This window comes from Deinococcus actinosclerus, assembly GCF_001507665.1.
Lineage (GTDB): Bacteria > Deinococcota > Deinococci > Deinococcales > Deinococcaceae > Deinococcus > Deinococcus actinosclerus.
Genome location: NZ_CP013910.1, coordinates 77,501 through 122,500 on the forward strand (window position 1 = coordinate 77,501; position 45,000 = coordinate 122,500).

Here is a 45,000-nt window from a genome sequence, read left to right on the forward strand (position 1 = left end):
CGCGCAGGCCGGCATGCTCCTTGCTCAGTTCGGTGCCGGTGTGCTGGCGGATCAGGAAGATCAGGCCCGCCACGCCGCTGTCCTTCGTCAGGGACAGGTCAAGCGGGCGGCCCAGCAGGGCGGGCACGTTGAACGGCGCGTACATCGGCCAGAACTTGTTCAGTCCGTCCGCGTGGATGCCCGCGCGGGTGCGGTGCGCGTCCCGCCCGAACAGCGGGTACTTGGCCGGGACGCCCTGCCCCAGCGTCTCGTACAGGTCGTTCAGGTCGTTCAGCACCGTGAAGTCCGCGTCGCCCGTCAGGCCCAGCCCGCTCAGGTGCAGCAGTACACCCTCCAGCGGGGCGTTCCCGGTGCGTTCCCCCTTGCCGAGCAGCGTGCCGTTGATCGCCGCGCATCCGGCCAGGACCGCCGCGAGGCTGTTCGCCACGACGAGATGCGTGTCGTTGTGCGGGTGGAACTCCAGCGATTCGGCGCTGAGCCCGGCGGCGCGCAGTTCGCGGATCATGCGCGGCACGCTGCGGGGCCACGCCGCTCCCTCCAGCGGGAGGCCGACACCCATGGTGTCGCACACGCGGAACTTCGGCGCCTGCGAGGCGGGGAAGGGCGCGGCGAGGGTCTGCACGGCCTCCACGAACGGGAGGATGAACTCGCGCGGCGCGCGGGTAGCGTCCTCCAGGTGGAGCCTCGGGCGCAGGCCCGCGTCCAGCACAGCCTGCACGGCGTCCAGGTACGTGCGGGCCGCCTGGGCGCGGCCGCCCGGCGTGAACTTGTGGAAGGTGTGGTAATCGCTGGCACTGGCGAGCATGCCGGTCTCGCGCACGCCCAGTCCGGCGACCAGATCGGCGTCCCGGCGGGTGGCGCGGATCCAGGTGGTGGGCTCGACCGGGTGCCCGCCGCGCCAGCGTTCCAGGGCGCCCTCCAGCATGGCGCGGTCGGCGGGGCGGTACACGAAAAACTCCGCCTGCCGCAGCGCGCCGCTGCCGCCCGTGAAGCGGCCCATCAGGTCATAGATCCGCAGACCATCTGCGGTGGTCAGGGGCAGGCCGCCCTGCTGCCCGTCGCGGTGTGTGGTTTCGGTCGTCCACGCCTGGGCAGGCAGAGAAGCAGGCTGCTCGCCGCCTTCCCACATCACCCGCGGGAACGCGTCCGCCGGGAACGCGGCGGGGAAGAGGTCGGGCGTCGGCACGTCACGCACAGCGGGGGCGTCCTGGGTCATGGCTGCACGCTAGTCCCGCGCCGTCAATGTCGTCAATCTTGATTCTGGAATCAATGTTAGGCTGAATGGGATGACGGCTTCCCTGACGACCGCGCAGGCCTGCGAGCAGCTGGGCGTGAAACCCGCCACGCTGTACGCCTACGTGTCCCGCGGCCTGATCCGCAGCGTCCCCGGTCCCTCCGGCACCCGGCAGCGCCGCTACGACGCGGGCGACGTGCAGGCCCTCGCCGGGCGGCAGGTCACCCGCCGTGACCCGCAGGCCGGGGTGCAGGCCGCCGTGCAGGGCAGCCTCGACGGCCTGCGCGCCGGGGGCGTGACGCCGATCCTCGACAGCGCCCTGACCCGCATCGGGGACGGCACGCTGGCCTACCGGGGTGTGGACACGCTGAGCCTTGCCGACACGGCCACCGTCGAGGAGGTCGCCGCGCTGCTGTGGACCGGCGACCCCGGCACGCGGCCTGCGCTGCCGCTGCGCGCCCGATTGAACCTCAGCCGCCACCCGCGCGCCGACATGCCGCTGGAAGCGCTGGGGTACGCGCTGACGTACGCGGGCGCGCACGACCCGGACGCTCTCGACACCCGCCCCGAGAGCGGCCCCCGGCAGGCCGCGCGCATCCTGACGCTGCTCCACGCCACCGCCGAACGGCACGCCGGACTGCCCCCCGCCCCGGACCTGCCGCTGCACGCCCGGCTGGCCCGCACCTGGGGCCGCCCGGACAGCGCCGACCTGCTGCGCCGCGCGCTGATCCTGCTCGCCGACCACGAACTGAACGTCAGCGCCTTCACCGCCCGCGTCACGGCCAGCGGCGGCGCGAGCCTCGCGCACTGCACCCTGGCGGCGCTGAGTGCCCTCCAGGGCCCCCGGCACGGGCTGGGCGCGCTGCACGCCCACGACCTCCTGCGCGCGGCCCTGAGCGGCGATCCCCGCGCCGCCCTGCGCGACGCCACCCGCCGGGCCGGGCACGCGCCGGGCTTCGGGCACGCCCTCTACCCGCACGGTGACCCGCGCGCCCGCGCGCTGCTGAACGCCCTGGAGGCACGGTTCCCGGGACATCCCGTCACGCACGCCACGCACGCGGTCATCCGCGCGCACGGCGGGGACACCGCCGAGGCGCCCAACGTGGATCTGGTGCTGGCCTCGCTGACCCTCACGCTGGGCCGCCCCGCCGCGGACGCCGTGACGCTGTTCGCCCTGGCCCGCGCGGCGGGCTGGCTGGCCCACGCGCTGGAAACCCGCGCTGGGGGACAGTTTATCCGCCCCCGCGCCCGTTACGTCGGCCCGGCCTGAACTCAGCGTTACCGGCGGATCAGGGCGAAGGCCCGCCCGCCGAGCAGGGTGATCAGCGCGGCGCTGCCCAGCGCGATGCCCAGCGCCCAGGTGAGGCCGACGTGGTCGGCGACGAAGCCGATGGCGGGCGGCCCCAGCAGGAAGCCGCCGTATCCGATGGCGGCGACGGCGGCGATGCCGCGCCCGGCCAGGGCGTGCCCGGCGGTGCCGTACATGACGGGGACGACGTTGCTCAGGCCCAGGCCCGAGAGGGCGAAGCCGAGCGTGGCGGGAATCGGGTCGCGCCACAGCAGGGCCAGGGCGAGGCCGACAGCGGTGACGAGCGAGCCGATGCGGACGATCTGCTCGTCGCCGAGGCGGGCGCGGCCCAGGTCGCCGAACCAGCGGCCCAGGGTCATGGTGGCCACGAACGCGGCGTAGCCCAGACCGGCGGCGCCGCCGGGGACGGTCAGGACGTCGCGGAAGTACAGCGCGGCCCAGTCGTAGTTGGCGCCCTCGGCGAGCATGCCCAGGAAGCACAGCAGGCCCAGCAGCAGGACCGGGAGGGTCAGCACCGGGCCGGCTGGGGTGGAGGTCTGGGTATCGTCGTGCGGGGTGTCCCCGGCGGGGTCGGGGATCAGGAGGCGCAGCGTGACGGCGGCCAGCAGGAGGGTCGTGGCGACCACGAGACCGGCGTGCACGGGGATGGACACGCGGCCGATCAGGAGGCTGCCGGCCCCGGCGCCGAGCAGGCTGCCCAGGCTGAAGTAGGCGTGCAGGCGGCTCATGATCGGGCGGCCCAGGGTGCGTTCGACCGTGACGCCCTGGGCGTTCATGGCGACGTCCATGACGCCGTTCGCGGCGCCCAGGATCGCCAGCGCGGCGATCAGCGTCAGGAGGCTGGGCGCGAGGACGGGCAGCAGCAGGCTGAGGAGGAACAGCACGGTGGCGACGCGGGTGACGGGGGCGCTGCCCCAGCGGGCGATCCAGCGGCCCACGAGGCTCATGCTGGTCACGCCGCCCAGGCCGCTGGCGAGCAGGGCCACGCCGATCTGCGCGGGGGTGAGTTCCAGGCCGTCACGCACGCCGGGGATGTTCACGGCCCAGGTGGCGAACACGGCGCCGTTCACCATGAAGACGGTGTTCAGCGCGCGGCGGGCGGCCTCGGCGCGGGGCTGGAGGGTGGTGGTGGGAGCGGCGGTGGTCATGCGGAACCTCGGGGGTGGAGGAGGGCGCGGCGGCGGGGGGATGAGTGCAATCTGAATCGTTTCAGATCAGGTCTCCATACGCTACCATTCAGGCATGCCCCCCGCCAAGCCAGTCCCCACCGGGCCGCGCGCCGCCAGCCGCCCCACCCTGCGGGACGTGGCACGCACGCTGGGCGTCAGCGTCGCCACCGTCAGCAACGCCTACAACCGCCCGGACCAGCTCAGTGAGGACCTGCGCGACCGCATCCTGGCCGCCGCGCGCGACCTGGGCTACCGGGGCCCCGACCCCCTGGCGCGCAGCCTGCGCCGGGGCCGGACCGGCGTGCTGGGCGTCGTGTACGACGCGCCGCTGGACTACGCCTTCGCCGACCCGGCCGCCGCGCTGTTCCTCGGCAGCGTCACCCGCGCCGTGCAGGACCGCGACCTGAACGTCCTGCTGCTCGCCGCGCCGCACGACCCGCAGGCCGACGCGACCCTGGCCGTGCGCAACGCCAGCGTGGACGGCTTCATCGTGTACTGCGCCGCCGAGGGCAGCCCGCTGCTGCGCGCCGTGCTGGACCGCGCCCTGCCCACCGTCCTCGTCGATCAGGACCCGCAGGCGGGCAGCGCCCACGTCGGCATCGACGACGCCGGGGGCGCGCAGGCGGCCGCCGCGCACCTGCTGGACCTCGGACACCGGCAGCTGGGCGCGCTGTGCCTGGAACTCGCCGGGGACCGCCACCCCGGCCCGGTCAGCGCCGCGCGCGAGGCGCGGGTCGCGTACCGCACCACCGCGCAGCGCATCCGGGGCTACCGCGCCGCCGCCGCCGAGCACCCGGACGCCACGCTGCACCTCATGGAGGCCGGGCAGAACACCCCCGCCGACGGCGAGGCCCTGACCCTGGACCTGCTGCGCGCCCACCCGGAGGTCACGGGCGTCGTGTGCATGAGTGACGTCCTCGCGCAAGGCGCCCTGCGGGCCGCCGCCACCCTCGGCCTGAGCGTCCCCGGCGACCTCAGCGTGATCGGCTACGACGATCTGCCCAGCTCCGGCGCGCTGAACCTCACGACCGTGTGGCAGCCCACCCCGGACAAGGGCGCGGCGGTCGGCGCGGCCATCCTCGCCCTGCTGGACGGGCAGGAACCCGCCCCGGTCACCCTCCCCACCCGGCTGGTCGTGCGCGGCAGCACCGCCCCACCCAGATCGCCCGCCGCCTCATCCGCCTGAAGCGCGCTACGCTGGCGCCCATGAAGATTCTGGTTGTGGGTGGCGCGGGGTACATCGGGTCTCACACGGTGCGGCAGCTGCGCCGCGCCGGGCATGAGGTCGTCGTGTTCGACAACCTGTCGAGCGGGCACGCCGAGGCCCTGCCCGCCGACGTGCCCCTGGTGCGCGGCGACCTGCTCGACGCGGACGCCGTGCGCGCCGCGCTGAACGCCCATCAGCCCGACGCCGTCATCCACTTCGCCGCGTTGATCGAGGTGGGCGAGAGCATGCGCGCCCCGGCCCGCTACTACCGCAACAACGTCGTGGGCAGCCTGAACCTCCTCCAGGCCATCGTGGAGACCCGCAAGATTCCGCTGGTGTTCTCCTCCACGGCCGCCGTGTACGGCACCACCGACCTCGTGCCCATCCCCGAGACGGCCGCCATGCAGCCCGAGAGCGTGTACGGCGAGACGAAACTCATGACCGAGCACATGATCCACGCCTTCCACACGGCGCACGGCCTGCCGTACACGGTGCTGCGGTACTTCAACGTGTGCGGCGCCGCGCCTGAGGGCGACATCGGCGAGGCGCACGCCGGCAAGAGCCACCTGATCGAGATGGCCGCCCTGACCGCCCTGGGCCAGCGCGAGAAGATGCTGATCTTCGGCGACGACTACCCCACCCCCGACGGCACCTGCATCCGCGACTACGTGCACGTGCAGGACCTCGCCGATGCGCACGTCCTCGCCGTGGAGGCTTTGCTGAGCGGGCAGCGCCGTGACGGCACCTTCAACGTGGGCCTGGGCCACGGCTTCAGCGTCAAGGAGGTGCTCGACACCGTGGACGAGGTCGTCGGCACGCCCCTGAACCGCGAACTCGCCCCCCGCCGCGCCGGGGACCCGCCCCGCCTCGTGGCGGACGCCACCCGCATCCGCGAGGAACTTGGCTTCAAGCCGCAGTTCACGGACCTGAAGGACATCGTGCAGACCGCCTGGAACTGGCACAAGGGTCACCCACACGACTTCAAAAAATGAACTGAAAGGGTTCAGGGGGAGGCGTGGGCCTCTCCCTGTTTTATGCCTCCGGTGCGGTGGTCAGGCCGGTGATCAGGGCGGTCAGGGCGTCGGGCAGCGCGGTGTCCAGGCTGAGGTGCAGCGCGCCCAGCGGGGAGTCGCGCAGGGCCTCGCGCACGGCGGGCGAGGGGTCGCTCATGGGTTGCAGGCCCGCGATGAGCGCCTGGGTATAGGTCAGCAGGCGCGCGGGGGCGTCTCCGCGCAGGCCAGGCAGCGCGCGCTGGAGGCGGGGCGTGGTGGCGCTCAGGTGCGCGGCCACGCGGGTCTTGTGGGCGAGGGCGCGTTCGGTGCTGATGTTGTGTTCCAGGATGCCCGCCAGGAGCGGGATCAGCCGCGCGAGGTCCGGGTGGGCCAGGGTGAGGTGGCTCAGGGTGCGGGCCAGCGTGGCGGGGGTGTGGGTGCCGCCCAGGTCGAGGTGGCGGTTCAGGTCGCGGAAGAAGTCGTCGAGGAGGTCCTCGTACAGGCTGAGGAAGAGGTCCTCCTTGCTGGGGAAGTATGCGAACAGCGCGGCCTTGGTGAGGCCGACGCGGTCGGCGATGGCATTCAGGGTGAGGTCGGGGTAGCGGTGGGTCTGCCACAGGGTGCGGGCAGCCGTGAGGATCTGCGCGCGGCGTTCCTGTTTCGCGGCGTCACTGCGGGCGCGCACTTGGGTAACCATAGGTTAATTATAACTGAAGGTCTGACAGGGATGCTTGTGGGAGATAACGGTTGACGACTCTTGACAGGCTGACCACGGGTAACTAATCTCTAGTTACCGGCGGTTGCTTAAGTGGTCCGCCAGAGGAGCCCCCATGACCCAGCCTGCCCCCACCCCCAGCACGGCTCTGATCACCGGCGCCAGCAGCGGCATCGGCGAACAGATCGCCCACGAACTCGCCGCGCGCGGCAGCCACCTCATCCTCGTCGCCCGCAGCGAGGGCCCGCTCAATGCTCTGGCCGAGACCCTCCGCGCCCGGCACGGCGTGCAGGTCCACGTCCTCCCGCAGGACCTCACCCGGCCCCACGCTGCCCGCGACCTCCTGACCCGCACCCAGGCACTGAACCTGAACGTGGACATCCTCGTGAACAACGCGGGCTTCGCCGACTACGGCGAATTCACCGAACTGGACGTCCAGAAACAGCTCGACATGATCCAGGTGAACGTCACCGCCCTGACCGAACTCACCCACGCGTACCTGCCCGGCATGCGCGCCCGGGGCCGGGGCCGCGTGCTGAACATCGCCAGCACCGCCGCGTTCCTCCCGGGGCCCCTGATGGCCGTGTACTACGCCACCAAGGCCTACGTCCTGAGCTTCAGCGAGGCCCTGCACGAGGAACTGCGCGGCACCGGCGTCAGCGTCACCGCCGCCTGCCCCGGCCCGGTCGAGACCGGCTTCCAGGCCGCCGCGAACATGGGCGGCAGCCGCCTGCTGCGCGACCGCCTGACCCGCGCCGCGATCCTCCCCGCCCGCGAGGTCGCCGCGCAGGCCGTGACTGCCATGCTGCGCGGCGAGGCCGTCCACGTCATCGGGACTTTCAACCGCCTCCAGACCCTGCTGCCCCGCCTGCTGCCGCGCCGCGCCGTGCCCCCCCTGATCCGCCGGGTACAGGGCCAGCACTGACCCGCGTACAGTGAGGGCATGCCCACCCGGATCCTGCTGTTCGACGCGGCAGGTCAGGACTGCGCCGTCGAGCCCGGCGCCCTGCCCGGCACCCTGACCCGGCTCGGGCCCCACCAGCTGCTGTGGGTGGACGTGCAGGCCGACGCCGCCGAGGACCGCCGCGAGCAGCTGGCCGCCCTGGACCTCGACGCGCCCACCCGCGCGTGGCTGGACACGACCGACCCGCACCCGGCCCTGCACCGCCACGAGCAGGCCGTGCACCTGCGCGTGAACAGCCTGGAAAAGGGCGCGCACCACTACCACGCGTCCCCCGTCGCGTTCGTGGCCGGGCGGAACGTGGTGTACACCGCCCACGACGGCCCGGCCCGCTTCCTGGACAGTTTCCGGGGGCGACTGGAGGGCGACACGAACCTCGGGCAGCTGGACGCCGCCGCGTTCCTGGCCGTGGTGCTCGCCCATCACGTCGAGGGCTTCGTGCAGCCGCTCTCGCCCATCGAGGACAACATCGACCGGCTGGACGAACTGATCCTGCAAGAACCCCGGCACGGACGGCGCCACCTGGAAACCCTGGTCGGCCTGCGGCGGCGCGTGAGCGAACTGCGCCGCCTGCTCACCGCGCACCGCCCGGTGTACGTGGCGCTCGCCAGCCCGGACTTCACCGTGTTCGACCACGACGAGCCCGAGGTGCGCCTGGAAAAACTCCTGCGCGCCTTCGAGCACACCCAGGAAGCCGTCAGCCACACCCGTGAGGCGGTCCTGGGTACCTTCGACCTGCTCATGAGTTCCACCGGGCAGCGCACCAACGAGGTCATGCGTGTCCTGACGGTCGTGACCGTGACGCTGGGCATCGTCGCGGCGGTGGCGGGGCTGATGGGCATGAACTTCCAGGCGGACATCTTCAAGGCGGGCAACACGGGCTTCCGGGACGTCCTGCTCGGCAGCGGCCTGCTGATCGTGCTGATCGTCGCGCTGGGCCGCTGGCGCGGCTGGCTGTGACCCCGGCCGCCTGAAGGTCCAGGCCACCGCCCCGGCGGCTGACCCATACCAACGCTGTGGTGTGGTCCCTCAGTTCACCCGGCCAGATGGCGCAGGCACGCCGCGCCGGATTGCCGTACGCTGCCAGGGATGACCCAACCCGACCTCACGGCCCACATCGAACGCGGCCTGCGTGACCTCGCCGACCTCGTCGCCATTCCCAGCGTCTCCGCCCAGGGCCGCCACCTCCCAGACGCCGCCCGGGCCGTGCAGACCCTCTTGGAAGCCGAGGGCTTCACCGTCCGCGAGTACCCCGGACAGGTCGCCCCGATCCTCCTGGCAGAGGCCGGGGAAGGCCCCTTCACGCTGCTGATCTACAACCACTACGACGTGCAGCCCGAGGACCCCGCCGAGCTGTGGGACACCCCGCCCTTCACCCTGACCGAACGGGACGGCCGCCTGTACGGGCGCGGCGCCAGCGACGACAAGGGCGAGCTCGTCTCCCGCCTCGCCGGGCTGCGCGCCCTCAGGGAGCAGCGCGGCGGCAGCCTTCCCCTGAAGGTCAAGTGGCTCATCGAGGGCGAGGAGGAGGTCGGTAGCCCCAGCCTGGAAGCCTTCATTGAGGCGCACGCCGCCGAGCTGAAGGCCGACGGCGTCTGGTGGGAATTCGGCAGCATCACCCCCGAGGGCCGCCCCGTGCTGTACGCGGGCCTCAAGGGCATCATCTGCGTGGAACTGCGCTGCCGCGTTGCCGCCAGTGACCTGCACAGCAGCAACGGCGCGGTCGTGGACAACCCCCTGTGGCGCCTCGCCGCCGCCGTCGCCAGTCTGCGCGGCCCCGACGGCACCGTCCTGATCCCCGGCTTCCACGACGACGTCCGACCCCCCAGCCAGGCCGACCTGGACGCCATCGCCGCCCTGCCCGGCACCGGCGAGGCGCTGCGGGACACCTACGACGTCACCCGTACCCTGGGGGATCGCAGCGAGTACCACACCCGCCTGAACCTCAAACCCGTCGTGAACGTCAACGGTTTCCACGGCGGGTACGAGGGGCAGGGCAGCAAGACCGTCCTCCCGGCTTCAGGCATGGTGAAACTCGACTTCCGCCTCGTGCCCGACCAGCACCCCGACCTCATCGTGGACCTCCTGCGCACCCACCTCGACACGCAGGGCTTCAGCGACATTGAGATCGTCGAGCTTGAAAGCCACCAGCACCCCGCTCGCAGCGACCTGGACCACCCCTTCGTGAAAACTGCCGTGCAGGTCGCCCGCGACGTTCACGGCCAGGAGCCCATCCTCAACCCCAGCTCCGGCGGCAGCGGCCCCATGCACCCCTTCATGCAGCACGTCGGCGCGCCCGTCATCGCGCTGGGCATCGGCAACATCGGCGGGCGCGTCCACGCCCCCAACGAGAACATCCTCCGCCGCGACTTCGAAAACGGCGTCCGCTACGCCGCCGCGCTGCTCGCCGCGCTGGCCGAGGGGTAGAGCCCGGCGCCGTAGCAGACCAGCCGCAATTCCATGCGGGTGGGGCCTGCCGGGCCACCGCGCTCCTGACAGGCCCCAACGATGGACCGGGCGCGTGCCTTCGGGCTGGTCGGGTCTCATTTTAAAGTGATGGGATACACATTTAAACATCGCCGTGCTGTCGTTACGACTGCGGCGATGATGGTCAAACTATCGCTTGAATGAGGCAAAAGCCCCCTCTGGGACGAGCCGGTACGCAAGCCTGATGGTGATGGTCAGGCTCACCGGGCCCTTCTGCCTTATATGAGCAGCATTCTCTATATAGCTGAGATATCTTAACGTGAAGCGCCCAGCGGCGCTGCATTTCCCGTGAGGTCATCATGAATTATTCCCGCGTGGCTTGGCCTGTTCTGGCTGGCCTTCTCGCCTCCTGCGCTTCTCAGACCACCCCGACTGCAACCACACCCGCTCCCGCTCAGGGGGGGCTCTACACCCTGAGTTTTCAGGGCATCGGCAGTGGCAACACCACCGTGACGGCCCAGAGCGCGTCCCGTCGACTCTCCAGCCAGACGCTCGCAGACGTGCCCGAACCGCTCGGTATCGAACGTACCCCGGTCGCCACGTCAACCTTCGTGACCACCAAAGACGGGGTCAGCACCCGCCACATTCAGGTCACCTTCCGCGTCACCAACACGACGGCTCAGACCCAGAGCAACCTCGTCCTGGCACCCGTGATAACCGCCGACACGGACGGCAACCCGGCCAACAACGCCCAGGCGCCCACCGTCGCGGGCACCCCCTTCAGGGACGTGCGCTTCTTCGACGGCAGTGACGCGTCCAGCGCGGCCAGTCAGCTCATCCTGACGCAGGGCAAGACCCTTCAGGGAACGCAGCCGGCCCTCAACCCGGCCCAGACGCCCTACTTCGAGTCCCTCGACACGTCCACCCTGACGCCCGCACCCCCCGCAGGGCTGAGCGCCACCGTGATGAAGTCCGGCTGGCTGGCAGCCCAGAAACTGGCCCCTGGCGCCTCCGTCGACGTCACCTTCGCCGTCGATCTGCGCAATGTCGATGTCAACGATAGCCGGGCCCAGCCCTACAGCTTCAACCTCCTGTTCACCGCCGGTCAGGATCAGACCGCCAGCACGGTCGGGTCCTCCACCGACGCAGGTACCATCCAGGGCTCCATCACTGGCTGGAAGTACGGGCAGGCGAAACTGACCGGGCAGTACGGCGGCGCAGCTATCGGCATGATCGGAACAGACGGCGCCGTGAACGTCAAGTTGCCGACACCTGATTCAACCCAGTTGAGTGCGTTGCTTCAGGACTGCGCGCTGGACGGAACGTTCACGTCGCCCGGTATAAAGACCTCCAGTCCATACCTCCCGGTCTACAGCCTGCAGGACGACTATCTCGGTAGGATGTCGGAAGCCATTCCGGGTTCTGACTGGCGGGTTCGCCGACTCTACAGTGACAGCCGCGCCGTCCTGAAAGGTCTCGCCAGTTGCCCCAACAGCCTGCCGTCCCGTTTTGCATTCGATCTGGATCTTCAGCAGGGATGGAACGTTGTGCAGTGGCAGTACAACAGCGCCAGTGATCGACTGGAAATGAAGAGTGTCACGCCGGGCACGCCCACTCAACTGGCGTTTACGCTGGTTCAACCCGGGGTCTATCTCGAACTGACTGACCAGCCCCCCTACTCGTCACTGAGCCTGCGCGCTGGAGAATCCCAGTCTTTCAATGCGGTGTTCAGGCAGAACGGTGCCATCAGCGGCGACATCACGCTGGACACCGACGTACCTGGGGTGACGATCGAACCGAGTGCCGTCACACTCCCGTCACTGGCCGTGCAGTCGAAGCTCAACGCGCAGGCGCTGGCGAGATCCATCACGATCAAAGCCGCTGACGATATGCAGGCCTACTACGGCCCTGTGAACATCATCATCAGGCAGGGAGGTCAGGAGGTCGGCCGGTACTCAGCGTCCTTGCAGGTCGTTGTGCCTTACGTCAGTGCGTACATTCTGGATTCCTACAACACCAGATACCTGTCGCAGGGTTCGACGCAGAGCATTCCCATCAGCGTGAGCAGTCAGAACTCGTTCAGCGGCCCGGCGTCCATCACGCTCACGGGATTGCCGGCCGGTGTCACCGCCTCGACCGAAACCGTCACCCTGACGCCAGGGGCGAACACGACTGTCAACGTTCAGCTGAGTGCCACCAGAGACGCTGCCCTGAGTACCTTCACGGCTCAGCTTAGTGGAACCAAAGTTCAGATGATGTCGCCCGGCGTGCCGGTCGCTGTCACGCCCCTCCAGACTCCGGTCAATCTCGATCAGGGCTCGCAGGTGGTCACGACGACGCAGGGCACGTGGGTGATGGGCATGCAGGGCGGGACGCGGACGTTCGTCCGCATGCTCAACGGTGCGGAGGTTCAGCGGGAAACGATCAGCGCCGTGGACACCTACTCGCCGATCAGCTTCTCGGCCGCCGCTGACGGGCGCCTGATGGTGGTGCACAACGTCGACGTGAACCCTGATCCCTATACGGTCCAGCTCGAGAGTGCCATTGTCAGGATCGGTCTGGACGGCACCCGCAGCCAGCAGCAGTACGCGCCGGAACAGGTGGGCGACTTCATGAATCTGGGCGCCTTCGACAGCGCGGGCAACTTCTGGTTCCTGAGACTGGCCGAACGTGGTCAGGCCAGTGCCCCCACGGAACTCGTCCGCCTGGATCCGGCGGGTACCTTCACGACGGTCAGGAACGATCTGCCGAATCTGTACAGCGGGAGCACCAGGCCGCTGCTGGTCAGCGCCGATCGGAAGACCCTCTCCTTTGAGCTCGGTGGCCAGTACTACTTCGTGGAGAGTGCGACTGCTGCCGTGTCAAGCATTCCGGCCGTCAGCTACTTCACGCCAGGAGCGCTCTCGAATGACGGCGTGCTGTTCGGGACACAGGGAGCCCGTGTCTTCCAGGTGAACCGCAGCGGGCAGCAGTCCGCGGTCTACGGCACCGAGAACCTGGACTACTTCAATGTGGTCGGAGTCGATCTGATCGACAGCAACATCCTGTGGCTGCGTGGCTCCTATAGCATCGCCAGAGTCAACATGGTCACTGGGGAGAGTAGGAATATCCAGTTTGGACCGTCCTATAGCACACGGGTTGTTCAGGCTGATCTCAATGCGGGCGGTGGGATCACTGTTCTGCTGGAAGGCAGCGCGCCGGGCACGTCCAGCCTGAGCATCCTGAAGTAAAAGGCCTGCCCAGCAGGTGCGCCCGGAGTCGAGAATGGCTCCGGGCGCACCTGCTGGGCAGCAGTGTTGTACGCGAGACAGCTATCTGTACCCGTTGCCTGAAGACCGGCCTGTCGGCCCTACGGCACGGATTGTCATGCCCGCCGCACCACTCCGGGACACCTCTTGCCCGAGGGCGGGGTACAGGGCGGGGGCTTCCGTCCAGTTCAGGTGTCCGGGTAGACCTTGATCTCGGTGATGTGCGCCCGGTCGGGGCGGGTCAGGGCGTGGGCGACGCTCTTGGCGAGGCCGCGCGGGTCGATCATGCTGTCCCAGTCCATGCCGGCGTCGCGGTTGCCCGGCGTGTCGATGGCGCCCATGGGGTACAGGACCATGCCGCGCACGCCCTTGCCCTTGAGTTCGTCGTGGAGGCTCAGGACGTAGGAGGCGACGGCGGCCTTGCTGGCGGTGTACAGCGCGGCCTTGGGGCCGCTGAGGCGCGCGGCCTGCCCGGCGCTGACGCCCATGATCAGGCCGTCTTTCTGCTTGAGCATGTTCGGCAGGACGCCCTGCACGGCGTGGAAGAGGGTGCGCATGTTCGCGTCGAACATCGCGGCGTAGTCCTCCTCGGTGGCTTTCTGGGCGTCCTGCGTGGCGTAGGTGCCGACGGTGTGGATCAGGGTGTCCACCTTGACCTTGCGCAGCGCCTCGATGCTGGCGGGGTCGCGCAGGTCGAGGTCGAGGACTTCCGTGGCGGGGAAGCGGTCGGCCGCCCGCGCGAGGCTCTCGCCGCGCCCGACGAGGACCATCTGCGCGCCCGCGTCGTCGAGTTCCTGTGCAATTGCGGTGGCCAGCGCGCCGCCCGCACCCGTGAGCATGATCGTGGAGGAGCCGAGGTTCGCCATGCCTCCAGGGTAGCGGTTCGGGCGTGGGGGGCGGGCGCAAGCCTGAGGGAAGCTTCAAGGCGGCCTCATGCGGCGGGCTGCGTCAGTCCTGCCCGTATGCGCGGGCGCGCACCTGTGCCCAGTCTTCCGGGCCGCCCAGGATGAACGGCGCGGCCTGCGTGTGCGGCGTGACGCGCGGCCCGGTCTGCGGGTCGAGGTACACGTCGATCTCGCTGCGGATGCCGAAGCCCTGCGCGGCGGGGTACGTGCCGGGCTCGATGGTCACGGCCAGGCCGGGCGTGAGGGTGCGGGTGTCGCGCGTCTCGTAGTCGTCGAGGTTCGCGCCCGCCCCGTGGATGCTCACGCCCAGGTCGTGCCCGGTGCGGTGCAGGAAGTACGCCTCCCACTCGGGGCCCATGGCGTCGCGCGCGGCGCGGTCGGCCATCCAGCCCTGCACCTCGCCCCAGCCCGCGCGGGCGTACCCATCCACAATGGTGCGCAGCGCGGCGTCACGCGCGGCGACCACGGCCGCCCAGGCGCTCTGGTAGGCGGGCGTGGGTTGCCCGGCGTACCCGACCCAGGTGACGTCCGCGAAGGGGCGGCCCGGTTCCTGCGCCCACAGGTCGATCAGGACGCACTCGCCGGGCTTCAGCGTGGCGTGGCGTTCGGGGCTGGGTTCGTAGTGGCTGTCCGCGGCGTTCACGCCGAAGCTCACGTTCACGGCGTGCCCGGCCTGCATGCCCGCCGCCTCGATCTGCCGCATGATCACCGCCTGCGCGTCCAGTTCGGTGACCGGTTGCCCGGCCCGCAGGCGCTCGTGGATCAGGCGGAACGCGTCGTCCTTCGCCTGCATCAGCACCGCCACGGCCCGCTCGTGCGCGGCCAGATCGTCGGCATTCCACGCCAGGAACGACTGGAGCAGATCGGCGCTCGTGTGGATCGCGGCGGCCCTGGCGGCCCGCACCCGCTCGACGGTCCCGGCGTCCACGCGGCTCACGTACGGCACCGCGCCATTCGGGCTGTACTCCATGGCCAGGGTGCGCCCGGCGACCACGGCGCGCAGCGCGGCGTCGAGTTCCGCGTGCGACCCGAACGCGCGCCGCTCGGCGTTCCAGCCGCGCGTGATCTCGCCCCAGGTGCCGCCCTCGATGTGGTTGTGCAGCACGACCGCCTGCCCGCTGCGCGGCACCCACACGAAGAACCGCCGCGTCAGGAACGCCTCTTTCGGGAGGTTCAGGACGGTGCGGGCGTGCGGGTTGAGGCCCTGGAAGTCGTACACCAGCCAGCCGTCCAGGCTGGTCGCGGCGAGGGCCTGCTGCATACGCGTGATCGGCGAGGTCATGCCGCCCAGGGTACCGCCCGGTGCGGGCCGGGCAGTCGGCTGGCACGGACACCCGCGCCGGCAGTCGCGCGCCGCCCCTCCGGGAACAGGAGGCGCGGCGCTGAACAGACCGGAGAAATGTGGAGGTGTGACTGCGGTGGGGGATCACCCACCTGCGTCCTGATACGTAGGCTGCGCGGGAAAGGTTGCCGGCGTGTCAGCCCGTTCCCCCCGGTCGCAGTTACCGGTAGCGGGCGAAGGCGTCGCGGCTGGCGTAGTTCTGCCGCCCGCTGCCGTCCGTGAACTGCGTCAGCGCCTGCACGTCCAGGCGGCCCCGGGCGAAGTTCATGACCAGCGTGGTCGTCGCGAAGCCCTTGGCGTACACGGCGGTCGCCGTGAAGTGGTTGCTGTCACTGACGTTCGCGCCGTACGTGACCACCGGTGCGCTGCCCCAGTCGCAGTCGTTCGGGTGGCAGCGCCCGAAGACCTGCACGGTCATCTGCCCGCCCGCCGCGCGGGTCACGTTCACGCGGGTGATCCCGCTGGTCGTGACGTTGCTGTTCACCCAGGTGCCCGTCATGTCCGCCGGGGCGGCCAGCGCGCGCTGCGGAGCGATCAGCGCGCCCAGGCTCAGGGTCGCCAGGGCCAGCGCGGTCAGGGAACGTGGGGCGAGGAGCAAGCGGGGGGCGGTCAGGGTGCGGGCAGTCGGGTTGGATGTGGTCATGATCGGATCTCCTGTGGGTCGTGAGCGGGGCGGGTGGCCGGGGGCGGGCAATAGAGGGTGAACAGTCGCGTGTGGAGGGCCAGTCGGTCTCACCTCCTGCTGGTGGGGTTCTGGCGTCTGGGACGCCTTCCCGTCTGGTGCCCCCACCGTACGCGCCCCCCCGTGAGCGGGCCATGATCGCCGCGCGTCAGCCGGGCATCAGGCATGATCGGCACGCGAAACGCCCGCCTGGATGTTGCGTCCAGGCGGGCGGGGCGGAGGAGAGGCTCAGCCGGGCTGAGGTTCCGGCTGCATGTCCTGCATAGCGCGCAGCACCCGCGTCATGTGTTCGTCCAAGTTCACGCCCAGTTCCCGCGCGCCCTGCTCGACCTCCTCACGGTTCACGCCCGCCGCGAACGCCCGGTTCTTGAAGCGCTTCTTCAGGCTGCTCAGTTCCACCTGCCGCACGTCCCTGTCCGGGCGGACGAGCGCGGCGGCCTGCACCAGCCCGGTCAGTTCATCCACCGCGAACAGCGTCCGCGACAGCTGCGACTCGCGGGGCGTCCCGGTGTACGCCGCGTGCCCCATGATCGCGTCCAGCACGGCAGGCGGCGTGTCGGTCTGCTCGCGCAGGAACGCCACGCCCCAGGTCGGGTGCTCCTCCGGGTGCAGCTCGTAATCGAAGTCATGCAGCAGGCCCGCCACGGCGTACAGCTCCTCGTCCTCGCCCCAGTGACGGGCGTAGGCGCGCATCGCGGCCTCCACGTTCAGCATGTGCCGCTGCAACGACACGCTGGGGGTATGCGCCACCATCAGTTCGTACGCCTGATCCCGGTTCATGCCGCAGTCTAGAGGGTCGGAGGGGCCAAGGGTCTAAAGGTCTGAGAGTCGCACTGCCCTGGACATTCAGACTGTTAGACCCTCGACCTTCGTACCCCCGCTTCAGCCGCCCAGGTAGCGGGTCCACTGGGGTTGCCAGTGGGCGAACTGCCCGTGGGCGTACACGCCGAAGGTGGGCGCGCGGGGGCGGGTGCGCAGGGGCATGGCGGCCTCCTCGGGGGTGCGGTTGCCCTTGCGCTGGTTGCAGGTGCGGCACGCGGTCACGACGTTCTCCCAGGTGTGCCGCCCGCCGCGCGAGCGGGGCAGCACGTGGTCCATGGTGAGTTCCTCCGGCGAGCCGCAGTACTGGCAGGTGAAGGTGTCGCGGCGCAGCACGTTGCGGCGGTTGAACGGCACCGGGTGCACGCGCGGGCGGCGCACGTAGCGGCGCAGGCGGATCACGCTGGGGACCGGCATGACCGTGCTGGGCGAGCGGACGACGTCGTCGCTGTCTTCCAGGATTTCCGCCACGCCGTACTGCACGAGCGTGATGGCCCGCTTGGCGCTGGTGACGTGCAGCGGCTCGTAGGACGCGTTCAGCACCAGCACCCGCGGCGCGTTCAGGTCAGCGGCGACCCGAGGTCTTCGGTTGGTGTCCGGCACGTCCTTTCTGGAAGTCATGTCCGGATTCTAAGCCGCGCCTGCCAGGGGATTGTTGCGCTGACACGCTTAGTTCTCCCTGGGAATCGGGTGCGGCGAATGGCGTAGCGCCCTGATCGGGGCTCAGGCCAGTCCGGCGGCGCGCAGCAGCCCGGTGCCGGTCTTCAGGCCGCCGCGCAGCAGTTCCAGCGTGCCGTCCGCGACGTACTGCACGGCCAGCGCGCCCAGCAGCACGCCCAGCACGCGCGTGACCACGTGCACGCCGGTCAGGCCGATCACGCGCGCGATCTGCCCGGACAGGCGCAGCGCGAGGTAACACAGCAGCAGCACCACGCCTGTCACGAGGAACACGGCGCTCAGCAGCAGCGGCGAGCCGTGCGCGTCCCCCGCGAGGATCATGATGCTCGCCAGCGTTCCGGGGCCCGCGATGAGGGGAATCGCCAGCGGAAAGACGCTGATGTCCTGGCGTTCCTGCGCCTCCTGCTCCTCCTCGGCGGTTTCCTTGCTGCCGCTGGGGCGGGCGAACACCATGTCCAGCGCGATCAGGAACAGCAGGATGCCGCCCGCGATCCGGAAGGCACTCAGGCTGATGCCCAGGTGGTCGAGCAGGCCGCGCCCGAACAGGCCGAACAGCAGGATGATGATCCCCGCGACCAGACTGGCGCGCACCGCCATGCGCCGCCGCTCGAAGCTGGGGCGGTTCCCGGCCAGCCCGATGAAGATCGGCGCGAGTCCGATGGGGTCCATCACCACGAGCATGGTCAGGAACGTCTGTAAAGCAATGCTGGAGAGTTCCGCCACGTTCACCGTCCGAGCGTACCATCCGCTTCCGGCGGCGCACGTCCCCCGGCTGGACGGTCAGCTCCTGCCGTCAGGGGCGCCGGTCAGGGCTGGCGGGGGCGGATGTTCAGTTCCAGCGTGCCGCTCGCCTCGATCCGCTTGCCGTCCTGCGTGATCACGGCGTTCACGCCCGCCGTGTACGAGTTCACGGGCGTGTTCGGCAGTACCCGCACCGTCACCGGGAAGTCCTCGCCCGCGTGCACCTGCGTGCGGCCCACCGTCACGACCACGCCGGGCGTGCTGGCCGCGCCGCTCACCGTGAACAGCCCCGGGTGCGTCTGGCGGGTGTAGCCGCCCACGCGGGCCGTCAGGGTCCGCTCGGTCCCCGCCGCGAGGGCCAGCGCGCTGATGCTCTCGCCCCGCTGCCCGTTCACCACCTCGGAGATCACCACGTACCCCCCGGCGCAGCCGGTGCGGCGCAGTCCCCCGATGTCCTGCGCGCCCACGAACAGCGCGGGCATCAGGGACGCCACGACCAGCCCCAGGCCCAGCGCCGCCCGGGCGGGCTGCCGCCAGTGCCGCGCCGTGAAGGCCAGCCCACCCGGGCCCAGCAGCAGCGGCACCAGCAGCGCCAGCAGGGTGTGACCCTCGCAGGGGTTCGTGAGCAGCGCGCCGCCCACGGCCCGCACCGCGAAGGTCAGCGCCGCACCCAGCCCCCAGCCCAGCAGGAAGGTCGGCAGGAACGAGCGGGCGGTGTACACCGGGAATTCCGCAGCGTCAGGCTGCGCGGGGGGCTGGGTGGGCGGCACGGTCACCCGCGCAGCGTACCGCCCCCGGCCCAGGCAAGGCGTCCCGCCCCCAGGGAAACCCCCTCCACCCGCGCGGCAGGGGAGGGGGTCTGAACGTGAACCGTCAGTTCTGCGTCTGGCAGGTGGGGCACACGCCCATGAATTCCAGGCGCACGTCGGTCACCTGGAACCCGGCAGGCAGCGCCGAAGCGGGCACGGCCGGCACATCCCCGGCGTCCACGTCGAAGATCGCGCCGCACCCCCGGCACACGGCGTGGTGATGCGCGTCGCCCTCGTGCTTGTAGTCGTAGCGGGTGGCCTGCCCGGCGCGTTCCAGGGTCACGACCACGCCGTCGCGGACCAGGGCGTCCAGGGTGCGGTACACGGTCCCCAGGCTCACGCTGGGGAGCTGCTCGCGGACCTGCGCGTGAATCCAGGCGGCGTCCGGGTGGGACCGGGCCGCGCGCAGCACGTCAATCACCGCTGCCCGCTGCTTGGTCTGGCGCACCATCGTCATGCCCGCAGTCTAGCAAACGCCTCCTGACGCGCGGATGACGCGATGCACACAGTCTGGCGGGCCGGCGCGTCCCGGCATGCGGGTCACCTCGTTGCACCGGGTTCATTGCTTTCGTTCAGTCCGGCGCGTACAACACTGAACGACCATGCCCGAGCGCCTCCTGCTCCTCCTGACCACGCGGCCCCAGACCGGGGACGCGCTGGGCGCGCGGCTGGGCGTGAACCGCGTGACGGTCAGCACCCTGGCCCGCCGCCTGCAGGAGGACGGGGTGCCCGTGCAGGTCAGTCGCGCCGGGTACGCCCTGCCCGCCGACGCGCCCGCACCCGCACAGGTCACGCCGACCGGGCTGATGGGAGCCGCGCACCGCTACCACGGCACCGTGACGAGCACCCAGGACGCCCTGCGCGCCTGGGCAGACGACGCCCAGGACCCCGCCCCGCACGGCGCGGTCCTGACCGCCGAACGGCAGACCGCCGGGCGCGGGCGGCGCGGCCGCGCCTGGGACACCACGCACGGCACGCTGGTCTTCAGCGTCCTGCTGCGGCACGGTCCCGGCGGCGGCCCGCTGAGCCTCCCGCACCTGGCGCTGCTGCCCCTCGCGGCGGGCGTCGCGCTGGCCCGCGCGGCGGGCGTGGGCGGCCTGAAATGGCCGAACGACCTGCTCGCCCCGGACCGCCGCAAACTGGCGGGCGTCCTGCTCGAAGCCGACCTGCGCGGCGAGGAGGCCCGCCGCGCGGTGCTGGGCATCGGCGTGAACGTCAGCGCCGCGCCGGAGGGGGCCGCGCACCTGCGCGAGTTCCGCCCGGACCTGACCCGCGCGCAGCTCCTGACGGCCGTGCTGCGGGAACTGCACAACTGGCTGGACGCCCCGCCGCACGAGGTGCTGCGCGCGTGGCGCGAGGCCAGCGTCACGCTCGGGCAGCCCGTGCGCGTGCAGACCCCGCAGGGCCCCGTGGACGGCACCGCCCTCGACCTCGACCCCAGTGGCAGCCTGATCGTCCAGACGCCCGCCGGACCCCTCACCGTCGGCGCGGGCGACGTGCAGCTCATCGGCACCCTCACCTGACGCCCCCACCCCCACACCGGAGGACACCACCATGACCCTGACCCACCCCACCCTCGCCCGCCAGCTCGCCCCCACCCCCAGCCTCCTGCGCGACATGCTGCTCGTCGTGGGCGGCGCCGCGTTCGTCGCCGTGCTCGCCCAGGCCGAGGTGCCCCTCAAGCCCGTGCCGCTGACCCTCCAGACACTCGGCGTGCTGCTCGTCGGCGCGGCCCTCGGCTGGAAACGCGCGCTGGCCGCGCTGGCCGTGTACGTCGCCGCCGGGGCCGCCGGACTGCCGGTCCTCTCGGGCGGCTCCGCCGGACTGATGAACGCCGCCGGCACGGGCCTGCGCGCCAGCGTCGGCTACCTCTTCAGCTACCCGCTGGCCGCCGCCCTGGTCGGATTCCTGGTGGAACGCTACGCGCTGGACCGCAAGTTCCTGGGTACCTGCCTCGCCATGCTCGCGGGCAGCGTGGTCATCTACGCCGTGGGCCTTCCCGTGCTGGGCGCCCTGACCGGCCTGAGGGGCGGCGCGCTCCTGACCGCCGGCCTGACCCCCTTCATCATCGGGGACACCATCAAGCTGCTGCTGGCCGCGCTGCTGCTCCCCACTGCCTGGACATTCATCCGCAAGTAAACGGCAGTCCGGACAGTGGTTTCCAGTTTCATTGAAGGGCCAACACCACGCCCTTCAATTCCACTTCCACCCACTGTCCTTTTCAGGTACTCGCTCCGCTCGATTCAGAGGCATTGAGAGATACCCTCAATGCCTCTGAATTCTGCTGTGACACGGCCCCCACCTTCACCCGGGTGGGGGCCGTCACCATGCCGCGCGGCGGCGCGTGGCGTGTCTCCCGTGCGGAGACCCGTGAGGCTGGCGTGCCCTCACTCTGCCCGGCGTGGCGCAGGGCGGGCATCCGCCGAAAGTGGCACCCGCACGTAGGCCGGTCGGCGTACGCTGGGGCCGTGCGAGGGACAACGGTGGCGGTGTGGGCGGCCCTCCTGGGCGGCGTGGCGGGGGCGCAGGCGGACACGCCGGTGCTGCGCGGCACGCTGCCCGGCTGGGAGGGCGGTGCGGGTTCCGTGGGGGTGCTGCTGCTCTTCCCGGGCGGGGACGACCGCCGCATCCAGGCGGCGCGCGGGACGCTCAGTGCGGCGGGGGACCTGACGCTGCCGCTGCCCACCCCGGAGCGGCTGGCAGGCGCCCTGGTGCCGCTCGTGGAGTGGCTGAACCTGGAGCCGCTGGGCTGCGTGACCCGCAGCGGGAAGATCACGCTGGGCGACCCGGCCGCGCAGGTGTTCCCACTGAACGAGCTGCGCGTGGCCGCGGCCGGGCGGACATTCCCCAGCGTGGGCAGCGTCGTGGGCGAGGACCTGTGGCAGCCCGCGACGGTCCTAAACACTGAGGCGAACCTGCTGGAGGGGCAGCCGGACATGGACGGCCGCGTGCGTTTCCGGCGGCTGGTGTTCAGCCCGGCGGACGTGACCGTCAGTGGCGAGGCCCGCTGCGTGCCGGACAAGGCCATGCCCGAGCGGCTGACCGTGAATCTGCCCCTGCGGGCCGGGTGGAACGTCGTGCAGGAGGACGTGGACTACACCGGCGAGGACGCCACGCGCGCCCTGACCCTGGCCCCGCCAGACACCGTGACTGTCTGGCAGGCCCGCTGACGACGGAAGAGAGGAGACCCGCTGGGCTCCCCTCGTCTGATGCTGTCTGCTGTTACTCGGCGACGGTGGGCACGGCGGCGAGCGGATCGCGACCTTCCTTGATCGCGCCGAGGACGCGGGCGCGGATCTCGGCTTCCATCTCGGGGCGCTCGGCGATGTACGCGATGGCTTTTTCCTTGCCCTGGCCGATGCGCTCTTCGCCGTAGGAGTAGAAGCTGCCGGCCTTCTTGATGATGTCCATGTCGCTGGCGAGCGTCACGAGGTCACTGAGCTGGTCGAAGCCCTTGCCGTACATCAGGGTCAGTTCGACTTCCTTGAAGGGCGGCGCGACCTTGTTCTTCACGGTCTTGACCTTCACGGTGTTGCCGATGGCGTCATTGCCCATCTTGACCGGCTGGCCGATCTTGCGGACGTCCAGGCGCACGCTGGAGTAGAACTTCAGGGCGCGGCCGCCGGTGGTGGTTTCCGGGTTGCCGTACATCACGCCGATCTTCTCGCGGACCTGGTTGATGAAGATGGCGGCGGTACCGGTCTTGCTGAGGATCGCGGTGAGTTTGCGCAGCGCCTGGCTCATCAGGCGGGCCTGGAGGCCGGGGAGGCTGTCGCCCATCTCGCCCTCGATTTCCGCGCGGGGCGTCAGGGCGGCCACGGAGTCCACGACGACGACGTCCACCGCGCCGCTGCGCACGAGGAGTTCCATGATTTCCAGCGCCTGCTCGCCGTTGTCGGGCTGCGACACGAGCAGTTCGTCGGTGTTCACGCCCAGCGAGCGGGCATACACGGGGTCCAGGGCGTGCTCGGCGTCGATGAACGCGCAGGTGCCGCCGGCCTTCTGGGACTGCGCGACGATGCTCAGCGCCAGGGTGGTCTTGCCGCCGGATTCCGGGCCGTAGATCTCGGTGATGCGGCCCTTGGGCACGCCGCCCACGCCCAGCGCGAGGTCGAGGCTCAGGCTGCCGGTGCTGACGGCCTGCACGTCGAGTTTGCTCTCGGCGCCGAGCTTCATGATGCTGCCCTTGCCGAACGCCTTCTCGATCTGGCTCATGGCCGTCTCGATGGCCTTGGCGCGTTCCTTGGCGTCGGTGGGGGTGGCGGCGATGTCTTTTTCTTTGCTCATGGCGTCTCCTGGATAGCCTCGTCCGGGGCCGGTTCGGTCGCGGGGGCGGGGGTGGCGGGGGTGCCGCGCAGGCGGAAGGTGCTGACGGTTTCGTGAATGGGGCCGGTCTTGCGCAGGATGCTGCGGTGCAGCGCGGCGCTGCCGGCCGTCCAGTGTTCGGGGAAGAGGATGGGGGGCACGCGCGGCGCCGGGCCCTTCTTGCGGGCCAGCGTGACGTGCGCCTTGAAGGGCAGGTCGTCGGTGCTCAGGCCGAGCGCCTGAATGCCCTCGCGCAGCGCGGCGGCCAGTTCGTTCAGGCCCTCGGCCTCGACCTTGACGAACCACACGCGGGGGCTGCCCTCGTTCGGGAAGTACCCGGTGCCGCGCAGGCTCAGGTCCAGCGGCGCGGCGTCCGTGAAGAGGCGCGTGCCGAGCTTCTTGAGGTCGTCCACCCGGTCGTGCGGGACGGCCGGGAGGTACGCCAGCGTGACGTGCATCTGGTCGGCGGGTACCGGGCGCCAGTTGCCGCGCAGTTTCCCCTGCGCCGCGACGAGCGCGGGCGTGACGTCCGCCGGGACGGGCAGCGCGAAGAAGAGACGCTGGGTGGTGGGCGTGTGGGTGTCCGGCGCGCCGCGTCCCTTCCCGGCGGCTTTCGGGCCGGGCCGGGGGCCAGCTTTGGGCCCGGTCTTGTGTCCGGGCTGGCTGGTGGGACGGGCGGGTCGTTTCGGGCGAGGGTCAGTCATGCGGTCCATCCTGGCAGGGTGCGGGCCGCGAGGGCCAGCGCCGCGACCGCCGCCCGCTCGCGCAGCTGCGCCGGATCGCCCGGCCAGTTCACGCCCGCCACGGCCACCCGCGCGCCGTCACTCAGCGCGACGTGTGCGCGCCCGGCCTCCTCACCCTCCGTGCTCACGACCACCGCGAGGCCCAGGTCGGCCCCCAGGTGCTCGCGCGCCCCGGCCGCCAGTTCCCGCGCGCCCGCCTCGCTGACCAGCCCGTCTCCCTGGAGGGTGACGGGGGTCAGGCCCAGCGTGATCAGTCGGCGGTGATCCTGCGTGACCGCCGCGTCCAGGAAACCCGGCTGCTCGGCCAGCAGGGTGCACAGCACGCCCGCGCTGCCTGCCTCGATCACGCCCAGCGTGCGCCCGGCGAGCGCCGCCTGCACGGTGCCCGGCAGGGTCTGGTCGCCCTCGCCCCAGGTCCACTCGCGCAGCAGCGCCCGGACCTCGGTCAGCACGGGGGTCAGCCCCTTGCGGGCGTCCTCGGGGGTGGGGGCGCTGGCGGCCACACGCACGTCCACGCCGGTCAGGCGGGCGTACGTGGCGACGCTGGGGTTCGCCTGCCGGGTCAGGTGGCCCAGCCGCTCGGCGATCAGGCTCTCGCCGATCCCGTGCGTGTGAAGGGTGACGTGCTCCAGCGCGGCGCTGGGCAGCGGCAGGCGCGGCAGCACTTGCTCGGCCCACATGCGCCGCATCTCGCGGGGCGGCCCGGGCAGCGCCGCGATCAGCTTCGGCTGTCCGTTCCAGGTGGTCCGGACGAACCAGCCCGGCGCGGTGCCCACCGGGTTGGGCAGCGCCTCGGCGGAGGGGATCAGCCAGGCCTGCTTGCGGTTCGTGTCGGGCATGGCCCGGCCGCGCGCCTCGAACAGGCCGCGCAGGTGGCTCAGCTGGGCCCCGTCCTCCTGCGGCGTCTCGTTTAGGGCGGCGGCGATGGCCTCGCGGGTCAGGTCGTCGTCGGTGGGCCCCAGGCCGCCGCCCAGCAGCAGCAGGTCGGCGCGGCCCAGCGCCAGTTCGATGGCGGCCCGCAGGCGATCCAGGTTGTCCCCGACGACGGTCTTGCGGTGTAGGGTCACGCCGCGCGCGCCCAGTTCACGGGCGAGGAACGCGGCGTTGCTGTCGACGATCTCGCCGAACAGCAGTTCTGTGCCTACACTGATGATTTCTGCTATGGGCATAACAACCTCACCGGAGTATAGGCCAAAGCGAAACTTGCGTCCACCCCTGATCTTCACGCATGCGGGCCCCGGCCGCCCACCCGGATCCGTCACATGAGGGCCGGCTCAAGACCCCTTCATCTGCCCGGCTGTCTTCCGGCAGTGGGCGCTCACGGCCCCCACACGTACGCTGAATCCAGCACCACACGCCCACCGGCCACCCGGCCCCCACCCCCGCCGCCGCGCCCCCACCCGGGCCCGGGGCACCCCCCGCTCCGCACCGGAGCTCAGGAGGTTCACCATGAATCGCACCGTCCTCAGCCTGCTGATCCTCGCGCCCCTCGCCCTCGCCGCCTGCGGTCAGGGAACCCGGACCCCGGCAGCCCAGACGCCCGCAGCGCAGACTCCGGCCCCCACCGGCAGTGTCGAGGCGCAGCTCGCTGCCTACGCGGCCCGCCCCGAACTGCAGGACGAGAGCAGCCAGGCCATCCTGCGCGAGTACGCCAGCGATCCCCTGCTCCTCCAGAGCCTCCAGCGCGCCTACGGCGACAGCAGCGCGCCCCTGAACGTCGAGGCCCTCGCCGCCGAGAAGGCCGGCAGCGCGCCCCTCCAGAGTCAGGCCAGCGGCCGCGCCGGGTACGCGCAGTCCGTGGCGTGGGGCAGCGTCCGCCACTACCGCGCCGAGAAGGCCAGCCCCAACTACAGCGGCCTGCGCTGGGGCAGCAACGGCTGCAGCGCCCCCAGCGGCTTCGGCCTGGGCTACCGCGACGACTTCCGCCCCGCCTGCGACGTGCACGACTTCGGGTACGGCAACCTGCCCTGGCTGATCTCCAAGATCTACTGGCCCTACAACAAGGCCCGCACCGACCTCGCCTTCCTGGACAACATGGAAGCCATCTGCGCCGCCAAGAGCCTCCTGTCGCGCCCCGCCTGCTACGCCGCTGCGAACGCCTACTACCACGCCGTGGACATCGGCGGCTGGAAGTCCTGGATCAGCAACGGCTGACCCCCACCACGCGCCCGGTCGCCCCTGAACCGGCCGGGCGTTTCGCCCCCTGTCCCGACGCGAGGAGTCCTGCCATGCCGACGCTGACCCGAGTGCTCACCCCCGCCCTGCTCGCCCTGACCGTCGCCCTGGGGGCCTGCGGACAGACCCCCACCACCAGCGCGCCCGCCGGGGCCGGCGCGGCCCGCCCGGCGGACCCCACCCCGGTCAGCGCCGCCCCGGTCGGCGCCGCACCGGGCGCCGCCGACGCGCAGGTCAACGCGGCCCTCGAACGCTTCGCTCAGCAGCTCGCGCGGCAACTGCCCGACCCGGAACTGCGCCGCGCGGTGCAGGACCAGGCGGCGCTGCGCTTCGACGGGGACCAGGAAACCCTGTTCAGCGCGCTGGCCGCCCGCCCGGCCGGGGCGACCACCGTGCAGGGCCTGCTCACGCGCGGCGGCCTGAGCGCCAGCGCCCTGGACGACGTGACCCGCCGCGTCACGAACCTGCAGGTCGCGGTGCGCGGGCCGCAGTGGAACGCCGCCGAGTACACCCCGCTGGTCGCTGTGGCCGCCCAGGGCGACGAGTTCGCGCCGGTCGTGGCCTTCGACGCGCAGGGAAGGCGCCACACCCTGGACGCCCGCACGCCCCCCACGCAGCCGGTCGTGGTGGTCGGCGTGGCCGAGCGGGTGGACGAGCAGGGCCGCGTGATGGTGCCGGCCGCCACGCGGGCCGGGGCGACGGCCGTCACCGACCCGGCCGCCAGCGTGGGCGCGCAGGCCTGCGACAGCTGGGAACGCCTGATCTCGCTGTACGTCCGCGACGACCACGAACCCTGGACGCGCGGCGACCCCGAAATCTACGTGCAGCTGGGCTCGAACTCCCGTGACGGCCTCTACGTCGGCTCGCTGCCCGACGTGAACGGCGAGAACAAGTGGTACGAACCCAGGCGCGACCTCGTGCGCTGGAGCAGCACCACCATGGGCAACTGGATGATGTACCTCTGGTACGAACGCGACGGCGGCGGCAGCCTCACCCTGACCATCGGCGCGGACGTCAAGGGCGTGAACGGCAGCGTGTCCTACACCGTCGCGGACGGCGACGACCAGATGGGCCACGCCACCCTGGCCTTCGGGGACCGCCTGCAACGCTTTGCGCTCGACACCGGCGACGTCCGCTGGTGGCGCGGCGGCTGCGAGTAACGCCCCCCCCGCCTCACCCGCCGGGTCCCCCCGGCGCCTACACTGACCGGCACACCATCAACGCGGCCCTGCTCCCAGCGTCCTGCTTCCCTGTCCTGCGCGTCCCCACCCGAGGCACCGATGACCGTGTCCCCCCTGGCCCCCACCCGCCCGGCCCACCCGTCCACCCGGCCCGACGCGGCCTCCAGCGCCGATCCCCGCCTGGAGGTGCAGCGCACCCTGCACGTCACCAGCCTGATCACCTGGGGCGTGCTGTCCCTGCACTCCCTGCTGGTCGAACCCGGGCGTGACCACCTGCCCCTGCGGGACGTGCAGTGGTGGGGCGCCGTGAACCTGACCTTCCTGGCCGTGATGCTCCTGACCCTGGGCGGCCTGGTCCAGCGCGGGCGGCCCGCCACGCTGGCGCTGCTGCTGGTGCAGTCCGGACTGGCCCTGATCGCCAACGCCCTGCTCAGCGGCAGCAGCGTGCAGGCCGGCCTGATGATCGCCATCGCCGCGCAGGCCGCGCTGGTGCTGCCCCTGCGGCTCACGCTGCTGTGGGTGGCGGCCCAGAGCGCCGCGCTGCTGTGGGTGCTGCTCACCCACTGGCAGAGCCAGGACGCCTGGGCCTTCACCACCGGGTACCTGTGTTTCCAGGGACTGGCGGCCATGACCGTCCGCACCGCCATGCGCGAGATCCGCGCCCGTCAGGCGCTGGCTGCTGTCGTGGACGAACTGCGCGCCACCCGCGCCCTGCTGGCCGACGCCAGCCGGCAGGCCGAGCGGCTCCAGATCTCCCGCGACCTGCACGACCTGCTGGGCCACCACCTGACCGCGCTGGGCATGCACCTGCAAGTCGCCGGGCACCTCCTGCCCCCGGACGCCCCGGCCCGGCCGCACCTGCTCACCGCGCAGCAGGTGACGGGCGACCTGCTGGGCGACGTCCGCTCGGCCGTGCGGGGACTGCGCCACACGGCCTGCTGCGACCTGCCGGCCGAACTGGCCGCCCTGAGTGCCGCCGCGCCCGTGCGCGTCCACCTGGACTGGGCGCCGGACACGCAGGTGCACTGCCCCGTGCAGGCGCAGGTGCTGCTGCGCAGCGTGCAGGAGATCCTGACGAACGCCGCCCGCCACGCGCGCGCCGCGCAGGTCTGGCTGACCGTCCGCCGCCACGCGGGCACGCTGCACCTGCACGCCCACGACGACGGCCCGCGCCGCCCGGCGGAGCTGCGCTTCGGCTGCGGCCTGAGCGGCATGCGCGAACGCCTGGAAAGCGTGGGCGGCACCCTGGAGGCCCGCCTCAGCCCGGACCGTGGCGTGACCCTGCACCTCACCCTGCCCGCGCGGGGGACCGCGTGATCCGCGTGCTGCTGGTCGAGGACCAGACGCTGGTCCGCCAGGGCCTGCGCAGCATGCTGGCCCTGTCCGGCGACCTGGAGGTCATCGCGGAGGCCGAGGACGGCCTGCAGGCGCTGCACCTCGCGCCCGCCCACCGCCCGGACGTCATGCTGCTCGACTACCGCATGCCGCACCTGGACGGCCTGGGCGTGCTGCGCGGCCTGACCGCCCTGGGCGCGCTGCCCCCCACCCTGATCCTCACGACCTTCGACGACGACGACCTGCTCATCGAGGGCGCGCAGGCCGGGGCGCGCGGCTACCTCCTCAAGGACGTCTCGCTGGAGGTGCTCCTCCAGGCGGTCCGCACCGTGGCGGGGGGGGGCCGCTGGCTGCAACCCGTCACGCCCTCGCGCGTGCGCGGCCCGGACGCCGCGTCCCCCCCCGGGGAGGCCATCAGCCTGACCACCCGCGAGCAGGAGGTGCTGCGCCTGATGGCCGGCGGGTACAGCAACCGCGAGATCGCCGGGCTGATCACCACCACCGAGGGCACCATCAAGAGCTACGTGTCGAACATCCTCTCGAAACTCGGCGTGCGTGACCGCACCCGCGCCGTCCTGAAGGCCCTGGAGTACCGCCTGATCTGATCAGGCCGCCAGTTGCCGGCACGTCTCCGCGCAGCGGCGGCACGCTTCCGCGCAGCGCTGGCAGTGGTCATGGTGGTGCTGGCCGCACTCGGCGGCGCAGGCCTCGCAGGCCTCGGCACACAGCGCGCACGCCTGCGCGTGCAGGTCGCTGCCGCGCATCAGCAGCCGCGCGGTCAGCGCGCACACGTCCGCGCAGTCGCGGTCGAGGCGGATGCAGCCGCGCATCATGTCGATGTCCGGCTCGGCGAGGCAGGCGGTCGCGCAGGTCTCGCAGGCCTGCACGCAGGCCAGACACGCGTCGATGCAGTCCCGGATCATGGCTTCGGTCATGCCCCACCGTGTCATCCCCGTTCCGGCGCGGGATGGGAGCGGGATTCAGGCCCCCTTCACGCCAGCGCCGGCCAGACCCGCCGGCTGTCAGCTCACCCCACGGACGAGTTCCGCTTCCCATTCGCTTGCGGGCGTGCGGTCGTCGCGGCTCTGCCCGGCCTGACTGGCGTGCTGGGTGAAGCGCGACAGCGTCCAGCTGTGGTCTCCGGCGCGCAGGGTGTACGTGCCGTGCTCGCCCGGGCCGGTCACGCGCCGCCCTCTGTCGCGGTAGGTGACCTCCACGGGCGCCCCGACTGGGAGCGCTTCCAGTGTGGAGACGAGTACGGCGCCGTGGAACGACCGCTGTGGATCCGTCGGCTCGCCACGCCACGCCCCGCTGAGACACACCACCACGTTTCCGGCCGCGCTGCTTTTGGTCATGCCTCATCAGGACACGTCCACCCGTGGGTGGGGTGAGGGCCGCCCCACCCCCCCTTCATGAGATGGCCGCCGGGTCACCACGGCTCAGGTCAGGAACAGCCGGTACGCCGGGTTCGCCGTCACCTCGGTCGCCGGGTACCCCACCCCGGCCAGGAACGCCGCGAACTCCGGCGCGTCCCCGGGCGGCACCTGCACGCCCGCCAGCACCCGGCCGTGCGCCGACCCGTGATTGCGGTAGTGGAACAGGCTGATGTTCCAGCGGCCGTGCAGGTGCGTCAGGAACTCCAGCAGCGCCCCAGGCCGCTCCGGGAACGTGAACGAGTACACCCGCTCGTCCGTCGCCTCCGGCGCGCGCCCACCCACCATGTGCCGCACATGGACCTTCGCCAGCTCGTCGTCCGTCAGGTCCAGCACCGCGTACCCGCGCGACACCAGCTCCTCGCGCAGCTCCGCCCGCTGCCCGGGGGCCGCCAGCTGCACGCCCACGAAAATCTGCGCCTGCGCGCGCGGCGCGAAGCGGTAGTTGAACTCCGTGATCGCCCGCGCGCCCACCACCTCGATGAACTCCCGGAACGCCCCGGGCCGCTCCGGGATGGTCACCGCGAAGATCGCCTCGCGCCGCTCCCCGATCTCCGCCCGCTCCGCCACGTGCCTGAGCCGGTCGAAATTCACGTTCGCGCCGCAGGTCAGGGCCACCAGCGTCTCACCCTGCACGCCCCGCTCCTGCACGAAGCGTTTCAGGCCCGCCACCGCCAGCGCCCCCGCCGGTTCCATCACCGCGCGCGTGTCGTCGAACACGTCCTTGATCGCCGCGCACACCTCGTCCGTGTTCACCCGCACCCAGTCGTCCACGTACCGGCGCGTCAGGTCGAACGTGAACGCCCCCACCTGCTTCACCGCCACGCCATCCACGAAGATGCCCACCGACTCCAGCCGCACCCGCTCCCCGGCCTGCACCGACTGGAACATCGCGTCACTGTCCTCCGGCTCCACGCCCACCACCCGGATGTCCGGCCGCAGCGCCTTCAGCACCCCCGCCACCCCCGCGATCAGACCGCCGCCCCCCACCGGCACGAACACCGTCAGCGGCCCCGGGGTCTCCACCTGCCGCAGCACCTCCAGCGCCACCGTCCCCTGCCCCGCCAGCACGAGCGGATCATCGTACGGATGTACAAAAGTCAGGCCCAGCTCCCGCTGCAACGCGAACGCATGCGCCTCCGCGTCACTGAAACTGTCCCCGAACAGCACCACCTCCGCCCCACGCGCCCGGCACGCCCCCACCTTGATCTCCGGCGTCGTCGCGGGCATTACGATCACCGCCCGCACCCCCAGCCGCTCCGCCGCGAACGCCACCCCCTGCGCGTGATTCCCCGCCGAGGCACAGATCACCCCCCGCGAGCGCTCCTCCGCCGTCAGCTGCGCCATCTTGTTGTACGCCCCACGCAACTTGAACGAGAAGATCGGCTGCTGATCCTCCCGCTTCAGCAGCACCCGGTTCCCCAGGCGGGCACTCAGGCGCGGCGTCTCGCTCACCGGCGTCTCCACCGCCGCCCCGTACACCTTGCTCGTCAGCGCCAACCGCAGCACGTCCATCGCGTCCAGCTCACCCGGCTTGAATTCCCGAACCTGCGTCACACCCGATCACCCCTCTGTCGCCCTGAACAGCGCTCTGAAAAGAAAACCCCCCACCGGACGGCGGGGGACGATTGGCAGCGCGCAGGCCGTCAGGCGTTCACCCCTGACCAGCCCATAATTCGCGCATCTCTCATGTCCGACAGCTTAGGCGTGGGGGTCGTCGCGCAGTGGGGAAGGGGTAGACAAGGGGAGGTGTTTTTCGCATCGCGGCGGGTGGCCCCACCCCCCCAGCCCCCATCCCCAGGGGGGACGGGGGGGCTTACGTTGCACTGGGCAAGAGTTGTTCCCGGTGCGGCGTGTTCGGGGTGTGCGGTGACGGGTCCGGCTTCGACGCCATCCTCCGCCCCCTCGCAGGCCCGCGCGCTGCGCGCACGACGGCCGGTGGCAATCGGCGGTCAGTCGGTGTGGTGGGACGCTTCAGGCGGCTGATCTACTTTTTCTGGCTTTGGCAGCAGCATGGGTTCAGGCTCCCCTCAAGGGCAGCTGTCAGCGCAGCTGACTGAGGGGTCCTGCGTAGCAGCTGGTTCCCGCTGCGCAGCAGCCTCCCTTCCCACTGCCCACTCCCTACTGCCCACTTCCCCCCGCGATCTGCCGCGCCAGTTCGTCTGCGGTCCACAGGCCGAGGGTGTCGGCGTGGGGGCCGCCCAGAAGGAGGTGGGTGTGGTCGTCGAGGCGGTCGTGGGTGGGTGGGGCGCCGGGCTGCCCGCCGGGGAGGGCGAGCCACGCGCCGGGAATGTCGGCGAGGCTGCGGCCCAGGTGCAGGTCACTGGTGGCGAGGGCGGGGAAGGCGTCCATGAGGCCCACGAGGTCCTCGAGGGTTTCGCGGCGCAGGCCGGTGGGGACGCCGGTCAGGTGCCCGCCCTGGGGCGCGTAGCCGTGCGGGTCGCGGTGGTGGATGGGCGGGATGAGGGTGTACGCGCCGTGCTGGGGCCGCAACGTGAGGCCGTGGGCGTGCAGGACGGGCGTGTCCTCGGTGCTGGGCGCGGCGAGGTGCGGGGTCTGCCGGTAGGCGCGGGCGTGGCGGGTGTGGACGCCCAGATGATGTTCGGCCTGTGTGGGAGCGTGCGCGCCGGTGGCGAGAACGATCAGGGGCGCGTGGAGGGTGTGGGTCTCGTGCGTGACGACCTGATGGGTGTTCGTGACGGTCAGGCGCTCCAGCGTGACGCGCCCGCCGGGGTGGGGGGTAGCGCGGGTGTTCAGCAGCAGGTCGGTGCCGCGCCGGATGGCGCTCTGCGCGGCCACCTGCGCGAGGGTGCCGGGGCGGTAGGTGTGCGCCCCGTGCGCCCTGGCGTGCGGGAGGACCCCCAGGTCGAGCAGGGCGAGGCTCTGCGGGTGCGCGCCGAGCAGGTCGCGGGTGGGCTGACTGCCGGGGGTGGGCTGGTCGTGCAGGGTCAGGTACCGGCGGGACTGGATGTCATCGCCCAGCAGGGCCCGCAGCCGCTCCAGGGTCCAGCGGGCGGCACCGTGCTGGGAATCGGGCAGGTGTGCAGTCGTCCAGATGCCGGGGGCGAGGATGGTCGCGCCGTCCTCGTTGGGCAGGCCGCCCTCCTCGACCAGCAGGGTCTTCAGGTGCGGGGCGTGCTCGGTCAGGGCCAGGGCCAGGGCGCTGCCCATGCGGCCCGCGCCGAGGATAAGCACGTCGTAGGGGGCCTGCGGGTCGGTGCCGGGGGTGAAGGACTGGCCGACGTGGGCCCACACGCGGCCGGGGGACGGGCGGAGGTCATGCGGGCATGATGGGCCGTTCTCACCCGCCTGTCAGGCGGACGGGGGTGGGCGTGCGTATACTCGATCTTGATCATGCGTTCATTTCTGCGTGTTGGCGCTGCGGTGTGCGGCGGGCTGCTGCTGGGGTCTGGCGCGTCGGCGCTGAACGTGCGCGTGCTGGTGGCGGCGGCCCCACAGTTGACCGTGCGGGTCGCGGCCCCCGCCCCGGCGCCCGGCGCCCTGAACGTGCCCGGCGCCCCCACGCCGGCCCCCCTGCCGGTGCAGGCCTGGACGGTGGGGGCCAGCGGCACGCAGCTGACCCTGAACGGCCAGCCCACCGGGAGCGCGAGCCTCTACCTGCCGCCCAGTCCGGGCAGCGTCGTGGAGATCGCCGGGAAGGCGTACCGGGGCGGGGTGCAGCTGCGCGCCGAGAAGGGCGGCGTGCAGGGCATCAACGTGGTGGACCTGGAAGACTACCTGCGCGGCGTGGTCCCGGCCGAGATGCCCGCGTCGTGGCCGTCGGCGGCGGTGCAGGCGCAGGCGGTGATCGCGCGCACCTACGTCACGGCGCGCATCAACCCCGCCACGCCGTACGACACCTGCGCCACCGAGACCTGTCAGGTGTACGGCGGGATCGCCGCCGAGAAGCCCCTGGCGGACGCCGCGATCGCCGCGACGCGCGCGCAGGTCGTGGCGTTCGGCGGGAAGGCGGCCAGCACGTATTTCAGCAGTGACAGCGGCGGCTTCACGGCGTCGAGCGCCGAGGTGTGGGGCAAGGAGCTGCCGTACCTGGTCGCGAAGGCCGATCCGTTCTCGGCGGGCAGCCCACGCGCCCGCTGGCGGCTGGAGGTGCCCCTGGGCCGCGTGCAGGAAGCGGCCGGGAACGCTGGGGTGCGCGTGGGCGCCCTCAGGAGCGTGACGGTCACGCGCGTCAGCGAGTCGGGCCGCCCGCTGGAGATCACGTTCGTGGGCGCCTCCGGCACCGGGAAGCTGACCGGGGCGAGCGCCGGGGGCTTCGTGCGGGCGCTGGGCGCGTCCGGCACGCGCGTGACCCTCGCGGGCCTGAACCCGCTCGTGCTGTCGGGCAGCGGCAGCGGGCACGGGGTGGGCCTCTCGCAGTACGGAGCGCTGGGGCTGGCGAACGCCGGGTACAGCCACCTGCACGTCCTGGGCTTCTACTACCCCGGCACGCAGCTGGCCACCCTGAGCGCCGACGCGGGCCCGGCCCGCCCGGCCCTGGCGGTGCAGGCGGCGCTGCCGGTGCCGCCCCTGGGGCAGGTCTGGGCGGCAGCCCACGCGCAGCAGGCGGCGCCGGAACTGCTGGCGGCCGCCCCCGGGTTCACACCATGACCCCCCCCGTGACCCGCGCCGGGCGCCGCCGGGGTGCGCGGGTGCGCGCGGCGCTGCTGGCGCTGGGCCTGCTGGCCCTGGGCGGCGCGCAGGCCCGCACGGTGAAGATCGTCTCGGCCGACACGCTGGAACTGCGGCAGGTGGACGGCCAGGAGCTCGTGGTGATCAGCGGCGAGAACGTGGAACTGCGGGTCGACGACGACGTGGTGCGCGCCAGGCGGGTGGAGTTCAACCGCACGCGGCGCACCCTGACGCTGATCGGCGCCGCCTCGTACCGCAGCGCCAAGGACGGCGAGGACCTGCGGGGCGAGAATCTCGTCGTGGAACTCGGCAAGGAGCAGGTGAGCGGCGAGGACGTCCTGATCAGCGACGCCCGCCTGGAGATCCGTGGGCAGGAGGTGGACCGCATTCCGGGCCAGCTGCGCGCCACGGGCGGGTACTTCACGACCTGCGCCCGCTGCGGCCGCACTCCCAACGACTACGCGTTCCGCGCCGAGCGGCTGATCGTGTACCCCGGCGACCGGCTGGTCGCGTACAACGCGCAGCTGCTCCTGGCCGACATTCCCGTGCTGTTCCTGCCGGTGCTCGTGCTGCCCCTGAACGACAGGGACCGCCAGCCGCGCCTGGAGGTCGGCCGCGACGCCGTGGACGGCCTGACCGTCCTGGCCGACCTGCCCTTCAGCGTGGGCGGCAACACGCTGGGCACCACCCGGCTGCGCTACTACCAGAACCGCACGCCCAGCGTCGGGGCGGGCGTGACGCTGCGCTCGTACGCGCCGGTGCCGTTCGTGGACCGCGTGGACCTGGACCTGCTGGCCGAGCCGCGCCCGGTGGGGCAGGAGGGCCGCGACGTGAACCTGGAGTTCCGGGTCAGGGGCCGCGTGCCGCTGGCGCTGGCCGCCCGCGACCTGGACTACACCCTGAACGTGACCCGGCGCGACATCGGCCGGAGTGCTACCGACCCCGAGCGGGGCGTGACGAACGTTGACCTGGGGGTCCGGGCCGAGTATCCGCTGTTTAGCGCGGCCTTCAACTACGTGGACCGTTTCGGCCCGGCGCCCACGGCGGCGCTGTACACGCCCCTGAAACGGCCGGAGGTGGTCGTCGATCCCAAACCGTACACGAACGGTCCGCTCAGCGTGGACGTGAAGCTCACGGCGGGGAACTACACGGCGGCCAGCAATCCCCGGTCGCCCAGCGCTGCGGCGCAGGGCGTGAACATCACCACCAGCCGCCTGGAGGAGCAGCACAGCCTCGCGTATACCGTCAAACCCTGGACGGACGCGGACCTGAGCCTGAGCAACACCTTCACCGGGCGCTACTACGGCACCGGCGCGCGCACCGTGCAGCTCGACCTGACCGGCACCCTCACGCAGCGCTGGGCGGGGTCCAACTCGGTCAGCCTGACGGCCAAGTACCTGCGCACCGAGGGCACCAGTCCCTTCGCCTTCGACGCGCTGCCGGGGCGCCTGCTGTCCGCCCCGGTCACGCTGAATGTCTCCACGGTGCCCGCCCGGGACGTGAGTTTCGGCGTGTCGTACACCCGCGACCTGTTCCTGAGCAGCGATCAGCAGGGCAACGCCATCTTCAGCCTGGGCGTGAACCGCCGCCCCCTGAGCCTGAGTGCCAGCACGCAGGTGAACCTGGACAAGCGCAGCCTGGAGGACGTGTCGTTCAGCGCCACCCTGGCCGACCCCGACAGCCGCAAGGTCACGGTCACGCCCGCGCAGCCCGCCACGGCCACCACGCCCGCCCGCCCGGCCACCGCGACCCGCACGAGCGCGTGGCCCGCCCCGAACCTCAGCCTCAGCGCGTCGGGCGGCTACGCGCGGGCCACCGGGCCCAAACCGCTGACCGTCACGGCCGCCGTGACCGGCGACGTGCGCAGCAACAACTTCAGCGTGTCGGTGACCCACAACGTCCGCACGCCCGAGATCACGTCCGTGGGCGTGCGCTACAGCCTGACCCGCACGCAGGACACTGTCCTGAATGCCCTGACCGTCAGCGGGAACGAGACCCTGAACCCGGTCACGGGCCTGCTGACCGGCAGCCACCGCGTGCTCTGGCGCGGGCAGTACGAGTTCCAGACCTCGCACAGCCTGCTGCTGGCCCGCCCGGACAGCGCCACCAGCAGCGGCACGGTCGACTTCAGCGTGGGCACCGCCAGCGGCAGCCTGAACAGCTGGTCGGTGCGCTACGGCGGGGCGTACGACCTGCGCCGCGGCGGCTTCACCGCCCCGCAGCTGAGCGCCAGCCTGAACCTGACCCGCACCGGGCAGACCCTGGCCGTGGCGGCCGTGCTGAACACGCCGGGGCTGGATCAGCGGCGCACGGAACTGGCGCGCGCGGAACTGAGCGGCGCGGCGCAGTTCGGCAGCCGCTTCTGGGTGTCGGGCCGCGCGCTGTACACCCGCACCCGCAGCGGCACGTACCCCGACGACGTCGCCACCGACACCCTGCAGCTCAGCCCGCTGCGCGTGAACCTCGGCCTGGGCCGCGCCGGCGAGCGGCCGGGCGCCTACCTGACCGGCACCCTGTCGCAGAACTTCACCTGGGTGGACGGCGTGCGCCAGACCCCCGGACCGCTGACGCCCGTCATCGGGCTGACCATCGACCGCTGCTGCTGGGCGCTCCAGGCCGAGGCGGACCTGCTCAACCGCCGCTACCGGGTGGCGGTGGGCCTGCCCGGCCAGACCGGCTACCCGCTGTTCGAACTCACGCCGGACGGCGCCCGCATTCCGCTGATTCCCACCCTGCCCTGACGCTCCCCGCTCCCGCCCCGCCCCGGAGGTGACCCCCGCATGCGCCGACTCCTGCTCCTGCCCGTCCTGACCACCGCGCTCCTGACTGCCTGCACCGGCACCGAGGAGGTGCAGTACGCCGTGCAGCTGAACGTCCTGACGAACGCGGACGCCTCGGGCCGCGCGGCGCAGCTGCGCGCCCTGAACACCGACGGCGGCAGCGTGAACACCGTGCCCGTGACGGGCGGCGTGCAGGTGCTGCCCGTCAGCGGTTCGCGCCGCGTGATCAGCGTGCGGGTGGACGGCGCCGAGACCCGCACCCCGCAGGGTGAGGACCCCCAGCCCTTCGCGGACCCGGGGTTCACGCCGTGCTACACGCGCGCCGCGCAGGACGCCGCGCGCACCCGGCTGCTGCTCCTGAGCGAGTGCAGCGGCGTGCAGCGCGCCGCCCTGTTCAGCAGCGACACCCGCGCGCTGATCTGGTCGGCGCTGCTGCCCACCTACCTGCCGCCCGTGACGACCAGCGATACGCCCCCCACCCGGCTGGCCGTGCAGGGCGACGTGGGCCTGATCTCCCGCGCCCGGCTGAACGGCGGCAGCGAGATCATCCGCGTGGCGATCCCCGGCGGGACCAGCGCGCCCGAGGTCAGCGCGCCCCTCGCCATCCCGGCCGTCTTCGATCTCGTGCCGTACGGGGGGCGCGTCCTGGCCGCCACCGCGACCGGCATCCAGGCCCTGACCAGCAGCGGCGAACCCGACAGCACCACGACCCTCAGCGCGTTCGGCGCGACCCGCTACGACCGGCTGTGGGTGGGCGGCGCGAACAATACGCTGCTGGCCGCGTGGCGCAGCAACGTCCTGGCGGCCACCTCCGACAGCCCCCTGCGCCTGTGGGACGGGGCCGCCACGACCGCCGCCACGGTCGCCACCCTGGCCGACATCCGCGACCTGACCCTGCCCAGCGACGGGAAGGCGTACGTGCTGGCCGGCTCGGCCCTGAACCGCTACGACGTCACGCTGGGCCTCTCGACCGGCAACTGGGCGCCCAGGACCCTGGCCTCCCTGACCGCGCCGCTGAGCATCGCCTGGACGGTGCCGGTCACCACGCCCTGACCTCCCGGCGGGCGTCAGCGCTCCCTGGGACCGGAGACGTCCTCCGGCGGGCGGGTGACCGGATCGGGCGGGACGGGCAGGCCCAGCGCGGCCTGACGGGCGCGGGCGTGCGCCAGCGTCCAGGCGCGCGGGTCGCGTTCCCCGGCATAGCTGTCGCGCAGGGAAGCGCTCAGGGCTGAGGCTCCGATGCACTCGGGCACGCCGCTGGCACCGGGGTTGGGCGCGCAGTCGGTCAGGACGTCCAGGTGCGCCGCGATGACCGGCGCGGCGCCCGGGCCCAGGGCGAGCAGGTCGGCGGCGTTCGCCTGCTGCGGGGCGCGGCGCTGCGCGTTCGTGACCCCGGACAGCTCCCGCGTGATGTTCACCCGCGCGATCAGCCCAGCCGGATTCAGCGCGGTCGTGACGAGCAGCGTGCCCAGGCCCAGCAGCAGCGCCGGGTACGCGAAGCGCGGGGCCTGATCCCGCCAGAGGGTCACGGCCAGCCACGCCAGGGTCAGCGTCACCCACACCAGGAAGGCGGCGCCCAGCACGCGGGTCTCGCTCAGGCCGTACGCCTGGGTGTACAGCACCCAGCGCTGCGCGGCGGACGCCAGGATCACCGTCAGCGGCAGCAGCACGGCGGCGTTCAGCGCGTGGAAGGCTGCTCGGCGGCGGGACTCCGGGGTGCTCAGGGCGTACGCGACGCGCAGCACGGCGGCCGTCAGGAGCGCCACGGTCATGAGTTGCCCGAAGCCCTCGCGGATGAACGCCGCGTACGTCTGCCCGTCGGGCAGCGTGCCGCCCAGCAGCAGCGGCAGCTGCCGCGCCGCGAACGCCGTGAACAGCAGCGCCAGCGCGCCCAGCGGCACGCCCGTCTCGATCAGGCCCAGCCGTCCCTGACCCGGCGCGGGCGGGAGGAGGCTGGGCCGCGCGGCGAGCAGCGCCCCGTACACCAGTCCGCCGGTCAGGATCAGCCAGCCGATCAGGTGCCCCAGGGTGCTGATAGACCGGTCGAGGTTCACGTCCAGGTGCAGCAACGCGTTCAGCGCGTGGGCGAACGACTCGTCCGCCCCGGCCAGCAGCGGTGCGAACACCGCGAGGAGCGGCACGCTCAGCAGGGCGCCCACGCCCACCCGGCCCCAGGTGCGCGGCGCGGCAGAGGCGGGTTTCAGGTGCGCCCACGGGAAGCGGTCGAGCAGCACGGCCAGCCCGTAGATGACGTGAATGCCGCTGCTCAGGGCGGCGCCCAGGCCGTCCAGCACGCCCGCCCGCGCCAGCCCCGGGAAGCGCAGCGCGGCCGAGCCCAGCCCCAGGCACAACACCAGCGCCAGCATGTTCAGGAACGCCAGATCGGGCGTGGGGGCCCACAGCGTGAACGCCACGCTGAACAGGGCGGCCAGGGCCAGCAGGGTCACCCCCTCGCGGCTGGGGGGCTGGCCCTCCCGCCGCGCCCGCCACGTCACCACGCCCAGGTACAGGGCCGTCCACACCGCCAGATTCAGCCCGAACGCGCCGCCCGCGCCCTCGGTCAGCAGCAGCGCGGCCAGCGCCAGCCCGGCGGCGGTCAGCAGCGGCCACGCCAGCCTCGGCGCGGCGGGGGAGGGGGCCTGGGGGACTTCGGCGGGCGCACCGGGGAGGGTCATGCCCGCACCGTACTCACCGGGCCCTCACGCGGCGTCCACCGGAGGGTCTACAGCGAAAGGAGGAGAACCGGCCTCCCGGTCTGGCTGGGCGCTACCCGCCGCGCGCGAAACGGCGTTCCAGCGCCCGCTGCACGAGTTCCAGCAGGCTGCTGACCGCCCAGTAGATCAGCGCCGCCGCCAGGTACGGCCCGAACGGTTCGAAGGTCCGCGCGATGACCAGCTGCGCGCTGCGGAGCAGTTCCACGACCGTGATCACGCTGACCAGGGACGTGTCCTTCACGAGGCCGATCAGGGTGTTGCTCAGGCTGGGCAGTGCCACGCGCGCCGCCTGCGGCAGGATGATCAGCCGCATGGTCTGCGACCCACTCAGGCCCAGGCTGGTCGCGGCCTCCCGCTGCCCCTTCGGGATGCTCAGGATCGCGGCGCGCATCGTCTCCGAGAGGTACGCGGCGGCGTTCAGCGTCAGGGCGATCACGCCGCCCGCCACGGGGTTCAGCGTGACGCCCAGGCTGGGCAGCCCGTAGTAGATGACGAAAATCTGCACGAGCAGCGGCGTGCCGCGCATGAACGACACGTACAGGCTGCTCAGGCCCCGCACCCAGCCCAGGCGGGACAGCCGCGCCAGCGCGACCAGGAACCCCAGCGGGAGGCCCAGCACCATCGCGCCCAGCGCGAACCCCAGCGTGACGGGCAGCGCCCCCAGCAGGGTCGGCAGGGACGTCCAGGCGCTCTGGAGGACGAGTTGCAGCTGTTCGGTGTTCATGGGCCTCCCTGGCACGGCGCTGGGCCACGGGCGGTGGTGACCGCGTCCATGGCCCAGCGCTCACAGCTCTGAGCTTAAGGCTTGCTGACGTCCTGACCGAACCACTTGCGGCTGATCTTGGCGTACGTGCCGTCGGCCTTGAGTTGCAGCAGGGCCTTGTCCACCGCCGTCTTCAGGCTGGTGTTGGTCTTCTTCATGGCGATGCCGACCGATTCGGGGTCACCGATGACGCCCGCGCCGCGCACGGGGAGGTTCTGGGACTTGATGAGGTACCCGACGAGCAGGCGGTCGTTGAACGCGGCGTCCAGGCGGCCCGCGGCGAGGTCCGCGAGGTACTCGGGCGCGCCGGGGTACGTGACGACGTTGATACCGCCCGCGTCCCGCAGCTGCTTCTCGAAGTTGCTGCCCAGGCCCACGCCCACGCGCTTGCCCTTCAGGTCCGCAAGGGTCTTCGGGGAGAAGCTGCCAGTCTTCTTGACGATGATCTGCGGGCTGGAGTACGCGTAGGGCTGGCTGAAGCCGATGGTCTTCTGGCGCTCGGCGGTGATGCCGACCTGATTGACGATCACGTCGTACTTGTTCGCCTGGAGTCCGGCCAGGATGCCGCTCCACTCGGTCAGGACGAACTCGGCCTTCAGGCCCAGCTTGGCCGCCACGGCCCGGGCGATGTCCACGTCGAAGCCGGTGAGGTTGCCCTTGTCGTCCTTGTACGTGAACGGGGCGTAGGTGCCTTCCATGCCGATCTTCAGCACGCCTTTTTGCAGGGTGCTGGGGGCGGCGGCGTGGGCGCTGCCGAGGCCGAGGGTCAGGGCGAGCAGGGGCAGGGTGAGGCCGGTGAAGTGCTTGGTCATGGGGCTCCTTGGGGGGCTGCCGGGCAGCCGGGTGCGTGGGGTTGAACAGACGCGTGGCCGCGTCGTTCACGGCAATGGCAATAGTCTACAACTTCGGTCAATTTTTAGAAAGTGTCCTGCATACACTATTGGCGCTCGGGTGACGCGGACCGTCCGCCCCGCCGGACCGCGCCCCGCCGGAACCTCGTGCGCGGGTACGGTTGCCCCGCCCCCCGCCCTCTACACTCGGCGCATGGCCTTTCCGGACATCCAGAGTTTCATGCGCCTCCTCGAGCAGCGCGGTGAACTGCTCCGCGTCACGACCCCGGTCAGCCGAGAACTGGAAATCACCGAGATCGCCGACCGCATGGTCAAGCAGGGCGGCCCGGCCCTGCTGTTCGAGAACGTCACCGGCAGTGACTACCCGGTCGCCATCGGCCTGCTGGGCACCAAGGAGCGCGTGGCGCTGGCCCTCGGCGTGGACGACCTCGACGAACTGGCCGAGAAGGTCCGGAACCTCATCGACCTGTCCGGCGGCGGCAGCAAGCTGGGCCTGCTGAGCAACGTCACGAAACTCCGCGACGCCATGAACCTCCCCCCGCGCCGCGTCCGCTCGGCCCCCGCGCAGGAGGTCGTGTGGCGCGGCGACGAGGTGGACCTCTCGAAGATCCCGGTCCTCAAGTGCTGGCCGCTCGACGGCGGGCCGTTCGTCACGCTGCCCCTCGTCATCACGAAGGACCCGGAAACCGGCGAGCGCAACATGGGCATGTACCGCGTGCAGGTCATGAGCAAAAACACGACTGGCATGCACTGGCAGCGGCACAAGACCGGTACCAAACACCTGGAGAAGGCCAGGAAACTGGGACAGCGGCTGGAGGTCGCGGTCGCCATCGGCGGCGACCCGGCGCTGATCTACGCCGCCACCGCGCCCCTGCCGCCCGTGCCGGGCCTGGACGAGTTCGCCCTCGCCGGGTACCTGCGCGGCCAGCGCTACCCCGTCGCCAGGGGTATCACGGTGGATCTGGACGTGCCCGCCAACGCCGAGTTCGTGCTGGAAGGCTACGTGGACCCCAGCGAGGACTGGGTGGTCGAGGGGCCGTTCGGGGATCACACCGGCTTCTATACCCTGCCGGACCTGTACCCGCACTTCCACGTCACGGCCGTCACCATGCGCCGCAATCCCGTGTACCCGGCGACCATCGTGGGCCGCCCCCCCATGGAGGACGCGTACCTGATCGAGGCGTCCGAACGGCTGTTCCTGCCCGCCGCGCAGCTCATCATTCCCGAGATCGTCGATTACCACATGCCGCCCGCCGGGGTCGCTCACAACCTCGTGTTCGTCAGCATCAAGAAGAGCTACCCGGGGCAGGCGTACAAGGTCGCCAACGGCCTGTTCGGCCTGGGCCAGATGATGTTCGCCAAGGTCATCGTGGTCCTCGACGAGGACGTGAAGGTCACCGACTTCGACGCCGTGTGGCGCGAGGTCACGCGCAAGGCCGTGCCGGGCCGCGACACCCTCACCACGCGCGGCCCCATCGACGTGCTCGACCACTCCAGCCGGGGCTGGGGCTACGGCGGCAAACTCATCATCGACGCCACCACCAAACGCCCCGAGGAGGTCGGCAGCGCCGCCAGCAGCCGCCCCGACCAGGCTGGGGACACCGTGGCGCCCCACGCCTTCACGCCCCTCGCCGCGCACGACCTCCCCACCTTCGGCGGCGTCCTCGCCCAGCGGCAGACCCCGGACGGGTACTGGCTGGTCGCGCTGCACAAGACCCGCGCCGGACAGGCCCGCGAGCTCGCCGCCGCCTTCGCCGCGCACCCCGCCGCGCAGGGCATCCGCCACCTCCTGATCTGCGACGACCAGACCGACGTGAACGACCTCCAGGACGTCTGGTGGACCATCCTGAACAACATCGACGCCGAACGCGACGTCTGGGTGCAGGGGGGGCTCCTCGCCTGGGACGGCGCGCAGAAACTTCCTGAAGAGGGCTTCGTGCGCGAGTGGCCGCCCAAGATCGTCATGGACCAGGGGGTCGTGGACCGCGTGGAGCGCCTGTGGAACGTGTACGGCCTGCCGGAATCCCTGCGGTAACCCGGGGATGGAGCGGAGGCCAGGGCTGACGCGCTGGCCTCCGCTTCAGTTGTTGAATGGCTGGATCTACAGCCGCACCAGCGCCGGGGTCAGGTCCTCGATCTGCGCGGCGCCGCACAGGGCCATGGCGAGGCGGAATTCGTCCTCCAGCAGGGTCAGGGTGCGTTCCACACCGTGCTGCCCGGCGGCGGCGAGGCCCCACAGGGCGGCGCGGCCCAGGAACACGGCTCGCGCGCCGAGCGCGACAGCTTTCAGGACGTCCGTGCCGCGCGTGACGCCCCCGTCGAGGTAGATCTCGCTGCGGCCCGCGACGGCGTCCACGATCTCCGGGAGGGCCTCGAAGCTGCTGATGGCGGTGTCGAGCTGCCGGCCACCGTGGTTGCTGACCCAGACGTGACAGCCGTGCTCTGCGGCCAGAACGGCGTCCTCGGCGGTCAGGATGCCTTTCAGGATGATGGGCAGGGGCGTCTGTTCGCGCAGCCAGGCCAGGTCGTGCCAGGTGAACGTCTTGTCGGCAAGGTCGCGGAAGTAGTTGGCGAGCTGCGAGCCGCTGTCCGTCTCGACCTGCGCGAGGGCGTCACGGCTGGCGACGTTGGGGGCGCCCAGATGGGTGGGCAGGGCGAAGCGGTGGCGCTCGTTGACCTCCCGGCGGCCCAGGTAGGGGGCGTCCACGGTGAAGACGAGGGCGCGCGCTCCGGCGGCCCGGGCGCGGTCGAGCATCGCGCGGCTGTGCGCGCGGTCGCGCAGCAGGTACAGCTGGAACCAGAAGCGGCCCTGGGCGTCCGCGCCGACGGTCTCGATGGGGGTGTTGCTGA

40 protein-coding genes (2 of these 40 only partly in view) are annotated in these 45,000 nt (G+C 71.7%); 18 read left to right on the forward strand and 22 right to left on the reverse strand.

The window, feature by feature from the left end; genetic code table 11:
• Positions 1–1,216 carry the 5' portion of a beta/alpha barrel domain-containing protein gene (locus AUC44_RS00425; RefSeq protein ID WP_062156904.1) on the reverse strand. 125 nt of this gene lie to the left of the window's left edge, so only the first 1,216 of its 1,341 coding nucleotides appear in the window; its start codon is at positions 1,214–1,216; its stop codon lies beyond the left edge, outside the window.
• Between the two features lie 70 nt (positions 1,217–1,286).
• Here AUC44_RS00425 and AUC44_RS00430 point away from each other — a divergent pair, with 70 nt between their 5' ends.
• Entirely contained in the window at positions 1,287–2,504 is a 1,218-nt protein-coding gene (locus tag AUC44_RS00430) for a citrate/2-methylcitrate synthase (protein ID WP_062156905.1), read from the forward strand.
• A gap of 8 nt (positions 2,505–2,512) precedes the next feature.
• Here AUC44_RS00430 and AUC44_RS00435 read toward each other — a convergent pair whose 3' ends face one another.
• Complete coding sequence (locus AUC44_RS00435; RefSeq protein WP_062156906.1) at positions 2,513–3,691, reverse strand: MFS transporter; 1,179 nt, start codon at positions 3,689–3,691, stop codon at positions 2,513–2,515.
• A 94-nt stretch (positions 3,692–3,785) separates the two neighbouring features.
• Here AUC44_RS00435 and AUC44_RS00440 point away from each other — a divergent pair, with 94 nt between their 5' ends.
• The gene (locus tag AUC44_RS00440; RefSeq protein WP_062156907.1) at positions 3,786–4,898 is read left to right on the forward strand and encodes a LacI family DNA-binding transcriptional regulator; all 1,113 of its coding nucleotides are present in this window, start codon (positions 3,786–3,788) and stop codon (positions 4,896–4,898) included.
• A gap of 20 nt (positions 4,899–4,918) precedes the next feature.
• Positions 4,919–5,911 (forward strand): UDP-glucose 4-epimerase GalE, encoded by a 993-nt coding sequence (gene galE / locus AUC44_RS00445; RefSeq protein ID WP_062156908.1) that lies wholly within the window; start codon positions 4,919–4,921, stop codon positions 5,909–5,911.
• A gap of 40 nt (positions 5,912–5,951) precedes the next feature.
• On the opposite strand, the gene AUC44_RS00450 is transcribed toward galE, so the two are convergent.
• The gene (locus AUC44_RS00450; RefSeq protein WP_062156909.1) at positions 5,952–6,608 is read right to left on the reverse strand and encodes a TetR/AcrR family transcriptional regulator; all 657 of its coding nucleotides are present in this window, start codon (positions 6,606–6,608) and stop codon (positions 5,952–5,954) included.
• A 133-nt stretch (positions 6,609–6,741) separates the two neighbouring features.
• Between AUC44_RS00450 and AUC44_RS00455 the strand changes: the two genes are divergently transcribed.
• From AUC44_RS00455 to AUC44_RS00470, 4 genes are all read left to right on the forward strand, one after another.
• Positions 6,742–7,551 (forward strand): SDR family NAD(P)-dependent oxidoreductase, encoded by an 810-nt coding sequence (locus tag AUC44_RS00455; protein ID WP_062156910.1) that lies wholly within the window; start codon positions 6,742–6,744, stop codon positions 7,549–7,551.
• Positions 7,552–7,569: 18 nt separating this feature from the next.
• Positions 7,570–8,547 carry a magnesium transporter CorA family protein gene (locus tag AUC44_RS00460; protein WP_062156911.1) on the forward strand — a complete coding sequence of 326 codons (978 nt, stop codon included), beginning with the start codon at positions 7,570–7,572 and terminating at the stop codon, positions 8,545–8,547.
• Between the two features lie 129 nt (positions 8,548–8,676).
• Entirely contained in the window at positions 8,677–10,014 is a 1,338-nt protein-coding gene (locus AUC44_RS00465; RefSeq protein WP_062156912.1) for a M20/M25/M40 family metallo-hydrolase, read from the forward strand.
• Positions 10,015–10,373: 359 nt separating this feature from the next.
• On the forward strand, positions 10,374–13,244 hold the full coding sequence (locus tag AUC44_RS00470) for a hypothetical protein (RefSeq protein WP_157445109.1): 2,871 nt from the start codon (positions 10,374–10,376) through the stop codon (positions 13,242–13,244).
• A 206-nt stretch (positions 13,245–13,450) separates the two neighbouring features.
• Here the strand turns inward: AUC44_RS00470 and AUC44_RS00475 are convergent, their stop codons facing one another.
• The 8 genes from AUC44_RS00475 to AUC44_RS00510 form a co-directional block, all read right to left on the reverse strand.
• Positions 13,451–14,128: an SDR family oxidoreductase gene (locus tag AUC44_RS00475; protein ID WP_062156914.1), complete on the reverse strand. Its 678-nt coding sequence runs from the start codon at positions 14,126–14,128 to the stop codon at positions 13,451–13,453.
• A gap of 82 nt (positions 14,129–14,210) precedes the next feature.
• A complete protein-coding gene (locus AUC44_RS00480; protein WP_062156915.1) occupies positions 14,211–15,449 on the reverse strand; it encodes a M24 family metallopeptidase in 1,239 nt (412 codons plus the stop codon).
• Between the two features lie 220 nt (positions 15,450–15,669).
• The gene (locus AUC44_RS00485; protein WP_062156916.1) at positions 15,670–16,152 is read right to left on the reverse strand and encodes a hypothetical protein; all 483 of its coding nucleotides are present in this window, start codon (positions 16,150–16,152) and stop codon (positions 15,670–15,672) included.
• Positions 16,153–16,419: 267 nt separating this feature from the next.
• The gene (locus AUC44_RS00490) at positions 16,420–16,971 is read right to left on the reverse strand and encodes an HD domain-containing protein (protein ID WP_062156917.1); all 552 of its coding nucleotides are present in this window, start codon (positions 16,969–16,971) and stop codon (positions 16,420–16,422) included.
• A 102-nt stretch (positions 16,972–17,073) separates the two neighbouring features.
• On the reverse strand, positions 17,074–17,631 hold the full coding sequence (locus AUC44_RS00495) for an HNH endonuclease (protein ID WP_062156918.1): 558 nt from the start codon (positions 17,629–17,631) through the stop codon (positions 17,074–17,076).
• Between the two features lie 102 nt (positions 17,632–17,733).
• Positions 17,734–18,417, reverse strand: coding sequence for a MarC family protein (locus tag AUC44_RS00500; protein WP_082688887.1), 684 nt, complete (start codon positions 18,415–18,417; stop codon positions 17,734–17,736).
• Positions 18,418–18,494: 77 nt separating this feature from the next.
• Positions 18,495–19,205, reverse strand: coding sequence for a hypothetical protein (locus AUC44_RS00505; RefSeq protein ID WP_062156919.1), 711 nt, complete (start codon positions 19,203–19,205; stop codon positions 18,495–18,497).
• A 97-nt stretch (positions 19,206–19,302) separates the two neighbouring features.
• A complete protein-coding gene (locus AUC44_RS00510; protein WP_062156920.1) occupies positions 19,303–19,695 on the reverse strand; it encodes a Fur family transcriptional regulator in 393 nt (130 codons plus the stop codon).
• A 145-nt stretch (positions 19,696–19,840) separates the two neighbouring features.
• Between AUC44_RS00510 and AUC44_RS00515 the strand changes: the two genes are divergently transcribed.
• The 3 genes from AUC44_RS00515 (at position 19,841) to AUC44_RS00525 (ending at position 22,408) form a co-directional block, all read left to right on the forward strand.
• Positions 19,841–20,761: a biotin--[acetyl-CoA-carboxylase] ligase gene (locus tag AUC44_RS00515; RefSeq protein WP_062156921.1), complete on the forward strand. Its 921-nt coding sequence runs from the start codon at positions 19,841–19,843 to the stop codon at positions 20,759–20,761.
• Between the two features lie 31 nt (positions 20,762–20,792).
• A complete protein-coding gene (locus AUC44_RS00520) occupies positions 20,793–21,377 on the forward strand; it encodes a biotin transporter BioY (protein WP_062156922.1) in 585 nt (194 codons plus the stop codon).
• Between the two features lie 329 nt (positions 21,378–21,706).
• On the forward strand, positions 21,707–22,408 hold the full coding sequence (locus AUC44_RS00525; RefSeq protein ID WP_157445110.1) for a hypothetical protein: 702 nt from the start codon (positions 21,707–21,709) through the stop codon (positions 22,406–22,408).
• A gap of 52 nt (positions 22,409–22,460) precedes the next feature.
• Here the strand turns inward: AUC44_RS00525 and recA are convergent, their stop codons facing one another.
• Genes recA through AUC44_RS00540 form a run of 3 tightly spaced genes read right to left on the reverse strand, consistent with a single transcriptional unit; the run spans position 22,461 to position 25,455 of the window.
• A complete protein-coding gene (gene recA / locus AUC44_RS00530; RefSeq protein ID WP_062156924.1) occupies positions 22,461–23,525 on the reverse strand; it encodes a recombinase RecA in 1,065 nt (354 codons plus the stop codon).
• Entirely contained in the window at positions 23,522–24,247 is a 726-nt protein-coding gene (thpR, locus tag AUC44_RS00535; RefSeq protein WP_062159604.1) for an RNA 2',3'-cyclic phosphodiesterase, read from the reverse strand. Before thpR ends, recA begins: the two co-directional genes overlap by 4 nt.
• A complete protein-coding gene (locus tag AUC44_RS00540) occupies positions 24,244–25,455 on the reverse strand; it encodes a CinA family nicotinamide mononucleotide deamidase-related protein (protein ID WP_062156925.1) in 1,212 nt (403 codons plus the stop codon). The genes thpR and AUC44_RS00540 overlap by 4 nt, the downstream gene beginning before the upstream one ends.
• Before the next feature lie 280 nt (positions 25,456–25,735).
• On the opposite strand from AUC44_RS00540, the gene AUC44_RS00545 reads away from it, so the two are divergent.
• The 4 genes from AUC44_RS00545 to AUC44_RS00560 all read left to right on the forward strand — a co-directional run bounded on the left by AUC44_RS00545 (position 25,736) and on the right by AUC44_RS00560 (position 29,582).
• Positions 25,736–26,440 carry a phospholipase A2 gene (locus AUC44_RS00545; RefSeq protein WP_062156926.1) on the forward strand — a complete coding sequence of 235 codons (705 nt, stop codon included), beginning with the start codon at positions 25,736–25,738 and terminating at the stop codon, positions 26,438–26,440.
• A gap of 74 nt (positions 26,441–26,514) precedes the next feature.
• Complete coding sequence (locus AUC44_RS00550) at positions 26,515–27,621, forward strand: DUF3103 family protein (RefSeq protein WP_157445111.1); 1,107 nt, start codon at positions 26,515–26,517, stop codon at positions 27,619–27,621.
• Between the two features lie 120 nt (positions 27,622–27,741).
• Positions 27,742–28,959: a sensor histidine kinase gene (locus tag AUC44_RS00555; protein WP_062156928.1), complete on the forward strand. Its 1,218-nt coding sequence runs from the start codon at positions 27,742–27,744 to the stop codon at positions 28,957–28,959.
• Complete coding sequence (locus AUC44_RS00560; RefSeq protein ID WP_062156929.1) at positions 28,956–29,582, forward strand: response regulator; 627 nt, start codon at positions 28,956–28,958, stop codon at positions 29,580–29,582. The genes AUC44_RS00555 and AUC44_RS00560 overlap by 4 nt, the downstream gene beginning before the upstream one ends.
• Here AUC44_RS00560 and AUC44_RS00565 read toward each other — a convergent pair whose 3' ends face one another.
• The 4 genes from AUC44_RS00565 to AUC44_RS17215 all read right to left on the reverse strand — a co-directional run bounded on the left by AUC44_RS00565 (position 29,583) and on the right by AUC44_RS17215 (position 33,665).
• Positions 29,583–29,912 carry a four-helix bundle copper-binding protein gene (locus tag AUC44_RS00565; RefSeq protein WP_157445112.1) on the reverse strand — a complete coding sequence of 110 codons (330 nt, stop codon included), beginning with the start codon at positions 29,910–29,912 and terminating at the stop codon, positions 29,583–29,585.
• Positions 29,913–29,999: 87 nt separating this feature from the next.
• Positions 30,000–30,332, reverse strand: coding sequence for a hypothetical protein (locus AUC44_RS16350; protein WP_157445113.1), 333 nt, complete (start codon positions 30,330–30,332; stop codon positions 30,000–30,002).
• 84 nt (positions 30,333–30,416) lie between these two features.
• Positions 30,417–31,925, reverse strand: a complete 1,509-nt coding sequence (gene ilvA, locus AUC44_RS00575; protein ID WP_062156932.1) for a threonine ammonia-lyase, biosynthetic — start codon at positions 31,923–31,925, stop codon at positions 30,417–30,419.
• A gap of 606 nt (positions 31,926–32,531) precedes the next feature.
• The gene (locus AUC44_RS17215; RefSeq protein WP_062156933.1) at positions 32,532–33,665 is read right to left on the reverse strand and encodes an FAD-dependent oxidoreductase; all 1,134 of its coding nucleotides are present in this window, start codon (positions 33,663–33,665) and stop codon (positions 32,532–32,534) included.
• Positions 33,666–33,764: 99 nt separating this feature from the next.
• Between AUC44_RS17215 and AUC44_RS00585 the strand changes: the two genes are divergently transcribed.
• Genes AUC44_RS00585 through AUC44_RS00595 form a run of 3 tightly spaced genes read left to right on the forward strand, consistent with a single transcriptional unit; the run spans position 33,765 to position 38,875 of the window.
• Entirely contained in the window at positions 33,765–35,021 is a 1,257-nt protein-coding gene (locus AUC44_RS00585) for a SpoIID/LytB domain-containing protein (protein ID WP_082688888.1), read from the forward strand.
• Positions 35,018–37,783, forward strand: a complete 2,766-nt coding sequence (locus tag AUC44_RS00590; RefSeq protein WP_062156934.1) for an LPS-assembly protein LptD — start codon at positions 35,018–35,020, stop codon at positions 37,781–37,783. The genes AUC44_RS00585 and AUC44_RS00590 overlap by 4 nt, the downstream gene beginning before the upstream one ends.
• A gap of 39 nt (positions 37,784–37,822) precedes the next feature.
• On the forward strand, positions 37,823–38,875 hold the full coding sequence (locus AUC44_RS00595; protein ID WP_062156935.1) for a hypothetical protein: 1,053 nt from the start codon (positions 37,823–37,825) through the stop codon (positions 38,873–38,875).
• 14 nt (positions 38,876–38,889) lie between these two features.
• Here AUC44_RS00595 and AUC44_RS00600 read toward each other — a convergent pair whose 3' ends face one another.
• The 3 genes from AUC44_RS00600 to AUC44_RS00610 all read right to left on the reverse strand — a co-directional run bounded on the left by AUC44_RS00600 (position 38,890) and on the right by AUC44_RS00610 (position 42,111).
• A complete protein-coding gene (locus tag AUC44_RS00600; RefSeq protein ID WP_062156936.1) occupies positions 38,890–40,497 on the reverse strand; it encodes a DUF4153 domain-containing protein in 1,608 nt (535 codons plus the stop codon).
• Positions 40,498–40,588: 91 nt separating this feature from the next.
• Entirely contained in the window at positions 40,589–41,260 is a 672-nt protein-coding gene (locus tag AUC44_RS00605; RefSeq protein ID WP_062156937.1) for an amino acid ABC transporter permease, read from the reverse strand.
• Between the two features lie 74 nt (positions 41,261–41,334).
• Positions 41,335–42,111 carry a transporter substrate-binding domain-containing protein gene (locus AUC44_RS00610; protein ID WP_062156938.1) on the reverse strand — a complete coding sequence of 259 codons (777 nt, stop codon included), beginning with the start codon at positions 42,109–42,111 and terminating at the stop codon, positions 41,335–41,337.
• A 232-nt stretch (positions 42,112–42,343) separates the two neighbouring features.
• Here AUC44_RS00610 and AUC44_RS00615 point away from each other — a divergent pair, with 232 nt between their 5' ends.
• Positions 42,344–44,185 carry a menaquinone biosynthesis decarboxylase gene (locus tag AUC44_RS00615; RefSeq protein WP_062156939.1) on the forward strand — a complete coding sequence of 614 codons (1,842 nt, stop codon included), beginning with the start codon at positions 42,344–42,346 and terminating at the stop codon, positions 44,183–44,185.
• A 66-nt stretch (positions 44,186–44,251) separates the two neighbouring features.
• On the opposite strand, the gene AUC44_RS00620 is transcribed toward AUC44_RS00615, so the two are convergent.
• A protein-coding gene (locus tag AUC44_RS00620; protein WP_062156940.1) for an alpha-hydroxy acid oxidase crosses the window boundary here: on the reverse strand, positions 44,252–45,000 show its 3' portion. Its footprint extends 361 nt past the window's final position; only the last 749 of its 1,110 coding nucleotides appear in the window; its start codon lies beyond the right edge, outside the window — the gene reads right to left on this strand; the stop codon is at positions 44,252–44,254.

What these genes read in the sequence shown, in the direction of transcription:
- AUC44_RS00475 (WP_062156914.1), bottom strand. Translation starts at nt 14,128, where the DNA reads ATGGCGAACCTCGGCTCCTCCACGATCATGCTCACGGGTGCGGGCGGC.
- AUC44_RS00550 (WP_157445111.1), top strand. Translation starts at nt 26,515, where the DNA reads ATGCCGACGCTGACCCGAGTGCTCACCCCCGCCCTGCTCGCCCTGACC.
- AUC44_RS00460 (WP_062156911.1), top strand. Translation starts at nt 7,570, where the DNA reads ATGCCCACCCGGATCCTGCTGTTCGACGCGGCAGGTCAGGACTGCGCC.
- AUC44_RS00510 (WP_062156920.1), bottom strand. Translation starts at nt 19,695, where the DNA reads ATGACGATGGTGCGCCAGACCAAGCAGCGGGCAGCGGTGATTGACGTG.
- AUC44_RS00545 (WP_062156926.1), top strand. Translation starts at nt 25,736, where the DNA reads ATGAATCGCACCGTCCTCAGCCTGCTGATCCTCGCGCCCCTCGCCCTC.
- AUC44_RS00455 (WP_062156910.1), top strand. Translation starts at nt 6,742, where the DNA reads ATGACCCAGCCTGCCCCCACCCCCAGCACGGCTCTGATCACCGGCGCC.
- thpR (WP_062159604.1), bottom strand. Translation starts at nt 24,247, where the DNA reads ATGACTGACCCTCGCCCGAAACGACCCGCCCGTCCCACCAGCCAGCCC.
- AUC44_RS00590 (WP_062156934.1), top strand. Translation starts at nt 35,018, where the DNA reads ATGACCCCCCCCGTGACCCGCGCCGGGCGCCGCCGGGGTGCGCGGGTG.
- AUC44_RS00555 (WP_062156928.1), top strand. Translation starts at nt 27,742, where the DNA reads ATGACCGTGTCCCCCCTGGCCCCCACCCGCCCGGCCCACCCGTCCACC.
- AUC44_RS00565 (WP_157445112.1), bottom strand. Translation starts at nt 29,912, where the DNA reads ATGACCGAAGCCATGATCCGGGACTGCATCGACGCGTGTCTGGCCTGC.
- AUC44_RS00440 (WP_062156907.1), top strand. Translation starts at nt 3,786, where the DNA reads ATGCCCCCCGCCAAGCCAGTCCCCACCGGGCCGCGCGCCGCCAGCCGC.
- AUC44_RS00485 (WP_062156916.1), bottom strand. Translation starts at nt 16,152, where the DNA reads ATGACCACATCCAACCCGACTGCCCGCACCCTGACCGCCCCCCGCTTG.
- AUC44_RS00490 (WP_062156917.1), bottom strand. Translation starts at nt 16,971, where the DNA reads ATGAACCGGGATCAGGCGTACGAACTGATGGTGGCGCATACCCCCAGC.
- AUC44_RS00470 (WP_157445109.1), top strand. Translation starts at nt 10,374, where the DNA reads ATGAATTATTCCCGCGTGGCTTGGCCTGTTCTGGCTGGCCTTCTCGCC.
- AUC44_RS00585 (WP_082688888.1), top strand. Translation starts at nt 33,765, where the DNA reads ATGCGTTCATTTCTGCGTGTTGGCGCTGCGGTGTGCGGCGGGCTGCTG.
- AUC44_RS00520 (WP_062156922.1), top strand. Translation starts at nt 20,793, where the DNA reads ATGACCCTGACCCACCCCACCCTCGCCCGCCAGCTCGCCCCCACCCCC.
- AUC44_RS00495 (WP_062156918.1), bottom strand. Translation starts at nt 17,631, where the DNA reads ATGACTTCCAGAAAGGACGTGCCGGACACCAACCGAAGACCTCGGGTC.
- galE (WP_062156908.1), top strand. Translation starts at nt 4,919, where the DNA reads ATGAAGATTCTGGTTGTGGGTGGCGCGGGGTACATCGGGTCTCACACG.
- AUC44_RS00605 (WP_062156937.1), bottom strand. Translation starts at nt 41,260, where the DNA reads ATGAACACCGAACAGCTGCAACTCGTCCTCCAGAGCGCCTGGACGTCC.
- AUC44_RS00610 (WP_062156938.1), bottom strand. Translation starts at nt 42,111, where the DNA reads ATGACCAAGCACTTCACCGGCCTCACCCTGCCCCTGCTCGCCCTGACC.
- AUC44_RS00600 (WP_062156936.1), bottom strand. Translation starts at nt 40,497, where the DNA reads ATGACCCTCCCCGGTGCGCCCGCCGAAGTCCCCCAGGCCCCCTCCCCC.
- AUC44_RS00435 (WP_062156906.1), bottom strand. Translation starts at nt 3,691, where the DNA reads ATGACCACCGCCGCTCCCACCACCACCCTCCAGCCCCGCGCCGAGGCC.
- ilvA (WP_062156932.1), bottom strand. Translation starts at nt 31,925, where the DNA reads ATGGACGTGCTGCGGTTGGCGCTGACGAGCAAGGTGTACGGGGCGGCG.
- AUC44_RS00430 (WP_062156905.1), top strand. Translation starts at nt 1,287, where the DNA reads ATGACGGCTTCCCTGACGACCGCGCAGGCCTGCGAGCAGCTGGGCGTG.
- AUC44_RS00595 (WP_062156935.1), top strand. Translation starts at nt 37,823, where the DNA reads ATGCGCCGACTCCTGCTCCTGCCCGTCCTGACCACCGCGCTCCTGACT.
- AUC44_RS00480 (WP_062156915.1), bottom strand. Translation starts at nt 15,449, where the DNA reads ATGACCTCGCCGATCACGCGTATGCAGCAGGCCCTCGCCGCGACCAGC.
- AUC44_RS00540 (WP_062156925.1), bottom strand. Translation starts at nt 25,455, where the DNA reads ATGCCCATAGCAGAAATCATCAGTGTAGGCACAGAACTGCTGTTCGGC.
- AUC44_RS00515 (WP_062156921.1), top strand. Translation starts at nt 19,841, where the DNA reads ATGCCCGAGCGCCTCCTGCTCCTCCTGACCACGCGGCCCCAGACCGGG.
- AUC44_RS00465 (WP_062156912.1), top strand. Translation starts at nt 8,677, where the DNA reads ATGACCCAACCCGACCTCACGGCCCACATCGAACGCGGCCTGCGTGAC.
- AUC44_RS00615 (WP_062156939.1), top strand. Translation starts at nt 42,344, where the DNA reads ATGGCCTTTCCGGACATCCAGAGTTTCATGCGCCTCCTCGAGCAGCGC.
- AUC44_RS00450 (WP_062156909.1), bottom strand. Translation starts at nt 6,608, where the DNA reads ATGGTTACCCAAGTGCGCGCCCGCAGTGACGCCGCGAAACAGGAACGC.
- recA (WP_062156924.1), bottom strand. Translation starts at nt 23,525, where the DNA reads ATGAGCAAAGAAAAAGACATCGCCGCCACCCCCACCGACGCCAAGGAA.
- AUC44_RS16350 (WP_157445113.1), bottom strand. Translation starts at nt 30,332, where the DNA reads ATGACCAAAAGCAGCGCGGCCGGAAACGTGGTGGTGTGTCTCAGCGGG.